This window comes from Vibrio panuliri, from assembly GCF_009938205.1.
In the GTDB taxonomy this organism is placed as follows: Bacteria; Pseudomonadota; Gammaproteobacteria; order Enterobacterales; family Vibrionaceae; genus Vibrio; species Vibrio panuliri.
Genome location: NZ_AP019655.1, coordinates 1 through 57671, shown reverse-complemented (window position 1 = coordinate 57671; position 57671 = coordinate 1). Strand labels below are relative to the sequence as shown.

Genomic DNA, 57671 nt, shown 5'->3' with positions numbered 1-57671 from the left:
AATCTCGAAAACAAAAAAGAGCAGTGTTAATACTGCTCTTGTGACTATACTCACGTGACTTCAAAATGAAGGATTCAGAACGTTATCACTGGTTCGGGTACAATGAAAAATACCGCTTTGCATTGTGAAAGCAGATATCTTGCACCATTTTGCCTAGCATAGGTATATCACGCGGCACTTCTCCGCTTTCAGCCCATTGCCCCACCGTATTACAAAGAATTCGGCGGAAATACTCATGGCGAGTATAAGAGAGGAAACTACGAGAGTCCGTCAACATTCCAACAAACTGGCTCAGTAACCCCAACTGAGACAGTTGTTGAATTTGGCGTTCCATGCCATCTTTCTGATCATTAAACCACCAACCAGAACCAAATTGGATCTTGCCTGCGATACCACCGCCTTGAAAGTTACCAATCATGGTCGCAATCATTTCGTTGTCACGCGGATTTAGGCAATACAGGATGGTTTGGGGTAGCTCATTACTTACATCCATCGCATCCATCAAACATGCAAGTTGCAGTGCAAACGGACGGTCACCAATAGAATCAAACCCGCAATCAACCCCTAACTGGCGAAACATGCGCGTATTGTTGTTTCGCTGAGCACCGATGTGCAGTTGCATCACCCAACCACGTTGTGCGTACTGTTTTCCTAGCCAAACTTGTACCGCAGTACAGAACTGGTCAATCTCAAGTTCAGATAAAGCTTCACCAGCTAAACGACGTGTTAATATATTGTCTAGCGTGCTTTCAGTAGGTACTGCCGCAAAACGGACGATCTCAATACCATGGTCAGCAGCACGACAACCATGAACGCTAAAGTGCTCAAGGCGGCGCTCTAGTGCGCGAAGTAAATCAGCAAATCGCACAATCTCAACATCTGCAGCTTCACCCAGTAGCGCCATGTACTCAACAAAGCCCTCAAGTTCAATTTTAAACGCTCTGTCAGGTCGCCAACTTGGTGCTACTTCTACATCAAAACTGTCATCATCAGCTATCGCCTTGTGGTACTCCAGGGAGTGGATAGGATCATCAGTCGTTCCTGCCATCACCACATTCATCTGCTTCATAATGCCACGTGCAGAAAACTCAGGCGTTGTCAGTAACTCATTGCACTCGTGCCAAATTTCATCTGCAGTATCGGGGCCAAACAGCTTGCCTGTTACCCCAAATGGACGACGCAATTCAAGGTGTGTCCAGTGATAAAGCGGGTTACCCAAGGTTTGCGGTACGGTTCTCGCCCACGCTTTGAACTTGTCGTAATCCGATGTCTCTTTACCCGTGATCAATGATTCGGGTACACCTGCTGAGCGCATACCTCGCCATTTGTAATGATCACCTTCAAGCCAAATTTGCCCTAAGTTATCGAACTGTCGATTTTGCGCCACTTCTTTAGGATTTAAGTGACAGTGATAATCATAGATTGGCATCGCTTTCGCGTAATCGTGATACAGCTCGCGTGCGGTATCGCTGGCAAGTAAGAAGTCTTCACACAGAAAATCTTTCATCATTTACTCCGTCACTAACTCAACCACTGTCTGACGCGCACCTTTATCTAGTAAAGATTGATAGGCTTTACTCACTGCCGCAATCACGCGCTTATCCTGACCGATATCCGCAGGGAATATCGACTCAAGAGCAAGCAGTTCAGGTACCAATGAAGCATTAAAGCCATGAGCATCACAAATTGCTCTAAGTTTAACAGACATTGGGTCACTCACTTCAATGGCGTTCCCCTGCTCATCAATGCCGGATACATAGCGCATCCAACCAGCAATGGCAGTCGCCAACCATTTAAAATCACTGCCTTGTTGTAAATGAAACCTCAAACTGCCACCAAGACGCTGTGGAATTTTCTGACTACCATCCATCGCAATTTGCCAAGTGCGATGCTTCAAGTTTGGATTGCTGTAGCGATCAATCAACATGTTGGCATACGCAGCCAAATCCGTCCCTTGCGGCATCTCTAATGAAGGAGCTTGTGCTTTTAGCATTAAATCCAAAGCCGCTTGTTTAAACGCATTATCTTGCATGGTGTCAGAAATATGCTCATAACCCGCTAAGTAACCAAGATACGCAAGAAACGAGTGGCTACCATTGAGCATTCTTAGTTTCATTTCTTCATACGGCACCACATCATCAACAAACTCTGCCCCCACTGAATCCCAGTTCGGTCTCCCCGCGACAAAATTATCTTCAATGACCCATTGACGGAATGGCTCGCAGGCAATACCACACGGGTCTTCACAACCAAGAATGTACGTAATTTCATCCAGAGTATCCGCTGTGACAGCAGGCACAATGCGATCAACCATAGTGCAAGGGAAAGTCACTGTTGCTTCAATCCATTCTCGCATCTCAGGAGCAACCAAACTGGCGTATTCCAGCACAGCACCTTTTGTTACCGCGCCATTTTCTTGGATATTGTCACAGGACATCACAGTAAATGCGCCCAACCCGCGCTCCCGTCGTAGTTTTAGAGCTTGAACAATAATGCCCAATGCAGTTTTCGGTGCATGGGGATTTTCAAGATCAGCACTTATCAATGGATTCTTAATGTCTAATTTTCCGGTCGCCGCATCAATACAGTAGCCCTTTTCGGTCACTGTCAAAGAGACGATTTCCACTTGCGGCTCGGCCATTTTTTCCAGAACCGCAGACAAACCATCGAGCTCAGGATGAAGCGACTCTGTGACTGCTTGGACAATATGGGCTTGCGTACCATCCGCCCCTTTAAGCAACACGCTAAAACTATGTTCTTGTGCACGTAAAGCGTTAATCAGCGCTTCTCCCCCGAATAGGTTAATTTCACAGATCCCCCAATCAGAACCTTCGACTTGATTGGTTTGGTCGGTGTAAAGCGCTTGGTGCGCACGATGAAAGGCACCAAAACCTAAATGGACAATTTTTGATTTCAGCTTATCCCTTGAGTACGTGGGTTGAACAACTTGGCTAGGTAATGGATGGTTGGCGATCGTCTTCATGTTATTTTCTCTATCACTGCGGCAAAAAAAGCAGCCCTAGAACAAGGGCTGCTGAGGCAAAGTTACCAGTTCCACAAAGTGCCATCTTCAAGGCGGGCAATTGGGAGGTTCGCGGGTTGGTACGGGTATTTTTTCGCTTCTTCTTCGTTGAAGTCGATCCCTAAACCAGGCTTGTTGCTTGGATGCATATAACCATTTTCAAACGTCCAATTTGTCTCAAACACCGACAGCATGCGCTCTGAGTAACCCATAAACTCCTGTAAGCCAAAGTTTGGCACCCACATATCTAAATGCAGACCCGCTGCCATACCAATTGGAGAAATATCAGAAGGGCCATGCGAACCAGTCCGCACTTGATACATAGCGGCAAAGTCGGCGATACGACGCATATGGGTGATACCACCAGCGTGAGTAACAGTAGAACGAATGTAGTCAATCAACTGCTCTTCAATTAACTGTTTGCAGTCCCAGATTGAGTTGAACACTTCACCAACAGCAATCGGTGTGGTGGTGTGTTGGCGGATTAAGCGGAAACCTTCTTGATTCTCCGCTGGCGTTGGATCTTCCATCCAGAACAACTTGTAATCTTCAACACTTTTACCCAGTCTTGCGGCTTCCATTGGCGTCAAACGATGGTGGATGTCATGTAAGATATGGTCATCAAAACCAAACTTATTACGCACTGCCTCAAACATCTTAGGTGCAAAGTTTAAGTATTTTTCTGTCGACCAAGATTCCACATCGGGACGAATGCCTTTAGAGGCAGGCTCATACGCTGCCCCTTTGGATTTGCTAATACCGTAGTTACTGGCAATGCCCGGCACTTTGGCTTGGACGCGAATAGCTTTAAATCCCATCTCTTGATGCTTTGCGTAATCCTCAAGCAGCTCATCAATACTATGTCCTGTTGCATGACAGTAAACCATCACACCTTCGCGAGATGCACCACCAAGCAGATCATAGACTGGCATACCTGCCACTTTGCCTTTGATGTCCCACAACGCCATATCAATTGCAGCAATAGCCGTCATGGTTACAGGGCCTCTACGCCAATATGCCCCACGGTAGAATGTCTGCCAAATGTCTTCAATCCTAGAAGCATCCATGCCAACCAATTGCGGACATAAATGATCTTGTAAGTAAGAAGCCACTGAGAGTTCACGACCATTAAGTGTTGCATCACCAATCCCGTAAACACCCTCTTCAGTTGTGATTTTAAGTGTGACAAAGTTACGATCTGGACAAGTTACAAACACTTCTGCTTTTATAATTTTCATTTTAAAACCTCGAGAGAATCCCCAACCTTTCCTCACAGAAAGGCCGTAATATGAATGCAATTAACTATTTATCTTGGTATTAGTTGTAAACCATATTTGGTAAGAACAGCACCAAATCAGGGAATATGATTAATACAACGAGTAAGAGGAATATGGCTAATAAGAACGGTACCGATTCCTTTATGTAATCTTTTGTTGGGCAGTCCAATATTGAACAAGCGGTAAACATTGCCACACCAACTGGTGGCGTCATCCCACCCATGGTGACAATAATCATCATTAAAATACCGAAGTGAACAGGATCAATACCAACACCTTGAACAATAGGTAAAAATATCGGTGTTAATAGCAATACATTGACTGTCGCTTCCATAAACATGCCAACAATGGCAAGAAAAACAAGAATCACCACTAAAAGAAAATATTTATGTGTCGTAATATCCAATATCTCTTTCGACAAGAATTGTGGTACTTGGTTATCAACAATCACATATCCAAATATTCCAGAGAATGAAATAATCAGCATAATAACGGCATTATCAACAACCGTCTGTTTCAGCACCTCAACAATTTTCGCAATGGTAAGCTCTTTATACACAAACAAACCAATAAATAGCGCATAAAACACCGCAAATGAGCCTGCTTCCGAAGGCGTAAAAATACCAAAGCGAATGGTGACAATCAGCAAAATCGGGAAAAGTAGCGCCCAAAAACACTCTTTAAGGGTTATAAATACCTCTTTGGCAGGTGTCTTATGTTCTTGCTCACGAATGTAACCGCGTTTATTGGCAACAATGCTAACGGTGACCATTAGGAAGATTGTCATGAGTAAACCCGGAACAACACCAGCTAAGAACAGGCGACCAATTGATACCTCACCAACAAAGCCATATAAAATCAGGCCAATACTTGGTGGAATCGTTGCAGTAATTAAACCACTCAAACCAATCGATGCTGCAACAAAACCCTTTGAATACTTGCGCTTAATCATGTCAGGGCCAAGGATCTTAGATTGCATCGCGACGTCAGCAACGGCTGAGCCAGACACACCACCCATAATGGCACTGAGTAACACAGTAACGTGCGCTAAGCCGCCAACCAAGTGCGCGGTAATCTTCGAACAAAAGGCAATCAGACGCTGAGTAATCCCTGCGGAGTTCATTAAGTTGCCAGCAAAAACAAAGAAAGGCACCGCGAGCAAAGCTGGGTTTTGTGATGCTAAAACCATCTTCTGTACTGGAATAATAAATGAAGAAGCGCCATCCACGACAAAAAACAGTACGCTTGAAATTGCAATAGCAAACGCAAGCGGCATTCTCAACATCAGAAAAATAACAAAACTGACGACTAAGACACCCATTGGTGACGTTAGTGAACTAATAAAATCAGCCATTTTTTCTGCTCCATCTTTCTGCAACACTCACCAATTCAGTGCGAATCATAAGTACACAACCAACTGGAACTGAGGCAATTAAAAACGCATAACTGAGAGGTTCTGCTTGTTTACTAATATCCCAACTAAATAGGATATAAGCCGTAGACAACACAATAACCAATAATGAAAACAAATATCCTTGTAGGGATTTTTTATTACTGCGGAAAAAATCAAATGCTAGTAAACATAAGAACGACACCGCTAGAAATATAACAACATTGAATTCACTAATTTCAAGAGAATCAAATTCTCGACGACTTTTAGTCGCTAAGAACCATCCGTAATATGCAACAAAACCCAAGAAGCCTATAATAGAAACAGACCAAATATCGGCGATTCTATTTCTCCAAAACATAGGCAATTTTTCTTCAAAAAACTCTACTCCTATATGACGTTTCTGACTTAATGCTAAATCACTGCCTAAAAAGATGACCCAACCAAATAGCAGTTGGCTTAGGTCGGACATCCAAGCCTGAGGATGCCCAACCGCACGCAGTAATGCAGCAAAGAAGACTAGGAAGGAGATTAAAAACAAGCAAATACCTGCGATGTTTTCTTCCCACTTTAGAACTTTTCCATTCAATGAATTTAGGTACAACATACTCCCTACCCTTCTTTATTCCGCTTATTTAAGCGCTTGTTGGAGTTGTTGATACTCTTGCTCGTAACCTAGCTTTTTGAATACAGCTTGAGCGTTTTTAATAAACGGAGTCTTATCGACCGCCACAAACTTCACGCCGTAGTCGTCTTGCATAATTCGTTTGTATTCCGCAATCTGCGCATTCGCTTGTTCTGATGCATAGTTACCAGCGTTGTAGGACTCTTCGGTTAAAATGGTTTGGTACTCTTGTGGCAACGAACGGAACCAGTCCTCACTTACCACTAAGGCGGTCATCAACTGGAAGTGCTCCGTTTCCGCAACGTATTTCACGGTCTCTTGCAAACTACCCGAAATAACGGCTGGCAATTGAGCCTCAAATCCGTCGACCGTACCTTGTTGCATCGCAGGGTAAGTTTCTGCCCAAGGCAATGCTGTTGGCGTAGCCCCTAAAGAACGAACAGACTCAGACCATACCGCAGCACCCGGTGTACGGATAAGCAGTCCATTCAAATCTTCTGGTTTTTGTACTTCTTTATTGGTGAAGAAACTACGGCTGCCTTGGAACCAGTTAAACGATAAGACATGCAAGCCTTCTTTCTCTAGCTTCTGCTCCCAACCTTTAAATACATCGGTTTCAACTATGCGCTTCATCTCTTGGTAATCTTTTGCTGCATATGCCACGCCGATTACCCCAATTTCTTTCGAGAAAACACTCAGGCGGCCACTATCAGTTAACGCCGCAACGTTTTCACCAAACATCGCTTGTTCTTGAATGTCTTCCATTGAGCCCAGTTGTCCACTTGGATACACCTCAATCTTTAACTTGCCATCAGTACGTGATTCAACGGCTTCTTTCATCACCATACTGCCTGCATACATTGGGTCTTTTTCGCCCACAGACATCGAGATCTTCAAGGTGTAATCTTTGGCTACCGCGGAAAATGGCAACGCAGCAGCAAGTAGTAAGGTCGAGAGTTTCATGTTGATGTTCATAGTTAATACCTTTTGTTTTTATGTTTATTTAATAAGGCTAGAGCTTGGCTCTATTCCGTAATTTCAACGATGACATTCATGATATGGTCATGAATGCATTGATAGGCTTTGTCACCATCTCCCTGCTCAATCGCTGAAAAAATTAGCTTGTGATCAGCAATCCATTGCCCGCGAGAGGCTGGTTCATCGGCAAGCTCATCCATTCGCTTCCACATATCTCCTGCCATATGCAGCGCCATCAACTCTTCGTAGAAGTTAATTACCAGGGGATTATCTGATACACGGTTAATGGCTTTGTGGAATTGGCGATCCGCATCGACAGATGCTTGGTGGCGCAGCGTCGCTTCGGAGAAGAACATCGAAGACTCCATCATCTTGATGCAGTTCGACAGTTCCTCAATAAGTTCCGGTGTTTTGTTCTCTGCGGCAAAACGAGCCAATTGCGGCTCTATCATTAAGCGAGCTTGTAAGATTTCAAACGGAGTCACTTCAGGAAGATTGTTTTTGACATTCAGACTATTCGCATCATTAATGATGAACACTCCAGCCCCTTTGCGAATATCCGCAATGCCTTGCATCTCGAGATAAACCATTGCCTCACGCACAACGGTACGGCTAACACCCAACTGCTCTGCAAGTTTTCTTTCAGGTGGAATGCAGTCCCCAATCTGATAGGTGCCTTGTTTAATTTGTTCGATGATGTCATTCGCGACTTTGACATACAGACGTTTAGAATTTTCAGCCATGGTTCTTTAATCACTTTGGTTACTTTCAAAGCGATAGTAGTGCAATTATTAGTCGCAGTCTCAGATCGAGATCTCATTACAATAACTAAAATTGTACAGACCAATTCAAAGCAATGCGCACACCAAAATAGCAATTATCACAATAAAACAATGAGTTAACCTATGATTGCAATCGTGTTTACTGAGTTAATTCTGAGAATATTTTTATCAATAGTGATAAGGACGTCAAAATTGTACAGACCAATTTGAACAAGATAGAGAGATGAAACTTATCGTAGAAAAGAGAAGAGAAACAGAACAAAAAAAGGAGCGTTAGTACGCTCCTTTAACCTATCGAGACAATAACCTAACTGCGCAGTACGCGTTCAATTTCACTGATACTTGTAGGGTCATCGATAGTCGATGGTACCGTGTAGGATTCGCCATCTGCAATTTGACGAATAGTACGGCGTAAGATCTTACCAGAGCGCGTCTTAGGTAGACGCTCAACCACCAACGCATGCTTGAAACAAGCAACCGCGCCAATAGAGTCTCGCACTTTATTGACCAACTCACCCTCTAACGTTAATGAGTCGATATTAACCCCATCTTTCAGTACCACAAACCCAAGCGGTAATTGTCCTTTAAGCTCATCATGGATACCAACCACCGCACACTCCGCAATCGCTGGGTGTCCACCAACAATCTCTTCCATTTCACCGGTCGACAAACGGTGTCCAGCAACGTTAATCACATCATCAATGCGACCCATAATAAATAGGTACCCATCATCATCAAGATACCCGCCGTCGCCAGACACATAGTAACCAGGGAACTGGCTGAGGTAGCCCGATTCAAAGCGATCATGGTTACGCCACACCGTAGGTAAACAGCTTGGTGGCAGTGGACGCTTTAATGCCACAAAACCTTGCTGTTTAGCGGCAACAGGTTCGCCTAACTCGTTGAGGATCTCCACTTGATAGCCGGGAATTGGCTTAGTTGCCGAACCCGCTTTAACTGGCATTAACTCGATACCAGTTGGATTACCAGCAATCGCCCAGCCAGTTTCTGTTTGCCACCAGTGGTCAATCACCGGTTTGTTCGCTTTATCTTCCACCCACTCGAGTGTCGGCGGGTCTAGGCGTTCTCCGGCCATAAAGATGGCTTTCAGCTTTGATAAGTCATACTGCTTAAGACATTCACCCTGTGGATCTTCTTTTTTGATTGCTCTAAAAGCAGTCGGAGCAGAGAACAGAGCATCTACACTATACTCTTCACATACACGCCAAAAAGCACCGGGATCGGGCGTTCGTACTGGTTTGCCTTCGTATAAAATTGTCGTGCAACCGTGAATAAGCGGCGCGTAAACAATATAGGAATGACCCACGACCCAACCAACATCTGATGCAGCCCAGAACACGCCATCTTGTGGCATGTTATAGATAGTGCCCATTGAATACTTCATCGCAACCGCATGACCACCGTTATCACGTACAACGCCTTTCGGTTTGCCCGTCGTGCCAGACGTATACAGAATATAGAGAGGATCGGTCGCCAGTACTGGTACGCATGCATGTGGCAAGGCTGCTTGGTAGGCTTGCGCCCAATCGATATCACGCGCTTGCCCTAACTCTGCTTCACATTGAGGGCGCTGCAAAACAAACACACTTTCAGGCTTCCAGCGACTATCCATAATCGCTTTATCAACCATCGGCTTGTAAGCGATCACCTTGTTCACTTCGATACCACACGATGCGGTCATCACCACTTTAGGCTCGGCGTCTTCAATACGGACTGCCAACTCGTTAGGTGCAAAGCCACCAAATACTACTGAGTGAATCGCCCCAAGGCGTGCACAGGCAAGCATCGCCATCGCTGCTTCAGGGATCATCGGCATATAGATAACGACTCGGTCACCTTTGGTCACACCGCGATCTGCTAGCATTCCTGCAATTCGCGCAACCTGATCTCGCATCTCTTGATAGCTGTATTGCAGCTTAGCTCCTGTCACAGGTGAGTCATATATAAGAGCCGTATTGGCGCCTCTACCCTGTTCACAATGGTGGTCGAGTGCTAACCAACAGGTATTCAGGACTCCATCAGGAAACCATCTTTCAATGCCATGTTCGTCCTTCGCAAGAATGGTGCTTGGGGCTTCAAACCAATCAATCTGCTTCGCTTGCTCCTGCCAAAACAGTTCGGGTTGCTCTTGTGCCCATTGATATTGTTCTTGATATGCAGACATATTGCTTCCTCCAATCCTCCGACTGAACTTAAAACCGCAACGTCAAAGGAAGCATCAGCAAACCTCATTCTCCTAAAGTAAGCAGAAGCATTCAGGTTTGAATCACTCACCAGTTTGTGTCACGCCAAGTCGTTTCGGGGTATGTCTTTCGATCGCTCCTTGCTCTAAAAGCGATAGCTTAATTTTTCACGCCTCTTCACCTCACATCTATATCGTGATAGAGGTGCAGCGGTTGATTTATTTATGAAAATACATCGGAGGGAACACGCACAAAGCCCTCCATTAATACTCTGGCACTACGGCTCATCGACACCTTATTGATCGCCCATTCACCACTCATAATGCTTGCTTCTGCACCCACTTTCAGCGTGCCTGATGGATGACCAAAGGTGACATTGCTCTTTTCCCCCCCACCCGCCGCTAAGTTAACTAAAGTGCCTGGTACACTGGCAGCAGAGGCAATGGCAACGGCTGCTGTACCCATCATGGCGTGGTGTAACTTACCCATAGACAAGGCACGAACATGGAGATCAATCTCTTCAGCATTGATAGTGCTACCACTCGAAGAGAGACAAGTTTGCGCTGGCGAGACAAAGGCAATTTTTGGCGTGTGTTGACGACTTTTCGCTTCATCTAAACTCGCAATCAAGCCCATTTTCAACGCACCATAGGCTCGAATCGTCTCAAACATCGCTAACGCTTTTTCATCGTTGTTGATCTCTTCTTGCAACTCAATACCCTGATAACCGAGGGATTCTGCGTCGATAAAAATCGTCGGAATCCCCGCAGTAATAAAAGTCACGTTAAAGGCACCGATGTTGGGCACCTCCAAACGATCAATCAGGTGTCCGGTTGGAAATAAGCTGCTGTCACCGGCAGCAGGGTCGATAAAATCGACTTGGATCTCAGCGGCAGGAAAGGTGACCCCATCAAGTTCAAAATCGCCCGTCTCTTGCACTCGTCCATCAATCATTGGTACGTGCACGATGATGGTTTTGTTGATGTTTGCTTGCCAAACGCGAACTTCTGCAATGCCATTTCGTGGTAAACGCTCAGAGCTGACTAAACCAGCTTGAATTGCAAATGGGCCGACGGCTGCAGAAAGATTGCCGCAATTTCCGCTCCAATCCACAAATGGCTTATCAATCGCCACTTGTCCAAACAGATAATCGACATCATGGTCAGGTTGTTCGCTCGTCGAAACGATCACGGTTTTGCTCGTACTCGATGTTGCGCCTCCCATGCCATCTATCTGCTTGCCATACGCATCAGGGCTACCAATCACCCGCATCAGCAAGTTATCACGCGCTTGACCTGCCACTTGAGCTTCTGGAGGTAAGTCATTGAGGCTAAAAAATACCCCTTTACTCGTTCCGCCTCGCATATAGGTCGCGGGTATGCGAAGCTGAGGTTTGGTTCGAATCATAGTCATCCCTTACTGTGCGAGGAAATCTTGCGCAAAACGTTGCAACACGCCACCCGCTTGATAAACACTCACTTCATCAGCAGTATCAAGTCGGCATGTCACCGCCACATCCAGCTTTTCACCGTTCGATCGGGTAATGACTAGTGCCAGATCCGCCTCGGGGGCGATATCACCAACAACGTCATATAACTCGGTGCCATCTAAGTTGAGGGTGTGACGGTTTACTCCTGCTTTAAACTGCAGTGGTAACACCCCCATGCCGACCAAATTTGTGCGGTGGATACGTTCAAAACCTTCTGCAACGATCGCTTCAACCCCTGCGAGACGCACACCTTTTGCCGCCCAATCACGCGACGAGCCTTGCCCATAGTCCGCACCTGCGACCACAATTAAGGGCTGCTTACGCGTCATGTAGGTTTCAATGGCTTCCCACATGCGGGTGACTTTACCCTCAGGTTCAATACGCGCTAACGAACCTTGCACTACCTCACCCTTCTCCTTGACCATTTCATTAAACAGTTTAGGGTTGGCAAATGTGGCTCGCTGAGCCGTTAAGTGATCTCCGCGATGGGTGGCGTAAGAGTTAAAGTCCTCTTCAGGTAGCCCCATTTTTGCCAGATACTCACCGGCGGCGCTGCTGGCTAAAATGGCATTGGAAGGTGACAAGTGATCGGTCGTGATATTGTCGCCAAGAATCGCCAATGGTCGCATGCCAGATAGCGTTCGCTCACCGGCAAGCGCGCCTTCCCAATAGGGCGGACGGCGGATATAGGTACTCATTTCACGCCAGTCATAGAGAGGGCTTGGGCTACGTTCGGCATCATCCAGCTTAAACATTTGGATATAAACTTGATTAAACTGCTCCGGTTTCACGTATTTACCGACCACATCATCGATCTCTTGATCGCTTGGCCATAAATCACTTAAGTAAATCGGCTTACCTTGCGCGTCTGTGCCCAATGCATCTCGCTCAATATCAAACCGAATAGTCCCCGCCAATGCATACGCAACCACCAAAGGAGGTGAGGCGAGGAAAGCTTGTTTAGCATAGGGGTGGATACGACCATCGAAGTTGCGGTTACCTGAGAGCACAGCTGTGGCATACAGGTCGCGATCGATAATCTCTTGCTGAATATCTGGGTCCAGTGCGCCACTCATACCATTACAGGTAGTACATGCATAGGCCACGATACCAAAGCCCAGTTTTTCCATCTCTTCCAGCAAGCCTGCTTCTTCAAGATAGAGCTTCGCCACTTTAGAACCTGGCGCGAAGGAAGATTTGACCCACGGTTTGCGCACTAAGCCAAGCTCGTTGGCTTTCTTGGCAACAAGCCCCGCAGCGACTACATTGCGTGGATTACTGGTATTGGTACAAGAGGTGATCGCGGCGATGATCACTGCACCATCTGGAAGTTGTCCTTCTTCTTGTTGCCACTCACTTGCAATGCCACGGGCGGCCAGTTCAGAGGTGGGTAAGCGGCGATGTGGATTGGAAGGCCCTGCCATATTGCGAGTTACACCAGAAAGATCAAACTCCAGCACTCGCTCGTACTCTGCGGTCTCTAAATCATCCGCCCACAGACCTGTTTGTTTGGCATAGTTTTCCACCAAAGCCACTTGCTCATCGTCTCGACCGGTTAGCCGCAGATAATTAATGGTTTGCTCATCGATATAGAACATACCCGCCGTCGCACCATATTCTGGTGTCATATTGGAGATCGTCGCGCGATCACCAATTGTCAGATCGCGAGCCCCTTCACCAAAGAACTCTAGGTAACTTGAAACCACGCGTTCATTACGCAGAAACTCGGTGATCGCCAATACAATATCTGTCGCGGTAATACCCGGTTGTCGTTTGCCGGTAAGCTTAACTCCGACGATATCAGGTAAACGCATCATTGATGGGCGACCTAGCATGACAGTCTCAGCTTCTAGGCCACCGACTCCGATTGCAATCACTCCCAATGCATCAACGTGTGGCGTATGGCTATCGGTGCCAACGCAGGTGTCTGGATAGGCGATACCTTGTTTTGCTTGCACCACTGGTGACATTTTTTCTAGGTTAATTTGGTGCATAATCCCGTTACCTGCGGGAATAACACTGACGTTCTCAAAAGCCGTTTTACACCATTCAATAAAATGAAAGCGGTCTTCATTCCGGCGATCTTCAATCGCTCGGTTTTTATCAAAGGCGTCAGGATCAAAGCCACCATGTTCAACCGCAAGTGAATGATCAACGATCAACTGAGTTTCAACGACAGGGTTTACTTTGGCAGGGTCGCCACCTTGATCTGCAATCGCATCACGCAAGCCAGCAAGATCAACCAATGCGGTTTGACCAAGAATGTCATGGCAGACCACTCGGGCTGGATACCAAGGAAAATCCAGATCTCGCTTACGCTCAATCAGTTGTCTTAAGCTTGCTTCAAGCTGTGTTGGCTCACATCGACGTACCAGTTGCTCAGCCAGAACCCGTGACGTGTAAGGCAATTTGCTGTAAGCGTTAGGGGTGATAGCATCCACCGCTTCGCGGGCATCAAAATAGTCAAGTTGACTGTCCGGTAAAGACTTGCGGTATTGAGTATTTATTATCATAGGGTTACTTCCAGTTTTAATACTCTTTCCACGTAGCACCGTAAGGTCTTTAACGCTCTGATAAGCCTCTTTGCATCACTCACTATACGCAGAGGCTTAACGGGGTTTTCGCGCTGTTGATCCAAACTCTACAACTGGCACTCGTGGTTCGAGTTACTCCAATCTTCAAAATCATTGCCAGCGGCAAAGACCAATCGGTACTTTTAACGCTGCTCGATTGGCACCCATTCTTGATGCTCAGGTCCGGTATAATCCGCACTAGGACGAATAATGCGGTTGTTTTCACGCTGCTCGTACACATGCGCAGCCCAACCTGTTAAACGACTCATCACAAAAATCGGGGTGAATAATTTGGTAGGAATATCCATAAAATGGTATGCAGAAGCATGGAAGAAATCCGCATTACAAAACAGACCTTTTTCGCGCTTCATCACCGCCTCTACGCGTTCGGAAACCGCATAAAGATGAGTATCCCCAACGCCCTCAGAAAGCGCTTTTGACCAACGCTTAATTAGTGCATTTCGCGGGTCGCTTTCACGGTAGATGGCATGACCAAAGCCCATAATTTTGTCTTTGTTTTCCAGCATACGCAGAATATTCTCTTCAGCTTCATCTGGTGTTTGCCAGTTTTCAATCATCTCCATCGCCGCTTCATTCGCACCACCGTGCAAAGGCCCACGCAAAGTGCCAATTGCTCCGGTAATACAAGAATGCAAATCAGAGAGGGTTGAAGCACAAACACGCGCAGCAAAGGTAGAAGCATTAAACTCGTGCTCTGCGTAGAGGATCAGTGAACAGTGCATCACTTGTTTGTGCAGCTCACTTGGTTCTCTATCTGTCAGTAACTTCAAGAAGTAACCACCGATAGAGTCTTGAGATTGGTCTTCGGTATCAACGCGCACACCGTCATGACTAAAGCGATACCAGTAACAGATCATCGCGGGGAATAGCGCCAACAAACGCTCGGTTGCATCAAGCTGCTCTGAGAAATCTTTCTCTTGTTCAAGATTACCGAGGACTGAACACCCTGTGCGCATTACATCCATCGGGTGCGCGTCGGCAGGGATAAGCTCTAACGCATGTTTAAGCGCTTGCGGTAAACCACGCAAACTTAGCAGATGGGTCTTGTAAGTATCTAACTGCTGCTGATTGGGCAAGTGACCGCGTAACAAAAGATGTGCCACCTCCTCAAATTGAGCATTGTTTGCTAGGTCAGTAATATCGTAACCACGATATGTTAGACCTGTCCCCGATTTACCGACAGTGCATAGTGCCGTGCTACCAGCGCTTTGGCCTCGTAGACCTGCGCCGCCTATTTCTTTAGTAGGCATGTTGAACTCCTTTTCTGTCTGACTTTCCTTCCTGCTGGGTAATACAACTACTCGGTCAGGTTATCGCTGTTATTATTTAAGTCAGACGGTTTCACGTTATTGGATAATGAGTATGTTTCTTGGGCGTCCCAGTTATATCTAAACCACTTGAGATAAAGGTTTAACCTAGCCAGCGTCGACTAGTTACCCTCGGAGAAAAGCTTATCGAGCTTATCTTCGTAGTCGTGGTAATTAAGGTGAGCATACAATTCGTTGCGAGTTTGCATCGCCCCAATTAGTGCTTCCTGATTACCTTCTTGCAGCAGATGTTGATAGACATTTTCTGCCGCCTTATTCATCGCTCGAAATGCACTCAGTGGGTACAGCACCATGTCAACCTTGGACTGAGCGAGTTCATCACACCCATAAAGAGGCGTTTGGCCAAACTCAGTAATATTGGCAAGAATGGGGACATGCTTACCGGTTGCTTGTGCAAGCGCATCAGAAAACTGCACGTATTGACCCAGCTCGTTCATCGCTTCAGGGAAGATCATGTCAGCGCCCGCTTGCACACAGGCAATCGCACGCTCAATAGCACTGTCCATGCCCTCAACCGCAAGCGCATCAGTGCGAGCCATGATGACAAAGTCATCATTGTTGCGTGCATCCACCGCAGCCTTGACGCGGTCAACCATTTCTTGTTGGCTCACAATGGCTTTGTTTGGACGATGACCACAACGCTTCTGCGCGACTTGATCTTCAAGGTGCACCGCGGCAGCACCGGCTTTTTCCATCGCTTTAATCGTGCGGGCAATATTAAATGCACCGCCAAATCCTGTATCGATATCAACCAACAGCGGCAAATCACAGGCATTGGTGATTCGCTCTACATCCACCAGCACATCATTGAGGGTCGTAATCCCTAAGTCCGGCAAACCATAAGAAGCATTGGCAATACCACCACCTGATAGGTAAATGGCTTGATGCCCAACATTTTTCGCCATCATGGCGCAATATGGATTGACGGTTCCGACAATTTGCAGGGGATCATTTTGTTCGACAGCGAGTCGAAACTTCGCTCCGGGGGATAAGTTCATGGGTTGGTATCCTTATCATTTTCAGCAAGAGAAATTTGTTGTTCGATCAGTTTGCGACTGCCGGAGATATGGCGCCGCATCAGCATTTCTGCCAACTCTTCATCACGATTACGAATCGCTTGAAGGATGAATTTATGTTCGTCTAACGCCTCTTTAGGGCGAGATTGAGCACGGGGAGATTGATAGCGATACATGCGCAACAAGTGGTACAGCTCATCACAGAGCAGCGCGATGAGTTTGTTATTGCGACTCGCTTTGATGATGCGATAGTGAAAATCGAAATCCCCTTCTTGATGAAAGTAAGAAGCACCCTCGACCTCATCAATATGCGCAGAATGTTTTGCCAATAGCAGTTCTAAGCCTAAGATTTCTTCTTGGCGGATATGTCGAGCAGCCAAACGCGCCGCCATACCTTCGAGCGCTTCACGCACCGCGTATAACTCAACCAGCTTTTCCGGTGATAAAGCGATCACTCTAGCGCCGACATGAGCGATACGCTCAATTAAGCCTAGCCCCTCTAAGCGCATCATTGCTTCACGCAGCGGACCTCGGCTCACTTGATAGCGCTTGGCGAGTTCGGGCTCGGAAATCTTACTGCCAGAAGGCAACTCACCACTGATGATCGCTTCCACTAACACTTCGGTCAGCGTGATAGACTTGGTATTTTCCCTGTCACTGAGCTTGTTCATTAACTCAGGATTTAACTCACTATTCATACTCAAGACTCTTTGTTGTTGACGCCGCCCGCGAAATACGCAAACAAAAATCAACATTTATTTAACTTGATTACAAAATAGTACACAACATTGTCGACAATCAAGCAAATTGTCGACAATTTAGACTAAGGTATAGTATCGGTCAGTGAGTAAGATTGAGCCGCGAATCTAAGCAATGATGCCGCTCTCAAGTGCAATTTTAGACTGTAAGTAATGCCGGGCTTAATGGCAAAGCGCCATCAATCGCCGTGTTGGCTTTTTTAGCAACAGAGCCTTATTAGATAGGGAGTTACAGATTATATTGAGTGCTCAATTTACGCCTAAACTACCTAGGAGTTAACGCTTGGCTCGATGACTATCTCTGAGTCACCTATTGATGGGTGAGAATAAAATTGACTTGTTTAACAGTCACGCGTTGTAACTGTCGTCTGCAAATGATGACTGTCGACAATATCACCTACTATCCAACATCAGTCATTCAAACTTGGCGCTCTGACAAACAGCAAAAAAGCCTCATATTTGAGGCTTTAGCGAAACAACTCTTAGATAACTAATGGCGTGTTACTGCTTTTTCAGTTGCAACCAACTCAGCACGCTAAGTAGGGTAAAGAAAGCTGGATCGCTCCAACCAAAGCCAACAAACACACCTGTAACGCCTGCATAAGCTGTAATTATCGCGCCCAAGACATTGCCAATCAGCAGTGCTTTGAGCAACTGAGTCATCGCTTTACCCGATTCAATCTCACGCATTAGCCAGCTTACTGCCGCTATCGCCCCCAAAAAAATCGACGTGTGTTGCGAGAGAAAGTAGGCATAGCGATCATTGATCTCAACACCGTACATTGGCCACATCAGTGCAGGTACAAAGAACAGCGCAAAAGCAAACAATGTATAAATAACACTATGCACGGTCAGAAAGGTTTTATTGTTCATTGGTCTATCTCTAAAACGGTGGCATTAAGCAATTGGTGCGTGGTTTATTTCACTAAGTGCATGATTAATATCAAAAATCACTCCACGTATATTTTGAATTCCCATCTGAGTGAGTCGCTCACTGTGCATCGCCAAGTAAGCTTGGGCACTGGCTTCATCAGCAAACAGGTAAACACCGCCCCCTAATTGATCTTTCTCGCTTTGCGTCCAAATTTTCCAAATCAAACCCGGCTCTTGATTGATCGACTCCGCTAAGCCTGTCATCGCTTGCACCATTTCCTGACCAAAAGGTCCCTGAAAATCAAAATCAACTTGTAATAACTTCTTCATCACGCTTACTCCTCACTGGTATCAAACTGCTATTCAGTTGCTCATCTCGGTTGATGTAGTGATTATTACCTTTATATTTTCGACAAAAAAGTTCATAATTTTGCCATTAACTGTCTAAAAATTTGACCAATGCGCTTAAAAACAACTCTTGAGCAGTGGCAAACACTGCACCACATCGAACAAGCGGGTAGCATTCAAGCTGCGGCACAGGCGTTAAACAAAAGCCATACCACGTTGATTTATTCAGTGAGGAAACTTGAGCAGCAACTCGGCGTTGAGTTATTGGCGGTTGAAGGGCGTCGAGCGGTGCTGACTGAGCATGGCAAAACTTTGCTCCGTCGAGCCGACTCAATGCTTGAACAAGCCCATGAGCTTGAGATGATCAGTAAACAACTCAGCAGTGGCGTCGAATCGCAAATCACCGTTTCGATTGACCATTTATGTGACCCTAGTTGGTTGTATCAACCAATGGCAACGTTCCTTGCAGACAACAGCGCAACCTCTATCCAAGTTGTTGAAACGTCACTGAGTAAAACCACCGACATGGTGGTGAATGAGCTGGCGGATATTGCGATTATTAACTTACCAATCACCAACTACCCCGCAGAAGCGTTTGGCACGACCACCATGGTTCCCGTCATTGCCCACAACCACCCTTTAGCAAGCAAAGAGAACTTACGTCTCGCTGATTTTGCAACGACGTGTCAAATTGTGGTGCGAGATTTAGGCGAAGATGCCAATACAAAGCGAGATGTGGGTTGGTTAAAGTCAAGACAACGCATTACCGTAGACAACTTCGATCATGCACTGCGTGCGGTGGAACAAGGCGTTGGCTATTGCCGCATACCGCTTCATATGGTAAAGCCCGCAACCAACACCCAAATTAAGCAGGTCAATATTGAGCATTCAGAGCGCTATCAAGTCGCCTTGCATATCACTCTGCCTAAAGGTGTTAACACCGGTCCAGCCGCGCTAGCGTTTTATCATCAACTCTTGAGTCAAGCCCAAACCCGTATTGAGTAGCTTGTTAAGCTCGAGCTAAAGCACTTCAATACCACGTGCTCGGTACTTGTTAAGCAAATCTACATCTGCGTTTGAGGTCGTGACCAAATACTTAATTACCGACAGTGACGCCACCGCATACGGAGCAGTCGTTTCCAACTTCTGCTCATCAACCAACATACACACCGCTTTACTCTGCTTCATTAAAGCGCGCTTGACGCTCACTTCGAACATCGAGGAGTTAGTGACACCAGCGTCGAGAGATACCGCATCACATGACATAAAACCTAACGTGGCAGAGAACTGTTGGAGCATATCGCAGGCCATCGTATCCCCAATGGAAAAGAACCCCGTGCGCACTTTTCCACCCACGATGTAGAGGTCAATATCTCGTGCGCCCCCAAGTAAGTCAGCAATTTTGACATCAGTGGTAACAACCGTAAGCGGGATAGAGCGCAAATATTTGGCTAACTCAAAGCATGTCGAACCTGAATCAAGAAAAATGCAATCATGCGGCTGAATAAGTCGGCAAGCTTTGGCTGCAATCTCTTGTTTTGATTGAGTATTTAAGTTCTGTTTTATATCAAACTCAAACTCTTTATCGGTATCTTGAATCCTTATATGTATCCCACCATGGGTGCGCGTCAGTGCAGGATGACTTTGAACAAGCTTATTGAAGTCGCGGCGAATAGTTGGCGCAGATGCCGAAAAAAGCTCCATAGCCTGATTAGTCAAAAGCTCGCCATGCTTCCACACATAGTCGAGCATAAACTGTCGTCTTTCCACTGCCATACCTCATTCCTCATCAACTACTTAGGCCATGCATCAACTCTCGATTGGCTTGATAAAGGTGCAGATATATCTCGTAATTTCGCTCCAACTCAACTATCGGTGGGTTGGCTTTAAAGTTTTGCTCAAACTTAACCCAGTGACTCACTGCGTCATCTAAACACTCAAACTGACCACAACACACTGCGGCCATCATGCAGTTGCCATAACTCGCCCCCACACTGCGGTCACTCACGGACTGTTCGACTTGAGCAAAGTCGCTAACCGATTGCAATAAATGGTGATTATTTACTCCGCCACCAACGGCCAATAATCTCTTCACCTCACATTCTAAACCCAAGGCTCGGATATTATGAGTGATGCTCATCGCAATCCCTTCGACAACTGAGCGATAAATGTCCGCATCAGTATGACCTAGCGTCAACCCAAACAGCATTCCCTTAGCATCGCTGTCTAAAATGGGGGTTCGCTCTCCAGAAAAATACGGTAAACAGATCAAGCCATTTGCACCGGGCGCTGAATGCTCAAACTTTTTCATCAACTCGGCATGGGGGTTAGTGTGATGGAGTTTGCTGTCGAGTTTAGCTTGGGAGCCAAACTGATTGAGATACCAAGTAAGCAAACTACCACACGTTGCTGTACCACCAGTCACCACATAAGTATCGGGCTCTAAAAAGCAATTGCTCCAAAATATAGGCGAACTGATTCGGTAAGGTGTACGGGTAATAAAGAATGTCGAACTGCCATACATCAACATCGTATCACCGTTCGCCATTACCCCTGCTGACAAGGCTTCAGCGCCAGCATCAGCACAACCAGTTAACACTGGCGTGCCTACTTTTAGCCCAGTGGCTCGCGCTGCATCTTCTGTCACCTTGCCCACAATTTCAGTCGCCCAATGCAACTGTGGAAGTGGTTTATTTATCCCAAGCCGCTGACAACTATCGAGATCCCAACTATTACTGTGGCAGTTGTATATGCCACTGTAAGCGATGGCATCATAACAATCTAAACAGTAGTGATTGGTTAATTGGTAAGTAATAAAACCCGAAGCAGAAAACAGATAATGGGTTTGGTTCCAGACCTTGGGCATATGCTGCTTAACCCATAACATTTTGGGAACAACGGATTGGCTAGAAAGCAGGCCGCCACTGAGTTGATAGATGTTGTCTTGACCAAGCAACTGATACATCTGTTGTTGTTGTTCGCTTGCCCGCGTATCAATACCATACAATATCGCAGCATGCAGAGGCTTGCCCTGCTCATCAGCGCACACTAAACAAGGCGACATCGCACTGTGCCCCACCGCTTTGATCTGCTCCGCATCAATCCCTGAGAGCGAAATCAACTCTCGGCAAATCGCTTGAAACTCCCCCCACCAAACCTGCATCGCGTCATGTTCAGCGAATCCCTCATGAGGCACAGAGAGTTCATGTGCAATGGAATGTTGAGCAATGATCTCTCCATAAGTATCAACCAACACACCTTTGCTGGAATACGTACCAATATCGATTCCTAGGTAATACGTCTGTTCCATAACGCACCTCAAATTAAGAATTGTCCACGCTCAAATATCAGTTCACCATCAAGATAAACTTTCCCATCAATTCGGGTGTCTTTGATTATGTCCCAATGAATCGCAGAAATATTGGTACCCCCGCACTCTGGATATGCCCGTCCTAGGGCAATATGTAAGGTGCCAGCGATTTTCTCATCCACCAAAATATCGTTGGTAAATGTGGTCATTTCTGGGTTGAGGCCGAATGCAAACTCTCCAATCAACTTTGCACCCTCATCGGTCGCGAGTATGTTGTTGAGGTAGTTTTGGTTCGTCGAGCAGGTCGCACTCACTAACACGCCACATTGCCACTCTAAGCGCAAGTTTTCCATCAGTTGTCCACCGAGCACCCCTGGGTTTTCAAACTCAATATAGCCATTGATAGTTTCGGTAAGTGGGGCTGTCGCTATTTCACCATCAGGCATATTGGCACGCCCGTCAAAAACCACCCATTTACGCCCTTGCGTTGAGAAACTCAAATCAGTATTGGCACTGACAATACGAACCGCACTGCCCTGCTCCAATCGCTGACAAAGGCGTTGCCACTCCGTCGTATGTTGTGACCAATCCAACAAACAAGCGCGATAGAACTGTTCCATTAACGTGTGTTCATCAATTTTTGCTTGATGTGCCATATTGAGATTGGGGATGCGCAATAAGCACCAACGTGTTTTTTGCCAGCGAGCAGTTGAGATAATCCCTTGTGTTTTTTGACTCAAGGCTTTCTTCTCGACGGGAATATCCCAGTGTTGATATAGGTTAGAAGCGCCGCGAAGCGCAATGTACACATCAGCCCACTCCATACCGTAGCGCTCTATTTCTGGAATCCAGCTAATTTGCTCATCTTGACCAAAACGCATCAAATCGGAACGCATTTCTTCACTGACAAACTGTACCTGAGGAAAGCCACCCGCCTGCACAATTGCTCGATTCAGAGCTTTGGCATAAGGCAAACTGCACTCTTCCATTGCCGCAATCATTACCTTTTCACCCGTTTGAATTTGCAATGAATGATGCACTAACATTTGAGCTATCTGTTCAATTCGTTGATCGGTCATGTTCGGTTTCCTCGATTGAGTAAGTAGTGCATCATCACAATGATGGCGAGCAGTAATACGCCCCAAATCACATCTTTTAAGAAGTTGCTGCCGCTGGTTTTATACAACAGCATGTTCAAACCGGTAGAAAATAGTTGTAGCAACACGATAGCCATCGCCACACCGAGTATTTTGCCTTTACCACCTAATACCGATACGCCACCAAGAGCGACAATAAGAATGGTACTGAGAATATAAGATGAGCCATACACAGGGTTGGCTGAATTGGTACGCGATAGAATGATCAATCCCGCGATAGCCGCCAACACCCCAATCAAGGTATGAGCCTTTAACAACACTTTCGCGACAGGAATCCCCGAATATTGTGAAGCTTTCGGGTTGGCACCAACACAATATAGATGAGTTCCAAATACCGTCGTTTCGAACATGCGCCACAATAGCGCTAAAATCACCAAAAAGATCAACATTGGGATTGGCACACCGAACCACTGGCCATTACCTATCACATCAAAACCTTGTGGCATCCCAGAAATGGCCGCACCACCTGTGTAGCCGATCGCCAAACCACCATAGAGAGTCATTGTGGCTAACGTCGCTAGAATGGCTGGCACGCCTAGATAGCCAATTAAATAACCATTTAACGCACCGCAAATAACCCCAACAGCGCATGCAATACCGACACACACCAGTAAGTGAGCGATACTTAATACCTCCACCTCTGCCGATTTTAGATATGTCGCGACGGCGATCGCCGCCAAATTGGCAATCGCAATGATCGACAAATCAATCCCTGCCAGCACAATGGCAATGCACATCGCCAATGACAAAATTCCAAGCTCAACACTTTGAAAAGCCATCGACTGGAAGTTCGTGGCCGTCAGGAAATGCTCGCCCTGCACAACCGTTAGAAGAAGCAAAGTCAGTACAATTGCGATGGCAAGGATACGCACATGCAATATCTCATACGGTCGGCTCAGCATCCCTTTATCAATTGTCTGCTTCATGATGCTTTCTCCATGGTAATGGCTTGCGGTAGTACCGTTTGTTTTTGCGATTTATAGAACTTGTACTTAGCCGACAAAATTGGGCTTGTGACCCCAATAAGTAACAACGTACCAATCATAAATTTTTGCCACTCGGAAGGAATACCGATCAGAATAAGGCTGTTTTTCATTAAGGTGATTAACAAAACCCCTAAGATGGTACCCAACACGGTACCTTTACCTCCCATAATCGCGGTGCCCCCTAAGACAACTGCGGCAATAACATCCAGCTCTTCGGCTAAAAACGTAATGGGTGAAGCCATACGATACATACCGCTAAAGCAGACCGCCGCAATCGCTGCCAATGCACCGACTATGGCAAAGTTAAGTAATTGAATGCTAAGCATATTGATACCTGACCGTTCACAAACGCTAGCATTACCACCTAGTGCATAAAGAAAACGACCACGCATAGTAAAAGTGAGGAATAGATAGCAGAGTAATGCGAGGCCTAACCAGATAAACACCACCGGATGCAGCGCTGTGGAACCGGTGATCGGGTCGCTGACTGTCACGATGCTGGCATTCGAGAATTTTCGTAGTGCGAGTGGCAAAGAAAATAGGACTGTACTGCCAAAACCAAATAGTAACGCACCATATAAAATACTGGAGGTTCCAAGGGTAATGATCATCGCCGGAGCACGCAGTTTATGCACCAAGAAACCATTGATTAACCCCAACACCACACCAATACTGATGGCGACAATAAATATGCCACTTAACGATGACCAACCCATGGTTTTAAACAGCAGAATCGCTAAGTAACTGGAAAAGGCCCCGACCGCGGGAAAAGAGAGATCCACACCGCCCGTTAAGATAACTAACAGTACGCCAAGTGCCAAAATGCCATAAATCGAGGCGCTTTTGAGAATATCAAACAAGGTCGATAACGTTAGAAATGCAGTAGGATTAATGCATGCAACCAGCGCCGCATAACCCAAGATAATCACCAAAATTATAAACTCATGGGAGCGAATAAACTGTTTCATGCGGCCTCTCCATCTTTGCTTAACTCATTAACAATCCACGCCTCATCCACTTGTTCGATTGCTACTAGCTTCGATGAGCGCCCCCGTCGCATTACCATGATTTCGTTGGCAACTTGCAGCAATTCAGGAATATCATCAGTGATCACAATGACCGAGACACCTTGCTCTGCTAACCCTTGAATCATCTCAATAATGTCCAACTTAGAGCGCACATCCACACCTACCGTTGGCCCAACAAGAATCAATATCTTAGGGTCACTTGCCAGCCACTTCGCCAACACTACTTTTTGCTGATTTCCACCAGACAAAGAGGAAACGGGTAGTTCAGTATTGTTGGTTTTCACCGATAAAGAGCTAACCCAACGTTGAGACTGTTCTTTGACCGTTTGCCAATCCAACTTACCGCTTTTATCGGTAAAACCCGCCATCACGCGCAGCATCATATTGAGACCAATCGATGTGTCGATAAACAAGCCTTCAGTCAACCGATCCTCTGGAACCAACGCGATACGATGATGCAGAGCGTCTTGCACATTACGAATATGGATTTTCTCTCCATCGATTGAAATCATCCCTGTCACGGCAGGCTCAATCCCCATCAATGCTTTAGCCAGCTCGTTGCGACCAGAGCCAAGTAAACCAGTAACACCAAGCACATGCCCCGGATAGAGATCAAAGCTCACGTCCAGCATCGAGGGCGGTAAACAGAGATGTCGTACACATAAGCGTGGCTTACCATGTTTGGGTTTACTGGAAGAGTTTTTTTCCACCAAATGAATACCTGACATCGCCTCAACAATTGAACTTCGGTCAAGCTCTTCGATCGGTTTCTCTAGTATTAATTCACCATTACGTAGCACCACTACGCGGTCAGAGACGGTTAACACCTCTTCCAACTTATGGCTGACAAAGATGGTCGAAATTCCTTTTTGTTTTAAATCATCAACAATGCCAAGTAACGTCTGCACTTCTCGACGTGTTAGTGCCGTAGTTGGCTCATCCATGATGATTAGCGATGTGTTTTTAAGTAAAGCCTTAGCAATGGCAATCAGTTGGCGATCCGCCGCTGATAAGTTACCCGCGAGTTCATCGAGCGGTAATGAAATACCAATTTTCTCCAATGCTTGCTTAGCAATCCTTTCAGTTTCAGCCCAATCCATCCGCCAGCGTCCACTTGCCAGATTGGCATTAAAAGCCAGGTTCTCGGCAACGGTAAGGTTAGGTAATAAGGAAAAGTCTTGATAAATCACCTGAATACCAGCATCGATTGCGGCCTTCGGTGATATTTTGGTCAATACCTGTTCGCCAATTTGAATGGTTCCCGAGTCAAACCCATATACCCCAGCGATCAGTTTGATGATGGTAGATTTACCCGAGCCATTTTCTCCCATTATGGTCAAACGTTCGCCACGGTAGATATCAAATGAGACGTTATTTAAGGCCTGCACACCAGCAAAGCTTTTGCAGACACTTCTAACTTGTACTAGTGGTAGGCCTTTCATCGGCTAAACTCCTTAGAAGTTATAGTCTGACATATTCTCTTTCGTTATCTTGATCCATGCAGATCCATAGATAACTTTGCCGTCCAACTTGATGTTGTTGTAGCCTTCAACGCCAAGATCCATCCCATCAGTAATCGTTTTACCTTCAAGCAGCATTTTTGACACACTGTTCATGGCATAGGCTGCCATTGCAGGATCCCAACCAGTGATAACGTCAACAGCGCCCGTTTCTAGTAAGTCCGCCGAGTAAGAGACGATACTGGTACCCACAACCGTGATTTTGTCTTCTAAGCCCGACTCTTCAATCGCTTGCCCTGCCCCAACCACGTCTAACGCTGATGAACCTTGAATACCTTTTAAGTTAGGGTAGGTGCGCATAAGCTCACGAGTTTTTGCATAGGAGTTCTTAATATCATCGGCACTCTCATTAATACCTCCCACCATTTCCATCTTCGGATAACGCTCTTTTTGATATTCAATCGCAGCATTTACCCAAGTCATATGAGTGGTAGAAGTTAAACTGCCGACAAACACTGCATATTGCCCTTCTTCTTGCATGCCTTGAGCAAGAAGATCCATCAAAAATCGGCCGTAGGCTTGGTTATCAAATGCCTCCACGTCATAGTCGATGTTGGTCAAATCGCTGGCTTCGTGAGAAACAACCACTATCCCTTTTTCACGTGCTTTTTTCAGTACTGGCTCTAATGAGTCCGCCTGAAAAGGCACCACATTTAGCGCATCAACTTTTCGAGCAATTAAGTCTTCAATCACCTGAACCTGCAACGCAGCGTCAAACTTAGATGGACCTTGTTGAAAAGAGGTGATGGTTGGGTTGTCTTCTCCAAATTTCACTACCCCTTCTTCCATGCGGTTAAACCAGTTGAGACCTACCGCTTTAGGTACAGTGACAAATTCCATCTCTTGGGCATGAACAGGGACAGATAAAGCACCAAAAACTGTGGCGGATACGATTGTCAGTAGCGTTAACTTTTTCATCCTAATACTCCCTAATAAATCTAATTTGTGTGAGCGCTCGCCTAGCGAATACGCTTCACTTCCTGCATAAACTCTTTCACTCGAGCGAGCTCAACATACTTGTTGAAGTCCCCATCTTGTTTGAATGTAGTCCCAACCACAGCACCATCAGCGATACCCAATTGCTCTTCAACGGTATTGATTCTTACCCCCGTATTAGCAAACACTAATGTATTTGGAATAGCTTGTTTAACTCGTGAAAGGATGTTGCTGTCGGTTGCTTCACCTGCGGTCATCCCCGAAACACAGACTGCATCCGGCTTACAGTTAAACACCGTGGTTTTGGCGATACTTTCGATCTCTCGATGCGCCAAATACTGAGCAGCTTCAGGGACAATATTGAATAGGCTTTTTACATCTTTAGCGCCAATTCGGTGTTGATGACGGATGGTTTCACCACAATTGGTGTCCCACACACCAAAGTCACTGGCATATACACCGGTAAAAATTTCACGCACAAACTTCGCACCCGTCGCTTGGGCGAGATCCATTGACGCGACAGGATCCCACAACACATTCACGCCAAATGGAATTTCGATTTCTGGCATCAGTTCACCGATAATGCGTGCCATTGCCGCAACGGTTTCTGTTTTTACTTTGGTTAGATAAGGCAGGGAGAACTCGTTTGAGAACATCACCGCGTCAACGCCACCTTCTTGCAAAGCTAAGAAATCTTCACGTGCTTTTTGCAACACCCACTGCATTCCAGCAGCATGGTCATATCCAGGATCACCCGGTAATGCACGTATGTGGCACATCGCAATGATCGGTTTTTCCGTATTCAGAATCTCTTTTGTCCAACTCATATTGCCTCTCAATATTCGTCTGATATGTGGATAATTTCTGCGCAGCGTTTTGAGGCAATATACGGTCAAAAAATCACCGCATTAGCGATTGAGATCACAATTGATTGGCAGTTTTCGAGCGATATTTCAGCAATGTGATTGAACAATCAATAAAACGCTCATTAATTATGAGCGAATGCTCAAAGAGATAGGTGTTAAAAAGCGGAGAGAGGAAAGGAGTTATTGGGCAACAAAAAAGGCGCATTAAGCGCCTTTTCAATAAGTTAGTGATTAAAGCTAGCGGGTTATTTTAAACCAAGTGCCAGTTCCAAACCGCGACCATAAGCTTCATCGGCTTGATAAGCATGATTGACGTGACGCTGTTTAATAAACTCTGGCACACCATCCATTGCGCGGGCAGTATTATCAAACAACATTTGACGTTGCTCTTCGCTCATAAGACGGAATAGATCGCCTGCTTGGCTAAAGTAATCCTCATCCACACGGTGGTCGTAATGATCAGCATTGCCGTTGATGCGTAGAGGCGGCTCTGAATAATCCGGTTGCTCAGCCCACTCTTGCTTAAAGTTTGGTTCATAACCGATGGTTGAACCATAGTTACTATCCACTCGCATTGCACCATCACGGTGGTAGCTGTGAACTGGACAACGTGGTGCGTTCACTGGGATTTGGTGATGGTTAACACCCAAACGGTAACGTTGTGCGTCACCATAAGCAAACAGACGGCCTTGCAGCATCTTATCTGGTGAAAAACCAACACCCGGAACGACTGCTGCTGGGTTGAAGGCTGACTGCTCAACTTCTGCATAGAAGTTTTCAGGGTTGCGGTTAAGCTCAAACTCACCAACTGGAATTAGTGGGTAGTCTTTTTGTGACCACACTTTGGTTAAGTCGAATGGGTTAAAGCTCACTTCATCCGCTTCAAGTTCCGGCATGATCTGTACGTACATTTTCCATTTAGGGAAGTCTTGACGCTCAATCGCTTCATAAAGGTCACGTTGATGACTTTCGCGATCTTTACCCACTACCGATTCAGCTTCTTGATCAGTGAGGTTTTTGATGCCTTGCTGAGTTTTAAAGTGGAATTTAACCCAGTAGCGCTCGTTTTCTGCGTTAATAAAGCTAAAAGTGTGGCTACCAAAACCATGCATATGACGGTATGACGCAGGAATACCTCGGTCACTCATCACAATCGTGACCTGATGGAAGGCCTCTGGTAACGATGTCCAGAAGTCCCAGTTATTGGTTGAGCTACGCATGTTAGTGCGTGGGTCACGCTTAACAGCGTGGTTGAGATCTGGGAATTTTAAAGGATCGCGTAGGAAGAAAACGGGGGTGTTGTTACCCACTAAGTCCCAGTTACCCTCTTCGGTATAGAACTTAAGTGCAAAACCACGGATATCGCGTTCGGCATCTGCCGCGCCGCGCTCACCCGCAACAGTAGTGAAACGAGCAAACATCTCTGTTTGTTTACCCACTTCAGAGAAAATTTTTGCACGAGTGTACTTGGTGATGTCGTGAGTCACAGTAAAGGTACCATAAGCACCAGAGCCTTTAGCATGCATACGACGCTCAGGGATCACTTCACGGTCAAAGTGTGCAAGCTTTTCTAGAAACCAGACATCTTGAAGTAATTGAGGACCACGCGGACCAGCAGTCATGACATTTTGGTTGTGAGCAACAGGGCAACCAGCAGCAGTAGTGAGTTTTTTACTCATTGTTTTCTTCCTTCCAGAAATGTTGTATTTATTGCTCGGCAAACGCCGAATTTCTGATTAGAAGAATATGCCTCTCGCGTCCATCTTCAAAAACAATTGTAATTATCAATGCAATAGGCAATAGCTATGGTTTAAATATTTGTTAAATAACAAAGTTAATCGACTTTAAAGCTGAGATATATCATTCTGTTATTTCACGACTTATGTCATCGTTTATCCTCTTGATTTCATCAGTCATCAAACCGCCTCCTTGTTGCAGCAACCTCCTTTCTGCTGACAAATAAATCTATCTTTCACGAGTTAAATTCGATCGAGATCTCTTTTATTTACCCTTCTATTAGAAAAAGTATTCCGAAAGATTAAAATATTTTATGCGTAGTTTTGAGTATTTTTTGCTAGTCTTGGCAAATAAAATTTACACATTGTTCTGAAATTATTTTCAGTAAGGGTCTTTTCTTTTGAACATGAAGTTGTTTGGTAGTTCCCTCATTCTCGCGGGAACCGCATTGGGTGCAGGTATGTTGGCGATTCCAATGGTGCTAGCGCAGTTTGGTTTTTTTGTTAGTGCAGGCTTGATGTTCGTGATCTTTATTGGCACCACTTACGCAACGTTGCTATTAGCGGAAGCGTGCACCAAAACACAGCAAAGCACCAGCATGAGCAGCACGGCTTACTTTACTCTTGGCCGTAAAGGGATGCATTTTACCAATATCCTTTTTTACCTATTACTGGCCTGTTTGATGATCGCCTACACCATTGGTATCGGTGATTTACTCCACAGCATGTTGTTAGAAGTGGGTGTCGACCTCTCTCCTGTTGTGGGTTACACCATTTTTAGTTTGGTGATGGGTCTCGTGGTTGTCGCTGGTAAGGCTTACATTGATAAGCTTAACCGTGGTCTATTTATCTTGATGATTGCCATGCTGTTTGTGGTTATCTTCTCACTAATGAACAACATCGAACTGGCGAACTTGAGCCAAGAGAGCGGTTTTTCCGTGAATGATGTTGTCCAATACAGTGCGGTTATCTTTACCAGCTTTGCTGCCATTATCGTTATCCCTTCACTAGTCAGCTACAACCAAGATGCGTCAATCGCCCAGATCCGCAATATGGTACTGCTGGGCTGTGTTATTCCTCTTGTTTGCTATTTGACTTGGCTATTCGCGGTAATTGGTAACTTAGGGGTTGAGGCAGTCAGTAAATTCGAAAATATCTCTCAGCTTATTGCAGCGTTCGACGGCGAAACTGATCTGCTCAAAAGTGTGGTGGCTATTTTCTCTGCGTTAGCATTGATTACTTCTTATCTCGGTGTCTCTATGGCGCTTTATGATCAAAACAAAGATGCGATTTCGAAAAATCCACTTATCGCCTATGCGCTGACTTTTATCCTTCCATTGGTACTCGCAACACTGTTTGCAAACCAATTTATTAGCATGTTGGACTATGCGGGCATGGTATTGGTCTTCTTAGCGATTTGGGGGCCATTGGCGATGGCGGTCAAAGTACGCAAGCCAGATTTCCCTCAAGTGGGCCGTGAGCAAACCTATACCGTGGGTGGTGGTCAAGCAGCACTTGTCGCGACCTTTATGTTTGGAGCACTCATTTTTGTCTCTTGGTTTATGGGTTAATCACACCCAGTAAACACCGTTTTAAAAAGAGCCTCTATGGCTCTTTTTTTGTTGGCGTATCCGTGCAAAACAATGTCTCAAAAATAAGACAAAGTTTTAAAATCCCCAAGAGCCTCATCATTTCTCCTCGTCACTTTATTGAGTAACAGAAGTAATATTCTTTTTTATCAACAACAACCCGCCAATAAGAACCAATGAGCATATGCAAAGATGTAAATAATACATAAATCAATAGTGGCAAGAGTCACGTTACTGAACTAATTAAAAGGAGGGCCAAAACAAAAAAGGGACGAACAAAATGGCAAAACCTCTACTCTATTCTCTTCCTCTCCTGTTGCTGGCACCATCAGTCTTCGCTGATGACCCTGCGACAGATGCTAAACGGGCGCAAACCGTCGCGGATGTGATTGACAGACCTGGCGTATTAACTCCAAAAGGGCAGTTTGGTATCGAAGCCTCACTTAATTATACGCAGAACTCCTCAAATCGAGTCAGTGTGGTGGGATACAGTGTCTTACCGGCATTGGTGATTGGTCTTATTGAAGTGAGTGACTCAGATAGAACCACACTCACTGCCGGTTTAACCGGGCGCTACGGCCTGACCAACGCGACTGAACTAGAAATTCGCATGCCGTATGTCTACCGCAATGACCAAATCTCTGCTCGCCCTATCAGCGAAGGTGCTTCAGACGAGACCATTAACAGAGATATCGATGGCGGAGGGTTGGGTGATATCGAGTTTGCGATTCGGCACCAGTTTAACTTCGACACCAGTCCTTATTGGGTGGGCAGCTTGCGCGTCAAATCAAACACGGGTAAATCCCCATATGAAATCGATACAGACCCAACCACCAATGTATTAGAAGATGCGCCTACAGGCTCGGGCTTTTGGAGCATCGAACCGGGCATTTCAATGATCTACCCTACCGACCCAGCCGTGCTTTTTGCCAGCGTGTCATATATCTATAACTTTAAAGAGACCTTCGATATTAGCGGTCAAAGTGCCGAAATCGACCTAGGTGACACCATTTCTCTTGGCGCTGGTTTGGGGTTTGCAATCAACCGAGATTTATCGCTATCCATCGGTTTGAGCCACCAAACCATTTTGGAAAGTGAAGTTAACGGTCAGAAAGATGACGAAGCAAAACTGTTGCAGCTTGACTCATTAACCTTCGGTATCAACTACGCACTCTCTCGTACAACATCAATCAATATCAGCGCTCAAGCAGGGTTAACCGAAGATACGCCAGACTTCCAACTCAATGTTCGTATTCCTTTTACGTTCTAACTTTTCTACGAACACAGCAAAATGCCAGCAATACGTTGCTGGCATTTTTCGTAGTAAGAATAAAACTAGTTAAAATTGAACTGGAGCGATTGTTGTATCTTGTTGCTACGCTCCAATCGTCTGAGCGCACCGTTCACTTGAGCATCAATATTAATTGCAGTTTCAAAACCAATCACAGTGTCATCCAACGAGTTTTGAATAACGCGATTGATTGCTGATTGCGTGATACTAGGCAATGGTGCACTAATTTGGCTCACTGTGATTTGTGGCGGTTCCACAGCCGGAGTGGTCTCCACGGGTACAGAAGCCGTGTTAGCAGGTGTTGCAGGTTCAGGCGTTGGAGCAACTACTGACGGCTCAACGCTAGGGATTAATGAAGTAGTGTTACCACTTCCGACCTGAACCACGGTTGTTGTCGGAACAACTTCAGGTTGGCTTGCAACCAAACGTCCATTCTGGAAGAACAAATTGGCGATTCGATTGTTGAACAATCTTTCACCATTGATTGATGTTGCAATATCCAACCCTATGTTGATCAAAAAGTCGTCACCTAGAAAACCACCTCGATAACTTGCTAACTCTTGATGATCAAGGGGCTCAAGATGTTCCAGTTGATAAGATGCCGCTACAGGTGCACTTAAGCAGACGCATACTGCGCTTATCAACCCTAATTTTCTAAACATTGCTAATACTCCCCACTTTCGGGTAGCGTAATACTAAATACACCCAGTGAATTCCGAGAGACACCTGAATCAACCGGAGCGGGTGCATATAGTGAGTAGTTGTCGTCTGAGATATAGCTGTTTCTGGCAATGTCGACATGGTTGCGAATCAATAACACTATGCCTGAGTAATACCGCTCAAAATCGGCGTACTTCATTTGAATGGTGCCCCTTGACGGGTCGCCCAATATAACCGAGTGGTTGTTCATCCCTTTGATTACAACAAAATGCATGTAACCATCAAAGTTGACTAACGTAATACCCGGAACACCAAGCTCCTGCATCTTACTCAGTGGTACTTTAAAACCATCCGCTTTAAAGCCTTTCGTTTCCAAATAGTTTCGCATGTCGAGCAGCGAGAAACCGCTTTTTCTGATCTTACCTTGATCACCTTGTTCGAACATTACTTGGAAAATCGTCTCTTCATTAACCGGATGGCCGTAGTGATAAGTCAGTAACGATGCTACCGCTGCCGACCCACAGCTAAAGTCATACTCTTGACGAATTACATCACCAAACAGTACTTCTTTGTAGCTTTTCACTGGCACATTAAATACTCCCCGGTTAGGGAAGTAACTTAATGCATAGGAGGATGCTGAAACGATCAGCATCCCTAAGGTTAAGATTCGCCAAAAAACCATATCATTTCAGTGTCAGGTTGACGACTGTTGAGTTTTGGATCAGTACATTGTTACCCGTGTTTTGAATAACATTGGTTACACCGGACGCCGATTCCAACGCGCCGGCACCGATAAAGTTGCTGCCATTAACCGTGTTGGTAGCAACATTACCGTGGCTATAACCATTCACATCTGATGAAGCTGAAATACTATCAATATCAATGTTGTACTCATCAACATCTAGAACATACTGTCCGCCTCGAGAACTATCCATGGTATCCATGGATAGTTCTAAGTCGTCTGCCAGCACCAAATCTTCAGCATAAGCGTTGACAACCAACATACTGCTTATTGCTAGTAGTGCTAAGCGCATGACATTCTCCAGACTTATTTAGTTTGTACTGTGGCGTTAGTCACAACAGCTTGTTGAACGAATGAGTTTGCACCAGCAGATTGAGCGACAGTAGTAATACCTGCTGCATTGTTAAAGCCAGTCATATTGTTCGAATTACGAACCTCTACACCAGCGCCTGCACACTTGCTACAACCTCTGTAGCGAGTCATACCCGCAGCTTCACCATACTCAACACTGGTATTGGTAATGTGACCATCTAAGTCAGATTTCGCCACAACCATGTCCACTTCAAAGTTCAACTCATGCTTAGTGGTTGTCGTTGTCATCGTGGTGTTGGCACTGTTATGCCACTCTTTATTGTTGTCATCGCCATTACCCACATTGGCGCTGTCATTCCACTCCTTGTTATTGTCATCACCATTGCCTACGTTGGCACTGTCATTCCACTCTTTGTTGTTGTCGTCACCGCCGCCTTTGGTGTACGTTTTGGTGTAGGAGTTATGGTCGTCCCCTGCACCATTATTATTGTTGTCATTGTTGTCATGACCATTGTTTGATGTATAAGTGTTATCGTCATTACCATTGTTGGTATCGATATCATTATCATCATTACCATTGTTGGTTGATACATGGTTATTGTCATTACCTGGACCGTTACCATTATGGCTTAGCATATCAATATTATTTGGTTGAGGGCCGCCGCCACCGCCGCCGCCGCCAGCGAGAACTGCACCACTCATCATCATTGCTGCCATTGCGATTGCTACGCCAGTTTTTTTAAGATTCATAACCTTCACTCCGTTGTGTATCCATGTCTGAATTGTTGGTTTATGCCCTTGAGCAACACGAGTATAGGTAGGCATCTCACCTGACAAGTCTTAAATTTGAGACAACAAAACACGCTGGGAATGATCAGCGCATTTAGGAGAAAAGGGTTGAATATGCATGTTGAGAAGAAACATGCAGTTAGCAATACAAAAAATCAGATGGTTGAGTAAAGTATGAAGATAAGCGGAGGATTCGACTGATAAGTTACATCATACTTATGCCTCCTAAAACCTACTTTTCACTAAGTAGAAAAATCGCTCCTAGCGGCCAAAATAGAAAAACAGCCACGGGTCAGTACGTTAGTAAAAAGATGATGAACGCTTACTGAGCAAGGTCTGCGCAGACATAAACGAAATGACTAAACTTTATTGATAATTAAATAAGTAAATTTTATGAAATGGCAAACCAATGCTGATTTCTTGAATATACTTTACGTGTCTCGAGCGCATATCACGTCACGTTTGAGGCGAGTAAAGTAAAACAAGACTCCCTCGGAGGCAGTGGATATGGCTACTAAGCATGTGGTGATTTTGTCTGAAAAATCGTTACAGACCAGTTTGATGGAACAGCAACTAACCGAGCAACTCGATATAAAGCTCGATATTGTCACGGCAGACCAACTCAACGACATCGCATCTCAGCATACAGTCAACCTCATCTTAATCGATTTCGAGCAGTTGCAGTTTATGATCGCGAACAATACCTTGCCGAACTTTGACTTACTTAAACTCGATATCTTGATTTACAACATGCCAAGTGAATCAATGCAGTGTGACATCATCTATTGGCAATCTCTTAGAGGTATTCTACTCAGTTGCGCGCCGATCGATCATTTACACAAAAGCGTTGGGTATGTGTTGAATGGAGGGTTATGGTTACCAAGAAAATGTCTAGAAAGTTTGGTGATGCTGCGTCGAAACCCAAACCTGACTCGCTGTCAGCTATACAAAAACCTCACCACGAGAGAACGTCAAATACTCGATCACGTTGCGTCAGGTAAATCGAACAAACAGATAGCCAACTCTCTTTATCTGTCAGAGAGCACGGTTAAATCGCATGTCTATAAGATATTTAAGAAATTAGATGTACATAAACGTCGTGATGCTATGCACATCACCAAAGCAGTACACAACAATCAACCCAGATTAGAGTAGAATGAAGTCGGTAGATCGTTGTAGCGAGCAAAGCGGCGTGCCCACCACTTTGCTAAAGGAAAGAGATTAGAACTTCTTCGGGGCAAAACCAGTCATAACATCCAAACGCAGTTGTTTACCCATTTTGGTCATTGGGTGAACAATCACAAGACCGCGCACAGATTTTTTCAGTTTACCAAGATCCGCCTGTTCAGCTTTGGTAATTTCACGAGAGAACGGCATGTCCAGCAAGCTCTTACGTTCTTTGTTCAAGTCATAATCTTGCTTACCACGTAGCGAATTCACTTTTTTTGACAGATCCTCAACTTCATCCGTGAACTTAGTGATCATAGGCTGATCGTTGCGCGTTTTCGCTGCATCTAATTTACGCTGCGCGCTATCAAGACGGTTATGAAGTTTCTGAAGGTCCTGCTTTAGGCTCATGGCGAATAGTCTCTCTCGAATAATAAAGGGCGGCGAGTTTACCACACTCAGATGCCGAGCCCTAATGATAATCGTGATCTCGGCAGCGAAGTTTTCCCCCATAATAGCCTATTTAGACTAGCAAGCATAACCGCAAGGATTTATAGTTTTGTAAGTAGTTAGAAAAGAAAAGGTATTGTGATGGTTAAAACTTTAACACGAGCAGCTCAAAGTGCTATTGCTTGGAGTCTGTTGGGAATTTCTGCGGCAAGTGCTTCGGTAGAAATCGTCTACACAGAACCAACGTCAAAGCAGGAACAACAGGCCAAGCAAGCCATCATTGATAGCGAAGTCAACTTACTCCTGGTTGAGTTATCAGAGCAATATTTCCCCTTTAAAACTCCCCTGACCGTAAGTTATGGCGGTGAAGATGGCCCTCTGTATGATCCAGCAAACCATACCATGATGATGCCTTACCACTTCTACAGCGAAGCATTGGATTATTTTACCAAGAACGACTATCAGGAAAAGTATGATCGCGCCCCAGAACTTGGCGCTATTGATACCATACTACACACGCTGCTCCATGAAGCTGGGCACGCCTATATAGAAGATCAATCAATTCCAGTACTCGGAAAAGAAGAAGATGCGGTTGATAACTTTGCTGTAGTGATGATGCTAGAGTATGTCGAAGATGGCGATAATGCAGCGATTAGTGCCGCCGATATGTTTGCTTTCGAATCACAAGACAGACCGGACTATTACGCCGTCGATGAGTACATCGATGAACATAGTTTCGATCTACAACGCTATTTCTCTACCTTATGCTTAATCTATGGCAGCGACCCAGAAAAACATAGCAACTTACTTGATGAAATAGGCAAGGAATCACTGGCTGACAGAAAAGACTTTTGCATTTCCCACTATCAAACAATTAATAGTAATTGGCACACTTATCTGAAAAACCACTCAAAAACATATTTTTAACAACCCAACTTATTGATAAGACAAAATAATTCATTAAAAAGTCGCAGAAACCCAATCTGCGACTGGTTCTTTTTCATCAATAAATAAAAACTAATCCCTTAAGCTTCACAGATATCTGCCGACAAAGTTGTTAACATAATTTAAAAACCAGCAAAACATTTGGTTGTAAGTTGTACGCAATAAAGTAATTAGTGCAGGAAATCTCTATGAATCTAACAATAAAAACACGCCTTTACTTGATGTCTTTTGTCCCCTTGTTGCTCATTGCACTTGGTGTCATGGGCGTCGCATATGTCAAAATGACCAGTCTCACCGCACAGCAAGTGACAGCCACTAGTGAGACGATGATGAATCAAAAAAGAGGTGAGTTGAAAACGTACGTGCAAATGGCGAAATCCGCCGTGCAACCTTTTTTGGATCGCGGAGCGACACTTGAAGAAGCGATCCCGACATTACGCCAACTTGAGTATGGCAAAACCGGCTATATTTTTGGTTATAACTCTCAAGGTGTTCGTCTGTTTAATGGTAATAGCACCAAAGGCATTGGTGAAAATTTTATCAACTTGCAAGACAAACAAGGCAACTACATCATTCAAGATCTGTTAAAGAATGCTAAAACAGATAGTTTCACCACCTATTACTTTCCTAAGCTAGGCGAAACAGTCGCGCTACCAAAACTCAGTTATTCTATCTACATTCCCGAGTGGGATCTTATGATGGGAACCGGCTTCTACACCGATGATATTGATGCCGTGCTCGCCAACATGAACACCAACGCTAACCAAGCACTAGAAAACACTCTGTATTTAATCGTCCTTTTCAGCTTGGGGATTTCTGCCGTGGTCGCTATTGCGGCAATCGCTATCAACCGCTCAATCATGAAACCGTTAGAACAGTTTGATCAATCTATTCAATCCTTTGCCAATGGGGATGCCGATCTAACTGCACGAATGGAAACATTTAAAGCACCGGAATATGCCCGTTTAAGCACTAACTTCAATGCGTTTGTCGAAAGCTTGCAAAACATCATTCGCAACGTCAGCGACGTGGGTCAACAAGTGGTATCTGAAACCACCAGCATGTCCTCTCGTGCCGCTCAAGTCGATGAGCTCGCGACGGGGCAACGCGAAGAAACCGAACAAGTCGCGACTGCAATGACGGAGATGACCACCACCGCTCAAGAGATTTCAAGCAACGCCAGCCAAGCGGCCGATTCAGCCAAAGAGGCGGACAACAACGCTTTAGAGGTGCAGCAAATCGTCAATGCTGCGGCAACTTCCGTCAGTAGTTTGGCTGATGAAGTCCACCATGCAACTCAAGTGATCTCTCGCCTCGAAGGTGACGTGCAAAATATCTCTTCTTCGCTGGAAGTCATCCAAGATATTGCCGAGCAAACAAATCTTCTGGCGTTGAACGCGGCAATTGAAGCCGCCCGTGCTGGCGAACAAGGACGCGGATTTGCCGTGGTGGCCGATGAAGTACGTAAGCTCGCCAGTCGCACTCAAGAGAGTACCGGCGAGATCCACAAGATGATTCAGCAGTTAAAATCTGCCTCTGATGATGCCGTTAGAGCGATGGAAAGCAGTCAGAGTCGCAGTGCCGATACTGTCAATGAAGCCAACGCGGCGGCTGAAGCATTAGTGAAAATACAGCATTCTATTGCGACCATTATGGATATGAACGCTTTGATAGCAACCGCAACAGAACAACAGAGCCTAGTTGGACAGGAGATCTCCGAACGCATCGTGGTCATTTCAGATCAAAGCACTCAGTCGGCTCATCTCGCCAATGAGAATAGAACGGGCAGCCAGAATCTTAATAGCCGAGCAAATGAGCTTTACGAACTCGTGAACCGTTTTACAGTGTAAACTTGGACAATAATTAAGCTCTCAATGAAAAAAGTGACCGTTTGGTCACTTTTTATTTGGGGGGTATTAAGCGTGATAACGCCGTTACTCTTGCTGTACTAAGGTGTAATTGTCAGCCATTTCACCTTCGACTTTGTTGCCGTCAACATCCAACATCATCAGCACATTTTCATCGACAAAGAACTGCTGTGAGTCATCTTCCTCAGACAAGGTGATCGTATCGCCTTTACTGTTCCACACAAACTCCCCAGTCGATTTGTACTGACCTTCTTCGCCTTTGCCAAGGTAAACTTGGTCATAGGAGTAAGTACCATCAAAGTTAAGTGTTAATGAGGTGGCAATACCTGAGCAATCGGCGCATGGCATGGTCCCCATGTATACCCCTTCCCAATCCAATGAGTTACGAGCAGAGTGAGTGAGTCGAGGCTCATCCGCTTGCTCAGTTTCAGGGCGAAGCTGAGTACTTGCGGCGGAAGAAATCGAGGAGTCCGCAGCGGATTGTATGGTTTGAATGCCTTCGGTGACCTGTGCTGTCGCTTCTGCGGGAGCGTTCGCCATCGGCTCGCTAGGCGCTTCATCTTGACAACCGGCAAGCACAAATGCGGCACTGGATAATATTAATAGTGTTTTTTTCATTACCTTCCCTTATTCAACCTATCCACTAATAATTTTTATAATCATAGTTTTGTTTCAGCCTTTTACGTCAGAATAAACGCAAATTACTGATCCGCTTATGTCAGAAAACACCACGAAGACGGCTAAACACGCTAATAGAGTGGCTCAACGCCGATATATTGGGTCTTGTTGGATCTTTTTGACGCCTTCTAACAACGCTTCAATAAATAGCGACAGTGCCTTGGGCTGATAGCGACGCTGTTTATAAACGAGATACGCTTTGCGTTTGCTGCGGTTATATTGAGGTAGAATGGGAACTAAGTTTTGCTCACCCTCAGGCTTAATATGGCGAAATGGCAATGATGCAACACCAAGACCTCTCTCAACCGCCTGAATCACCGCCAAAATATCATTGACGACTAACTTTGGCTTTATTGATAGCACTTCCACCAACTCGGAACCTCGATAGATCGGCAGGTCAACGATATTATCCACCGATACCCAAGCTTGTTCCCGTAACTGAGACAACTGATTAATCTCGCCAACGCGAGCCAGATATTCTGGACTGGCAAAAAAACCGTGGTTGGCCTCAAACAGTGGTCTGGCGATCATCCCCTCCATTTCGCGCAAATCAAAAGTCATCAGTAGATCACGGTCTGTTTGTGGCACGATTTGCTCTTGGCTCAGCACAAGATCCAACTGCACTTTGGGGTAACGCGTTAAAAACTGCTCAACCACCTCTTCAGCAAAACCACGATAGAAGTTGTAAGGCAACGCGAGTTTAATTTTCCCCTCTACGTCTTGGCGGTCTTCACTGAGTTGTGCAAAACCCGTCTCAATGCTCTCCATACCACTTTTTAACAAGTGAAAAGCGCGCATACCTGACTCAGTTGGTGCTAACTCCCGTCCCTGTTTCTCCAATAATCGCATGTTAAGCCGCTCTTCAAGCGCATTTAAACGTCTCGACATAGTAGAAATCGGTAAACGCAATTGGCGAGAAGCGGCTTGCAAAGAGCCAAACTCTACCACTGCACAAAACAGATACAGATCGTCTACATTTCCAAATATGGAATTCACACTTCTATTCCTGCTTATTTTTCTCATTAATGGATGAATATATAGTCTATTGAAACCAAAGCCAAGCAAGACAGGAGCAAAGCATGAACACCAAACAATTTTGGCTCACCGCACTAATGTCCTCTTTCACTATGGCGCTGATGATGTCGGGCGTCTTGTCAGGCTACAAGCTTGGCTTTAGCAGTGATTGGCCGCTGATCTGGCTAGAGAGTTTCAGTTTAGCGTGGCCCTGCGCCCTATTCCTTAACTTGACATTATTGCCGCAGGTTCGTCGTTTAGCTGCATGGATAACAGCTTAAGCGATACGACATAATCCGATAGAGAATCCAACAAGGAGGTGACAAATAATTCAGCAGCAAGAGAAGACTAATGACAGAAAAATTCTACCAATACGCCCTTTACTCCGTACTCAGCATCACCATCTTATTCTCACTATTTTTGGTCGCAGCTGACAATATTGCCCCGTTCACAACTCAAGCGTCACTGCACCGCACAGTGGCAACAATCGCCCCTGAAACATCAGGTGTTATCGAAACAGTAGCCGTGCGAAACGGTGAGCAAGTAAAATCTGGCGAGACATTATTTACCTTAGATGCCCAAAGCTACCAACTTAAAGTCAGCCAAGCAAAAGCAGAACTCGCCCAAGCGTTGCAAACCTTTGACGCAAACCAGCAGCAATTGAACGTAGCTAAGCAGACCTTGTTACAGAAACAAGAAGAAGAGCACAACGCTGTCGCCAAGCTGGTGCGTAACAAAGCACTTTACAAAAAAGGGCTGACAACGACTCAAGCGATTGAAGACAGTGAATTAAGTGTCAAAGTAGCAAAAAGTGCATTAATGGCGGCAAAAGCCGACATCATGCGCATTGAAGCGTCATTGGCTGACAGCAACAGCAATGCAGCGATACAGCTCGCTAAAGCGAAGCTCGCCAGTGCAGAACTGGATCAGCAGCATACGCAAATTGTGGCGCAAACCGACGGTGTCGTCACCAACCTACAATTGCAATCCGGTAGCTATATCAGCCAAGGTACGACCGCATTGTTGCTTGTCAATGAGTCTCACGCTTGGCTCAGCGCAGATTTCAATGAAAAAGGTATCGAGCATCTAACTCAAGACAATCAAGCTTACATCGCTTTTGACGCCATTCCAGGTAAGGTATTCATCGGTCACATTGAAAGCCAAGAGCGTGCTATCCGCGATATCGACAACAGCAACGGTCAACTCGTTGATGTCATCAACGATAACCGCTGGATTCGCGAACAACAAAAGATTCGAGTGCGTATCGTGTTGGATGATGTGAAACCAGAAATGGCGCAACGCTTAATCTCAGGCGCACGGGCTTCCGTTTCCGTCAAGAACGGCTCAATCCTCATTGATGCCATCAGCTATACGTGGATCCACTTAGTCTCACTATTTCGCTATATCTACTAACTTTGGGCAGTGAAGGTATTGAGTATGAACCTAAATTCCTTTATCCAGTTTGACGATGTATCTCAGCGCAACGAAGCACTGCGCGTTACGCTGGCGATTACGGTATGTATGCTACTTGGCAAGCTACTGAACCTGACATCACCCGTTTATTTAGCGCTTTATCCGACGATCATTATGACCAAGAGTAAAGACTACTCTTGGTCTGGTTTAGCTAAAACCTTTACCCCAACGCTATTAGCGGCTAGCGCTGCACTGGTTGTCAGCAATTGCTTCTCACAGCACCCATTCATCATCTGGACCATCAGCTTATTGTTCTTTGACTGGATGCGCCGCAGAGCAACAACGCCCGCTAAAATGGGGGCAATGTTGATGCCAACATTTAACTGGATTTTAGTGATTATTTTCGCCCAACATACCAGCGCGGATATAACCACTCGTATTCACGAAATCTTGGCTTCTATGGTGATTACCACCGTCGTCTGTAAAACCGCGGTAGCATTGTTCCCTATTGCGAGCAAAGGCAAACCCACTCTGTTTGAACCTAAAACCGTTACTGCACAACAGCGCCTTATCGCACTAACCTTAATTGGCATCGGTGTCGGCTTTCTACTGCAAGTCGAAATGTTATCCGCCACCTTCTGTTTGGTGCCAGTGATTGCCGCGGCAACCCAAAGCCAAGCCAATGCGTTTCGCCAAGTGGTGGAAAGACGTTTTGTCACGCAAGTCGGTGGGTGCGCATTGGCGTTTATATTTACTTTGCTGCTGTCTGGTCATCAAACCAACATTGGTCTGTATGCACTGCTGCTTGGAGGGTTGGTTTTTATGCTGGCAAGCTTAATGGCAAAAGCAGATTTCACCTTGCGTGATCTGCATAGTGATGCGCTACTGGCTACGATGTTGCCCATTCAACTCTACATTGGCGCAAATGAAATGGGGTTAGAGCGCACCTTTTTACGTGGTTGGCAACTCGCCGTCACGCTGGCAATACTGTTTACTTTGTACAAACTGTTTACGACCAATCAACGCCAATCTCACCTGCGAAAAGACTAGGGTCTGTCGAACTTAGAAACAACAAAGATAAAAAAAGGCTTCGCATTTGCGAAGCCTTTAGTATTTGTCACACGCAGAAATTAGTTTTCAGCGTTGTGGTAAACTTGTTGTACGTCATCACAATCTTCTAGAAGGTCTAGGAACTTCTGGAATTTCTCTTGATCGTCAGCACCAATTTCATGGTAAGACTGAGGAACGAAAGTGATTTCTTCAACGTCAAGAGTCAGCTCTGGGTACTCAGTGTTTAGAGCCGTTTTCACTTTGAAGAACTCAGTGTTTGGCGCATAAACAGTGATCACACCGTCTTCAAGTTCGATGTCTGTTACATCACAGTCAGCCATCATTAGCGCTTCTAATACTGGCTCTTCGTCTTCACCTTTGAACTGGAATACAGCTTGGTGAGCAAACATGTGAGAAACAGTACCCTCAACACCAATTTTCGCGCCTGTTTTTACGAAGCATTGACGAACGTCTTGGAAAGTACGGTTGCCGTTGTCTGTTAGACAGTCAACAATCACACTTGCACCACCAGGAGAGAAACCTTCGTAGCGAGCTGGTGCATAATCTTCACCGCCGCCGCCGTTAGCTTTGTCTAGTGCTTTATCGATAACGTGTGCTGGAACCTGATCTTTCTTAGCTTTAGAAATTAGGTGGCGTAGCGACAAGTTCATGTCTGGGTCTGAACCACCGTTTTTCGCACACATGTAAATTTCTTTACCGTATTTGGAATAAACTTTAATTTTTGCGCCTGCAGTTTTCGCCATAGAGGCTTTGCGCACTTCAAAACTTCTTCCCATCGGGACGATCTCTCTTAAAATTTAAATTTAACGCGAAGGATTTTAGCAAAAAATCGAGGCTTTTCAATTTTGCCTCGCCTCACCAGTTATTGGTATATAGCCAAACAGAACTGCTTGACTATAGCTTGGGCTTACGCGACACCCATAAGTCGTTTGTATTTTGCTACGCACTCAATAAACCAAGTACGTTCAGCTTCATCGACGATCTTGCCCACTTGTTGATCAATCTCATCCGGGCCTGTTTTAGCTTCTTTGAGCTTCCACACGAGAAACGCCGCCTGCTTATCTAGCTCGACTTTGTTCTTCTCATCTGCGGGTAACAACGACAAATTTACCGACATAGTTCGATCTCGAATTCAAATACGAGGCGCGAATATACCACAACAGAGCTAAATGTTGAGAAAAGAAAACGAGGGCGAGCTCAAAAACAACAAAGGGTGGCTTATAGAATAGCCACCCTACTGGAAAGTATTAACAAGTTTTTTATCAGTGCAGCAAACCAAGCTCTCGCGCCTCTTCAATTGTCAAACCACTTTCTCGAATCTCGCGTAGCATCTCAATGCGACGACGAGCTTCAGCAGATTTAACCATTGATGTCGGCTGTTGCGATTCAACTTCTTCCGTGAAGTCCCACTTACTTGCAATACTTGTCATTTCATCATGGTCTAAAGAATTAATGGACATAAAAACCTCCGCGGAAAACCATGCAAGGGACGAGGTAATACTTAGCAAATGCAGCCCTAGCTTGTTAAGCACAATCAGTCAGGAATGTGATGGCGATAATAGTTCAATCAGTAAGTAATAATTTGGTTTGAAATTGCTTTGCACCCACTGAGATAGCACTGTACATTTAAAGAATTCCCCTCAGCAAAGCTAATTTGCTTTAGATCACGCAACGCTTACTTTTTCACCCCACTCCTTGTCCAAAATCTCTCATCTTTTCCGCTCAAAACGGCTATTTCTCGACCAAGTTCACTCTTTTCTCTCGATCTTCTTTTCTCATTCAAAATAAGAGTTAATGATAATCATTATCTTTATCAGTCGAGTGTCGTTATGAGTCAACATTTTTTACAACATGCGTTCCATTCCGAGCCGATCATTAAAGTCCGCAATTTGTGCGTCGATTACATCACCGACCACGGGGACTTCAATGCGGTTAAATCGGTCAGTTTTGATATTGGCAAAGGTGAGATTTTCGGTCTCGCAGGTGAATCGGGGTGTGGTAAAAGTACCATTGCCTTTGCGATAAACCGCTTGCACAAAGCGCCTGCCTTTATTTCTGGTGGGCAAATCCATTTTGAAGGACGAGATCTCCTAAAATTGCCTGAAGCTGAGTTCAACACCATTCGCTGGAGCGAGATTGCGATGGTGTTCCAAAGTGCAATGAACTCATTAAACCCCGTATTGCCAGTACAAGAGCAGTTTGCTGATGTACTGCGTCATCATCAAGGGATGAGCGAAGAGCAAGCAAAAAAACGCGCTGAACAGTTACTCGATCTGGTCAATATCCCACGGGAACGCTTAACCGAGTACCCACACCAATTTAGTGGCGGCATGCGCCAACGTCTTGTGATTGCGATTGCGCTGTCACTCAACCCAAAAATGATCATTATGGACGAGCCAACCACGGCATTGGATGTAGTGGTGCAACGCGAGATCTTGCAGCAAATCTACCAACTGCGTGAAGAGTTTGGTTTCTCGATCTTGTTTATCACCCACGATCTAGCCCTGATGACTCAGTTATGTGATCGCATTGCGATCATGCGTCATGGCGAGATTGTTGAAGTGAACAGTTCAAAGGCCATTCGCGAAAATCCTCAGCACGCCTATACCCAAAAACTATGGGCATCATTCCCTAATATCCACCAAGGAAAGCATCAATCAGAAGGAGCACTGGCATGAGTGAACCAATCGTTCAAGTTAATGATATTGTAAAAGAATTTTCAATCGGTGGCGGGTTTTCTTCAGTTGAGCGCTTTCGAGCATTGCAAGGAGTTAGTTTTAATCTTCATCGGGGGCGAACTTTAGCATTAGTCGGAGAATCTGGCTGTGGTAAAAGTACTTGTGCACGTTTGATCACTAAGGTGTACCCTGCCACCAGCGGCGAGATCCTCTTTAAAGGTCGTAATATCAATGAGATCAATAGCCGAAAAGATCTGCTTGATTACCGCAGCAAGGTACAAATGGTATTTCAAGATCCATTTGGTTCATTGAATCCAACCCACACGATTGAGCATCACCTCACTCGTCCACTCAAGATCCACAAGCAAGTAAAGAGCAACCAAGAGATCCCTGCTCGCTTAGATGAACTACTCAAGCTGGTGGAACTTGCCCCTGATACCTTGCAAAAATTCCCTCATGAACTCAGCGGCGGTCAGCGTCAAAGGGTTAACTTAGCGCGCGCACTGGCTGTGGGAGCAGAAGTCATCCTTGCTGACGAACCAACCTCAATGCTCGATGTTTCAATCCGCCTTGGTGTACTTAACCTAATGCAGCGGATGAAAAAAGAACTTGGGATCGGTTTTTTATATATTACTCATGACCTTGCCACTGCGCACTACATCGCAGAAGAGACCGCGGTAATGTACAAAGGACAAATCGTTGAATGGGGGGATACGCAAGCCATTCTAACCAATCCACAGCATCCATACACCAAACTGCTTATCTCTGCTGTGCCAGACCCAGATTTACCATTTGGTCATTTGGTCGAAACTGAACCAAACTATTCTCAAGAAGCCGATGAAATTCGCGCCACCAGCGCAATAGTGCAGCAAGGTGTTAAGCAAATCGGTGAAAATCACTTTGTAAAGCAATGGGATAACGCAGCATGATCACATTAGAATCGTGGCTAGAAAAGATCACTGACTGGTATCAAAACCGGAAGCATGATCAAGATGAAACTTTGCAAAAGTTGATCCTTTCTGCGCCCGATTCTATTTGGGGCCCAGAGGTTACCGAGCAACAAAGCAAAGCGATAGCGTGTTGGTTAGACGGCTGTCTACGTCTGTTTCAATCCATGCGCTATCAAGACCCAACCAAAGCGTACCCATTCCTGCAACTTGCTAGTAGTAAGTTGCAGGCGACGGCCAGTCAACCTATCGCAGATATCGAACTGCGTGATTGGTCTATGAAACGTTTACAGCACCTTACTGTGCTTGCACTTGAGTTTTGCAACCAACAACCACAAGCGGATTGGCAACAAGAGTCAACCATGTTGATAGAGTCGCATGTGCAGTTTATGGCAGCACACAGCTGGAATGAACCTCGAAAGCATGATCAAGGAAACCGCCGCATTCACTGATCGTGCTGTCGTGTTCGACCCTCCCCTTGATCATATTTCCGTATTTCTCGCCATGCTTCCGATAGTTTAAAGGCTTGGCAGCCAACCAACCTTTCTCAATTCCTGAAGCTAAAAGCAATCAATCAAGTCTTCAATACTCAAGTGACTGCACGATGCAGGATTCCGTGGCTCTATCGGTAGCACATTGATGAGCTTACTGTTAATATCTGAGCACATAGTCGGGGGGCCAAAGCAAATATGCGGCGGCTGAGATCGAATTTCGAGACCCGTTGAACCTGATTCAGTTAGCACTGACGTAGGGAACTATCAACACTTTGCCACACGCAGTCCGCGCAACCCAACCCGCTTGGGTGCGATCCGTCTTGATTGGTCAGGGTCATAGTTCCTATACATCAGTAATAGGAGCGACCATGGCGCAAACTTGTCATACCCAAACACCGATTGTACTTACCATCGCAGGCTCAGATAGTGGCGGCGGTGCAGGCATTCAGGCCGATATCAAAGCCATATCCGCAACAGGAAGTTATGCCTGCTCAGTGATCACAGCCATCACATCGCAGAACACTCAAGGCGTAAGTGCCATCTTCCCTATTCCACTGGAACATGTCGCAAGTCAGCTTGATGCCGTATTTACCGATCTCAATATCGTAGCGGTAAAAATCGGCATGTTGGCCGACTCAAACATTATTGAGGTGGTCGCAAGCAAAATTAAACAGTACCAACCACAACACTTGATTGTTGACCCTGTGATGGTCGCGACCAGCGGGGATCTTTTGTTAGAACAATCGGCGATCAGCACACTAAAAAGTCAACTGCTTCCCCTCGCCGACATCATTACACCAAATTTACCAGAAGGCGCTGCTTTAACGGAGCAATCTGTCCCTCAGTCTGAGCAAGCAATGAATGCGATGATCGCGGATTTACGGGCGCTGGGAGCGGGAGCGGTGTTACTGAAAGGCGGACATTTAGAACACGATCAAAACAGTAACGATCTCTTGATCACCCGCGACTCAGTTGAACTTATCAGTGCTAAACGTCATGCGACGAAAAACACCCACGGCACCGGGTGTACCCTCTCCTCGGCGATCGCTTCCTATCTTGCTCAAGGCAATGATGTCACTCAATCGGTCAAACTGGCAAAAGAGTATATTTCACAGGCTATCGCCCATGCAGACGAATTAGCCGTGGGGCAAGGTCATGGTCCGGTGCATCATTTCTTTGCTGGGTCGAACTTTGGCAAAGGCAGTCAACACCGTGACTAGCGTTGGTATAGCTCTCAAAAACAAAGGGTTGAAGTATAAAGATAGCCCTGTAGCAACACTTGATCAGGTGAACATTGACTTTCCAGCAGGTCAATGGACAGTCCTGCTTGGTCGCAGTGGTTGTGGCAAAACGACCCTACTGCGCTACCTTGCAGGTTTACTCGATAATAAGCTAATCGAAAACGGAGATTTAACCACCAGTGACGGTCTACCGCTCAGTCACCGTATCGCTTACATGGCGCAACAAGATTTGTTGTTACCTTGGCTAAATGTGCGCGATAACGTCTGCTTAAGCGCCCGTTTTAGCAACGTCAGCCTCAAGAGCCAATACGCGAAGGCCGAGCAGCTACTCAAGCAAGTTGGATTGTTTGAGTATGCCGACACAAAGCCCGAACAACTATCTGGTGGGATGCGCCAACGTGTCGCGCTCGCACGAACCTTAATGCAGCAGCAACCTATCGTGTTAATGGATGAACCCTTTTCTGCACTCGATGCTGTCACCCGACATAAGCTTCAAACCTTAGCGGCGGATTTATTGAAAGATAAAACAGTCGTGTTAATCACCCACGATCCTCAAGAGGCGGTACGTTTGGCAGATCAGCTTTACGTCCTGCAAGGCGCTCCAGCACAAGCTAGAGAACTGACGGTACCACGAAGTAACCCACCAAGAGTGCTTGACGCAGAATGTGCAGAACTACAACAAGCGATCTTAGATCAATTGGAGCAAGACTATGAGTAAGCACAGCACAGGGACATCGGTGCTAGACGCACAGACCACCATGACACGGTCAACCTCGCCCATCGTTCGCTTAATGCTAACCACACTTATCCTGTTCGCACTTTGGCAGTTGGTTGTCGTGGTCTTTGCTCTGCCGAGCTTTATCTTGCCAGCGCCCCTAGAAGTGCTCGAAAAGCTGGTATCACGTCATGAGATTCTGCTCAAGCACACTTGGGTTACCGCGCAAGAGATATTGCTTGGGCTGATGTTGGGACTATCAATGGGCTTGTTGTTTGCGCTGCAGATGTTGCTCTTTGCGCCGCTCAGACGCTGGTTGCTACCTATCTTAATCGCCAGTCAAGCGATACCCGTATTTGCGATTGCCCCTATTCTGATGCTGTGGCTCGGCTATGGCATCGCGTCGAAAGTCGTGATGGCGGCGATAATTATCTTCTTCCCGGTGACCACATGCTGCTATGACGGTTTGCGTAACACCCCATCTGGCTATCTCGACTTAGCGAAAACAATGGGGGCATCAAAATGGCAACGGCTCCGCCATATTCAGTTCCCTGCCTCTCTACCGACATTGGCATCTGGTATTCGCGTTGCTGTCGTTATCGCGCCGATTGGTGCGGTCGTCGGTGAATGGGTGGGATCCAGTGCAGGACTTGGCTACCTGATGTTACAAGCCAATGCGCGCATGATCATCGATGAAATGTTTGCCGCACTGTTTATTCTCGCCGCACTTTCTATCGCTCTCTACTTCATCAGCGATGCACTGCTGAAAAAAGCCATTCCATGGGAAAACAAGTAAGCTCAACACAAGGAACTCAAATGAACCAACATAAGATGATAAGCGCTGCAGCCCTACTGAGCGCACTCCTATCCAACAACGTTTTGGCACAAGACAAACAACTCACCTTGATGCTCGATTGGTTTGTTAACCCAAATCACGGTCCTATCGTTATTGCACAAGAGCGTGGTTACTTTAAACAACAAGGACTTGAGGTCGATATCCAAGAGCCAGCAGATCCAAGTACCCCACCGAAATTGGTCGCTGCGGGTAAAGTGGATATGGCGATCTCCTATCAGCCTAACCTCACCATTGACGTTGCTGCCGGTTTACCACTGATACGCTCCGCCACATTGATCGCGACCCCTCTTAACACTCTGATGGTGCTCGATAACGGTAAAAACGAACAACTAAGTGATTTAAAAGGCAAGAAAATCGGTATCGCAATTGCAGGTAACGAAGAAGCCACCATCGGCACCATGCTTTCTCAGGCTAACGTTAAGTTCTCCGATGTTGAAATTATCAATGTTGGCTGGGCACTATCTTCATCATTGGCATCGGGAAAAGTCGATGCAATATGGGGTGGATTACGTAACTTTGAAACCAACCAACTCGCGCTTGAAGGGTATGCGGCCAAAACCTTTTACCCTGAAGAACATGGCGTTCCAGCCTACGATGAGTTGGTATTTGTCGCCAATGCTAACCATTATGACAAACAAGCTATCCAAGCATTCAACAAAGCGCTGGAACAAGCAACTACCTACATCGTCAATCACCCTAAGCAGTCATGGCAAGAGTTTGTCGCTTATTCCCCCGACACGCTAGATAACGAACTGAATAAGCGTGCTTGGAACGACACGTTAACCCGTTTTGCACTTCGCCCTGCCGCTGTTGATCTCAAACGTTACGATGATTACGCACAGTTTATGTATTCACAACACATCATCGATACGCTACCTAAAGCGGAAGATTACGTACCCAATTTAAATTGATATTAAGGTGAGTTAACTATGCAATATCAAGATTTAATCGATGCTTGTCGCGCCGATTGGCAGCAATATACCGAGCACCCATTTGTTGAGCAGCTCGCCAAAGGCGAACTGGCTCATCACTGCTTTTTACACTACCTCAAACAAGATTTTCTCTTTCTCAAGCAGTATGCACGAGCCTACGCATTGGCAATATACAAAGCTCGCACTTTGGAGGATATGCGCCGCGCTTTACCTAGCGTTCATGCCCTGCTTGACTCAGAAATCGCCCACCACGTTGACTACTGCCAGCAATGGGGATTGACAGAGTCCGACCTTGAAAATGAAACCGAAGACTTCGGCACCGTTGCCTATACCCGCTATGTACTGGATGCCGGAATGACCGGAGACTTGGTCGACCTTTATGCCGCCCTCGCCCCATGCTCAATTGGCTATGCATGGATTGGCAAAATGCTTAGCGAGAGTCCAACTACCATCATCGACGGCAATCCATACGCCAGTTGGATCCAGCTCTATGCAGGCGAAGAGTTTCAATCTGGTGCTGATCAAGGAGCCCGCCATTTTAACCAGTTGCTGGCTGACATCGATCTCAATAGCCAACGAGGTCAAAACCTAATCAATGTGTTTCAAACCGCAACTCGTATGGAAATTGCCTTTTGGCAACAAGGTTTAGATGTGCAAGCCGCACAAAAGGAGTAAACAATGTCAGTCGACACTATCATTCAAGCACTCAACGCCGTACGTCAGCAGAAGCCGCTGGTGGTCAATATCACCAACTATGTGGTGATGAACAACAGCGCTAACGCATTGCTGGCAATAGGCGCGTCGCCAATCATGGCGCACTCAAAACAAGAGATGGCGGAAATGCTGTCATTTGCCGGAGCATTGGTTATTAATATCGGCACGTTAGATAGTGTCTGGATACCTCGTATGCTATTTGCCGTCGAACAAGCCAACCGGCACGGAAAACCCGTTATTCTTGATCCTGTCGGTTGTGGTGCCAGCACGCTGCGTACAGAGACCTCACGTCAAATCGCTCGTTTAGCCGAGAAACTTATCATCCGAGGTAATGCCTCAGAGATCATCGCGCTAGCCGGTGAGCAGGCGCAAACCAAAGGGGTTGATGCTCTAGACAGTAGCGAAGCAGCACTAGGAGCGGCACGTTTCTTGGTAGCAGAATACGCCGCCAACGTGATGATCTCCGGCGCTACCGATTATATCGTTAGCCAAAATCGCACTGTAGCGCTCACAAACGGCGATAAGATGATGCCCCACGTCACTGGCATGGGTTGTACACTAACAGCGCTTACAGGCGCATTTGCGGCGGTTGGAGATGACACTGGATTGGCAGCAGCGGCAATACTTGGTGTTGCGGGTGAGATTGCCGCCGAAAATGCCTCAGGCCCAGGCAGTTTGCAAGTCGCCTTGCTGGATACTTTATATCAAATCGATGAAGCTCAAATCGTCGCTCGTTTGCAACTTGAGATTCACTAAGCAATCTCAAATCGATCTCCTCTCCATTACTGGCGAGGAGATCCTTTAGGAAAAATAATGAACCCTTACCGTTTATATCTGGTTACCGATGACCAACAAGACCTCGCCACATTGACTCGGGTAGTAGAACAAGCCGTTGCAGGTGGTGTAACTATGGTTCAGATACGCGAAAAACATGGTGATATACGTGCGTTTATTGAGCGAGCTTTGGTAATAAAACAATTACTTAAAGACACCAATGTGCCTTTGATCATCAACGATCGCGTTGATGTCGCTTTAGCCGTTGATGCGGACGGCGTGCACTTAGGTCAATCGGATCTTCCTGCACGCACAGCCCGACGCTTAATCGGTCCCGATAAGATCTTGGGGCTTTCGATAGAAAACGAAGCTCAGTTGGCGATCGCGGATTCGCTGCCGATCGATTATATCGGCTTAAGCGCCATTTACCCGACCACGACAAAAACCGATACCAAGCATTATTGGGGAATTGAGGGGCTGAAATTAGCACTGAATACCACTCAGTTGCCCATTGTCGCAATCGGTGGAATCAACCAAGACAATATACCGCAGCTGGTTGCGACCGGTGTGCACGGTTTAGCGTTGGTGTCAGCGATTTGCCACGCCAGTGACGTAACAACGGCGACCAGAGCACTACTGGCATTAATCGAATCGAGTAAAAATCAGGAATTTTAGGCAAAAAAAAGCGAGTTCAAATGAACTCGCGAACAATTCAGAATGAATGTAACAATATGAGCCAATCTAAAGGATAGGAAGTATCCTTAAAATTCATCAGAAAGGACAAAAGGTTGTCTATTCGGGATCTATCATAACTTTCGAGCCGCGATCATTGTCAGTGCTCTGTCAGGGTAATGTAGTAAAACTGTCTACTTTATATTCAAAAGGGCGACTAGATCGCCACTTCATCTAACGCACGGAATACTGAATCGTCAAGGTGTCCATCCATAACCTGCTTACACACTTTTCGACGTACTGCGAGACCCGCAATCAAACGCTCAATTGACAAGTGTTTGTTGTCACTCTGACTGTTGTACAGCTCAACCATCTTACTTAGTGTCTCGTATGGAATTGGGTCTTCCCCTACTCTCAACCAATCCAGCTTATCAACCAGTTCCAGACACTCTTCACGAATCGACCCTTGGGAATGCCCTGTCATGGCAGCTAAAGCGGCAATACTGCGCTCTAAGGCTTCTTCAGAGGTATATTTGGATAAGGTTATCGTAATTTCATCAGCGTTAATTTCAACTAAGTGTTTACGCTGCTTCACTCGACGGCCCAAATTCCCTTTTGGTGAACGTTCTTTACGTTGAATTGGCTCAAACTCACCATCAATAATTTGCGATAGCTCATCAAGCTGTTGGCGCGTGACCATTTCATTTCGTAACGGGTTCGGTAGGGTTGGCGCCATATTGCGTTTGCCTGCATTGGTCGTGCGAGCTCGTGAATAACGCAGCACTTCCTCCACATCACACTTAATATCGACCTGATAATCTTTGATCTTATCTTTTTCGACAATGGCAGAGATCGTTAAGTGATAACCCCATAAGTTGACCACGAACAGTTCATCGGATCCTTTGCCATCCGATAGGCGTTTCAACTCTCGGATCAGATCCATCGAAAAACGACGCCACTCAATATTGCGCGCCAATTTTTGGTTCAGTTCACTGAGTAACATCACGTCACTGTGGCGACGCGACATACGGCTACGGAAATAACTGTACAGCTGAAAAACCAGTGTATGTTGTTTCAGTATTTCAGGTGGAAACAAGAAGAAATAATCACGAGTCAGCAACTCTTCGTAGAACGATGGCTCCCAAACCAGGATGTATAGGTTTGGTTTAATGCGAATTTCGCCGTCAGAGCCTTCTGTAGGTGCTTCTTCAGATGCAGTAATGGTTCGGGCTAGAAAACGAAAACGATCGCTCTTGAAGCCTTCTGGCATGTTCTCGCTTAACCAACGTCCTGTTAGCTCGTGTAACTGGAAATCGGTAAACTCGATACGATCAATACTATCGCGAATTGAATCACGTGCAGGGCCGCTGTCTTTCTTGCCACGCAACGAGAGAATATCCGTGATGTACAGCGGTGTCTTATTCGGGGTTTGTTTAGCATCAAGCTGATATTGGTGCTGGTGGTGATCGTGGTATTGAACGGTGAGCGTAAACAGCGCAAACAACGTCATTAAGTCATCGACCGTCATAATATTTTTCGAAGATCGTGTTTCTATCACCGCACGTGTACCAGAGATCGAAACCATCGATTTTTGGTAATTTTTACGTGTGCGAGGTGGCGCAAGCGCTTGGTCAATGATACCGGCCCAGTTGGTTGGAGAGACCACAAACTGATCCGCTTCATCTTTCATCGCTGGTGGGGTGTTTAGCCCATACTCATTCAATAAACGTTTGTTCACTTGAGTTTGTGCTAACGCCTTAGAGCGCTTTTTCTTTTCCGTTTGTTTAACACTTTCAGTAACTAAACTGGTTGCCCCGAGTGCGGAGATCAGTCGGTTAGGGTTAACAAACTTATGGAGCATCGTCTTCCCTGCTAAGCCCTCTTCAAACTTAACTGGAATTTGATCAAACAAACCGACCGTTACCGCAGCGCGTAAACGCTGTTGGATAGCCGCGCGGGTAATTTGACCATCTGTCGCTTCAATGAGTTCGGTTGTTGACACCAAACCGTCTTTACTGCGAAAACCGCGTAATGAAATTAAGTTCAACAGTTCGACGATACTTTTCGTCACACCTTTAAAGTGTTGGTATTGTTCAATCCAGTCGACGGCGGCTTCAGACACTTCAAATAGATGTCCATCCTTATGACTGCGAGGGGCTTTGATCAGTATTTTTTCTTCTGAGCTCATTATTGGATCCGTGTCACATAAGCCGTAATATCGATATAGTTCCAGAAGAATAAAGAAAAAAAGATCATAAATAAAGAAAAAACTTATTGTTCTTTCAAACTGATCTTTCTGATTATATTGATCTTAATTGATTATATGATCTATTGATCTGAACGAGTTTGCTCTCGCAAGTTATTGAATATTAGAGATTAAAAAAATACTTGCTCGAAAGCATGATCATACTTATTCCGAAACGATGATCATTAATTGCAAGAAAGCATGATCAAATAACGTAGAAACCATGATCATGAATAATGTGAATCAATGATCAACGACTGGCTAGAAGCATGATCATCGTACCTCCACATCTTATCCACAAGGGGATCGCTGCTGATTTGCTCGGTTAAGCTATTTTCTGCTTTTTATACCCTAAAGTCACGCGAAACGATGATCAAGGTAAGTCGCAATTGCTCTGTTTTTAATCCATTTTAATGTATTGGTGGATTGAAATGACAGTCGGCGCGCGGAAAATCATTTTTCCGACAATGGCGTGATAACGATGAAAGCATGATCAAGGTGGAGGTTGTTTATGCGTTCGGTTAAGTGTGATGACTCGATTTTGCCCTGTTTAGCTTAGGATACGCTGCTAAGCTAGTGTTCATCTGCATTTGACCGTAAGTTAGTTGGTAATTTACATGCTTCCGGAACGGTCACACCCTTGATCATTGATCCAAATAACGATCGTGATGTGATTTTCTCTGACTAAGTGGTTGTTCGTTGATATTTGCCTTGATCATTTTTCCGAATAGCGACTTGTTGTTCGAAAGCATGATCATGATAGCTGCCTTGATCATGCTTTCACCATTCTTCCCGTGTACCGCTGATCGCGGACTCACTGTTTATTTACTCCCCTATCCGTTTGTAAACTGTCACTATGACGAACGAAGCTGTTTCCTGTTGTAAATCCATTTGACATAGCCCGTAATTTGCGTGAAGAATCTAATCGTTCCGGTATTTGTCTAAAACATGCTCAAATAGACATTTTTACATTGTAAATAAGTGACGTGGTAACATTTTAAATCTAGGATAGTTTACATAGATTTGTGCTGGTAAAAAATGGCGAATTTTTGACTTATTTGTCTCGCATTTCATTAAAAGGCTATATTTCTCTCATTTTAATGTGATATTTGTCTATAGTCGATCGTTCACCTTTTTATTGTATATGGTATTAAATGCTGTACAATGATTGTAGGTTACTAATAACGGAAT

The 57671-nt window shown here is 45.6% G+C and carries 54 protein-coding genes and 1 riboswitch; of the genes, 19 read left to right on the top strand and 35 right to left on the bottom strand.

Going from position 1 to position 57671, the window contains the following annotated elements:
- Positions 1–85 precede the first annotated feature (85 nt).
- The 15 genes from uxaC to GZK95_RS15120 form a co-directional block, all read right to left on the bottom strand.
- Positions 86–1507, bottom strand: coding sequence for a glucuronate isomerase (gene uxaC / locus GZK95_RS15190; RefSeq protein ID WP_075714155.1), 1422 nt, complete (start codon positions 1505–1507; stop codon positions 86–88).
- Positions 1508–1510: 3 nt separating this feature from the next.
- Positions 1511–2983 carry a mannitol dehydrogenase family protein gene (locus GZK95_RS15185; RefSeq protein ID WP_075714153.1) on the bottom strand — a complete coding sequence of 491 codons (1473 nt, stop codon included), beginning with the start codon at positions 2981–2983 and terminating at the stop codon, positions 1511–1513.
- Between the two features lie 62 nt (positions 2984–3045).
- Positions 3046–4260 (bottom strand): D-mannonate dehydratase ManD, encoded by a 1215-nt coding sequence (gene manD, locus GZK95_RS15180; RefSeq protein ID WP_075714151.1) that lies wholly within the window; start codon positions 4258–4260, stop codon positions 3046–3048.
- Positions 4261–4339: 79 nt separating this feature from the next.
- Positions 4340–5653 carry a TRAP transporter large permease gene (locus GZK95_RS15175; protein WP_197740184.1) on the bottom strand — a complete coding sequence of 438 codons (1314 nt, stop codon included), beginning with the start codon at positions 5651–5653 and terminating at the stop codon, positions 4340–4342.
- Positions 5646–6296, bottom strand: coding sequence for a TRAP transporter small permease (locus GZK95_RS15170; protein WP_075705819.1), 651 nt, complete (start codon positions 6294–6296; stop codon positions 5646–5648). The genes GZK95_RS15175 and GZK95_RS15170 overlap by 8 nt, the downstream gene beginning before the upstream one ends.
- 24 nt (positions 6297–6320) lie before the next feature.
- On the bottom strand, positions 6321–7289 hold the full coding sequence (locus GZK95_RS15165) for a C4-dicarboxylate TRAP transporter substrate-binding protein (RefSeq protein WP_075705818.1): 969 nt from the start codon (positions 7287–7289) through the stop codon (positions 6321–6323).
- 50 nt (positions 7290–7339) lie between these two features.
- Entirely contained in the window at positions 7340–8035 is a 696-nt protein-coding gene (locus GZK95_RS15160; RefSeq protein ID WP_075705817.1) for a FadR/GntR family transcriptional regulator, read from the bottom strand.
- Positions 8036–8381: 346 nt separating this feature from the next.
- Entirely contained in the window at positions 8382–10259 is a 1878-nt protein-coding gene (locus GZK95_RS15155) for a propionyl-CoA synthetase (RefSeq protein ID WP_075714149.1), read from the bottom strand.
- A 241-nt stretch (positions 10260–10500) separates the two neighbouring features.
- Complete coding sequence (prpF, locus tag GZK95_RS15150; protein ID WP_075714147.1) at positions 10501–11685, bottom strand: 2-methylaconitate cis-trans isomerase PrpF; 1185 nt, start codon at positions 11683–11685, stop codon at positions 10501–10503.
- A gap of 9 nt (positions 11686–11694) precedes the next feature.
- Entirely contained in the window at positions 11695–14280 is a 2586-nt protein-coding gene (gene acnD / locus GZK95_RS15145) for a Fe/S-dependent 2-methylisocitrate dehydratase AcnD (RefSeq protein WP_075714145.1), read from the bottom strand.
- 203 nt (positions 14281–14483) lie between these two features.
- Positions 14484–15611, bottom strand: coding sequence for a bifunctional 2-methylcitrate synthase/citrate synthase (gene prpC / locus GZK95_RS15140; RefSeq protein ID WP_075714143.1), 1128 nt, complete (start codon positions 15609–15611; stop codon positions 14484–14486).
- A gap of 179 nt (positions 15612–15790) precedes the next feature.
- Positions 15791–16687: a methylisocitrate lyase gene (gene prpB, locus GZK95_RS15135; protein WP_075705812.1), complete on the bottom strand. Its 897-nt coding sequence runs from the start codon at positions 16685–16687 to the stop codon at positions 15791–15793.
- Entirely contained in the window at positions 16684–17403 is a 720-nt protein-coding gene (locus GZK95_RS15130) for a GntR family transcriptional regulator (protein ID WP_075705811.1), read from the bottom strand. Before GZK95_RS15130 ends, prpB begins: the two co-directional genes overlap by 4 nt.
- 561 nt (positions 17404–17964) lie before the next feature.
- Positions 17965–18336, bottom strand: a complete 372-nt coding sequence (locus GZK95_RS15125) for a hypothetical protein (protein ID WP_075705810.1) — start codon at positions 18334–18336, stop codon at positions 17965–17967.
- Between the two features lie 24 nt (positions 18337–18360).
- Positions 18361–18666 (bottom strand): monooxygenase, encoded by a 306-nt coding sequence (locus GZK95_RS15120; protein ID WP_075714141.1) that lies wholly within the window; start codon positions 18664–18666, stop codon positions 18361–18363.
- Positions 18667–18795: 129 nt separating this feature from the next.
- Here GZK95_RS15120 and GZK95_RS15115 point away from each other — a divergent pair, with 129 nt between their 5' ends.
- Entirely contained in the window at positions 18796–19689 is an 894-nt protein-coding gene (locus tag GZK95_RS15115) for a LysR family transcriptional regulator (protein WP_075714139.1), read from the top strand.
- Positions 19690–19704: 15 nt separating this feature from the next.
- On the opposite strand, the gene GZK95_RS15110 is transcribed toward GZK95_RS15115, so the two are convergent.
- The 9 genes from GZK95_RS15110 to GZK95_RS15070 all read right to left on the bottom strand — a co-directional run bounded on the left by GZK95_RS15110 (position 19705) and on the right by GZK95_RS15070 (position 30166).
- On the bottom strand, positions 19705–20460 hold the full coding sequence (locus GZK95_RS15110; protein ID WP_075705807.1) for a DeoR/GlpR family DNA-binding transcription regulator: 756 nt from the start codon (positions 20458–20460) through the stop codon (positions 19705–19707).
- 13 nt (positions 20461–20473) lie between these two features.
- Positions 20474–21994 carry an FGGY-family carbohydrate kinase gene (locus GZK95_RS15105; RefSeq protein WP_075714137.1) on the bottom strand — a complete coding sequence of 507 codons (1521 nt, stop codon included), beginning with the start codon at positions 21992–21994 and terminating at the stop codon, positions 20474–20476.
- An 8-nt stretch (positions 21995–22002) separates the two neighbouring features.
- Entirely contained in the window at positions 22003–23073 is a 1071-nt protein-coding gene (locus GZK95_RS15100) for an aminopeptidase (RefSeq protein WP_075714135.1), read from the bottom strand.
- Entirely contained in the window at positions 23070–24077 is a 1008-nt protein-coding gene (locus tag GZK95_RS15095) for an ABC transporter permease (RefSeq protein WP_083626155.1), read from the bottom strand. Before GZK95_RS15095 ends, GZK95_RS15100 begins: the two co-directional genes overlap by 4 nt.
- Positions 24074–25105 (bottom strand): ABC transporter permease, encoded by a 1032-nt coding sequence (locus tag GZK95_RS15090; protein ID WP_075705804.1) that lies wholly within the window; start codon positions 25103–25105, stop codon positions 24074–24076. The genes GZK95_RS15095 and GZK95_RS15090 overlap by 4 nt, the downstream gene beginning before the upstream one ends.
- Positions 25102–26607 carry a sugar ABC transporter ATP-binding protein gene (locus GZK95_RS15085; RefSeq protein ID WP_075714133.1) on the bottom strand — a complete coding sequence of 502 codons (1506 nt, stop codon included), beginning with the start codon at positions 26605–26607 and terminating at the stop codon, positions 25102–25104. The genes GZK95_RS15090 and GZK95_RS15085 overlap by 4 nt, the downstream gene beginning before the upstream one ends.
- Before the next feature lie 12 nt (positions 26608–26619).
- Positions 26620–27603 carry an autoinducer 2 ABC transporter substrate-binding protein gene (locus GZK95_RS15080; protein ID WP_075705802.1) on the bottom strand — a complete coding sequence of 328 codons (984 nt, stop codon included), beginning with the start codon at positions 27601–27603 and terminating at the stop codon, positions 26620–26622.
- Positions 27604–27644: 41 nt separating this feature from the next.
- Positions 27645–28448, bottom strand: a complete 804-nt coding sequence (locus GZK95_RS15075) for a BtpA/SgcQ family protein (protein ID WP_075705801.1) — start codon at positions 28446–28448, stop codon at positions 27645–27647.
- Positions 28449–28732: 284 nt separating this feature from the next.
- Positions 28733–30166 (bottom strand): catalase, encoded by a 1434-nt coding sequence (locus GZK95_RS15070; RefSeq protein ID WP_151148836.1) that lies wholly within the window; start codon positions 30164–30166, stop codon positions 28733–28735.
- Between the two features lie 464 nt (positions 30167–30630).
- Here GZK95_RS15070 and GZK95_RS15065 point away from each other — a divergent pair, with 464 nt between their 5' ends.
- Complete coding sequence (locus GZK95_RS15065; protein ID WP_075705799.1) at positions 30631–31794, top strand: amino acid permease; 1164 nt, start codon at positions 30631–30633, stop codon at positions 31792–31794.
- A 298-nt stretch (positions 31795–32092) separates the two neighbouring features.
- The gene (locus GZK95_RS15060) at positions 32093–33082 is read left to right on the top strand and encodes a transporter (RefSeq protein ID WP_075705798.1); all 990 of its coding nucleotides are present in this window, start codon (positions 32093–32095) and stop codon (positions 33080–33082) included.
- A 65-nt stretch (positions 33083–33147) separates the two neighbouring features.
- Here the strand turns inward: GZK95_RS15060 and GZK95_RS15055 are convergent, their stop codons facing one another.
- Genes GZK95_RS15055 through GZK95_RS15040 form a run of 4 tightly spaced genes read right to left on the bottom strand, consistent with a single transcriptional unit; the run spans position 33148 to position 35567 of the window.
- Positions 33148–33765, bottom strand: coding sequence for a hypothetical protein (locus tag GZK95_RS15055; protein ID WP_075714129.1), 618 nt, complete (start codon positions 33763–33765; stop codon positions 33148–33150).
- Between the two features lie 2 nt (positions 33766–33767).
- Positions 33768–34445: a C39 family peptidase gene (locus GZK95_RS15050; RefSeq protein ID WP_225623966.1), complete on the bottom strand. Its 678-nt coding sequence runs from the start codon at positions 34443–34445 to the stop codon at positions 33768–33770.
- Between the two features lies 1 nt (position 34446).
- Entirely contained in the window at positions 34447–34797 is a 351-nt protein-coding gene (locus tag GZK95_RS15045; protein ID WP_075705796.1) for a carbon storage regulator, read from the bottom strand.
- Positions 34798–34811: 14 nt separating this feature from the next.
- Complete coding sequence (locus GZK95_RS15040) at positions 34812–35567, bottom strand: hypothetical protein (protein ID WP_075714127.1); 756 nt, start codon at positions 35565–35567, stop codon at positions 34812–34814.
- A gap of 546 nt (positions 35568–36113) precedes the next feature.
- Between GZK95_RS15040 and GZK95_RS15035 the strand changes: the two genes are divergently transcribed.
- Positions 36114–36761 (top strand): helix-turn-helix transcriptional regulator, encoded by a 648-nt coding sequence (locus tag GZK95_RS15035; protein ID WP_075713903.1) that lies wholly within the window; start codon positions 36114–36116, stop codon positions 36759–36761.
- 66 nt (positions 36762–36827) lie between these two features.
- Here GZK95_RS15035 and GZK95_RS15030 read toward each other — a convergent pair whose 3' ends face one another.
- Positions 36828–37184, bottom strand: coding sequence for a YibL family ribosome-associated protein (locus GZK95_RS15030; protein WP_075705793.1), 357 nt, complete (start codon positions 37182–37184; stop codon positions 36828–36830).
- Positions 37185–37364: 180 nt separating this feature from the next.
- On the opposite strand from GZK95_RS15030, the gene GZK95_RS15025 reads away from it, so the two are divergent.
- On the top strand, positions 37365–38150 hold the full coding sequence (locus tag GZK95_RS15025; protein WP_075713905.1) for a DUF4344 domain-containing metallopeptidase: 786 nt from the start codon (positions 37365–37367) through the stop codon (positions 38148–38150).
- 206 nt (positions 38151–38356) lie between these two features.
- Positions 38357–40018, top strand: a complete 1662-nt coding sequence (locus GZK95_RS15020) for a methyl-accepting chemotaxis protein (RefSeq protein WP_075705791.1) — start codon at positions 38357–38359, stop codon at positions 40016–40018.
- Between the two features lie 84 nt (positions 40019–40102).
- Here GZK95_RS15020 and GZK95_RS15015 read toward each other — a convergent pair whose 3' ends face one another.
- Positions 40103–40654: a copper resistance protein NlpE gene (locus tag GZK95_RS15015; protein ID WP_151148835.1), complete on the bottom strand. Its 552-nt coding sequence runs from the start codon at positions 40652–40654 to the stop codon at positions 40103–40105.
- A 144-nt stretch (positions 40655–40798) separates the two neighbouring features.
- Positions 40799–41737, bottom strand: a complete 939-nt coding sequence (locus GZK95_RS15010) for a LysR family transcriptional regulator (protein WP_075716551.1) — start codon at positions 41735–41737, stop codon at positions 40799–40801.
- A 56-nt stretch (positions 41738–41793) separates the two neighbouring features.
- Between GZK95_RS15010 and GZK95_RS15005 the strand changes: the two genes are divergently transcribed.
- The 3 genes from GZK95_RS15005 (at position 41794) to GZK95_RS14995 (ending at position 44191) form a co-directional block, all read left to right on the top strand.
- Positions 41794–42009 carry a DUF2798 domain-containing protein gene (locus tag GZK95_RS15005; RefSeq protein WP_075705788.1) on the top strand — a complete coding sequence of 72 codons (216 nt, stop codon included), beginning with the start codon at positions 41794–41796 and terminating at the stop codon, positions 42007–42009.
- A 70-nt stretch (positions 42010–42079) separates the two neighbouring features.
- Positions 42080–43141, top strand: coding sequence for an HlyD family secretion protein (locus tag GZK95_RS15000; protein ID WP_075716550.1), 1062 nt, complete (start codon positions 42080–42082; stop codon positions 43139–43141).
- 24 nt (positions 43142–43165) lie between these two features.
- Positions 43166–44191, top strand: coding sequence for a DUF2955 domain-containing protein (locus GZK95_RS14995; protein WP_075716549.1), 1026 nt, complete (start codon positions 43166–43168; stop codon positions 44189–44191).
- An 80-nt stretch (positions 44192–44271) separates the two neighbouring features.
- On the opposite strand, the gene GZK95_RS14990 is transcribed toward GZK95_RS14995, so the two are convergent.
- From GZK95_RS14990 to GZK95_RS14980, 3 genes are all read right to left on the bottom strand, one after another.
- Positions 44272–44988: a YebC/PmpR family DNA-binding transcriptional regulator gene (locus GZK95_RS14990; RefSeq protein ID WP_075716548.1), complete on the bottom strand. Its 717-nt coding sequence runs from the start codon at positions 44986–44988 to the stop codon at positions 44272–44274.
- A gap of 131 nt (positions 44989–45119) precedes the next feature.
- Positions 45120–45329: a DUF3283 family protein gene (locus GZK95_RS14985; RefSeq protein ID WP_075705784.1), complete on the bottom strand. Its 210-nt coding sequence runs from the start codon at positions 45327–45329 to the stop codon at positions 45120–45122.
- Positions 45330–45474: 145 nt separating this feature from the next.
- On the bottom strand, positions 45475–45672 hold the full coding sequence (locus GZK95_RS14980) for a PA3496 family putative envelope integrity protein (RefSeq protein ID WP_075705783.1): 198 nt from the start codon (positions 45670–45672) through the stop codon (positions 45475–45477).
- A 369-nt stretch (positions 45673–46041) separates the two neighbouring features.
- On the opposite strand from GZK95_RS14980, the gene GZK95_RS14975 reads away from it, so the two are divergent.
- The 10 genes from GZK95_RS14975 to thiE all read left to right on the top strand — a co-directional run bounded on the left by GZK95_RS14975 (position 46042) and on the right by thiE (position 54238).
- Positions 46042–46890 (top strand): ABC transporter ATP-binding protein, encoded by an 849-nt coding sequence (locus GZK95_RS14975; protein ID WP_075716547.1) that lies wholly within the window; start codon positions 46042–46044, stop codon positions 46888–46890.
- Entirely contained in the window at positions 46887–47819 is a 933-nt protein-coding gene (locus tag GZK95_RS14970; RefSeq protein WP_075705781.1) for an ATP-binding cassette domain-containing protein, read from the top strand. Before GZK95_RS14975 ends, GZK95_RS14970 begins: the two co-directional genes overlap by 4 nt.
- Positions 47816–48289: a transcriptional regulator gene (locus tag GZK95_RS14965; RefSeq protein ID WP_075705780.1), complete on the top strand. Its 474-nt coding sequence runs from the start codon at positions 47816–47818 to the stop codon at positions 48287–48289. The genes GZK95_RS14970 and GZK95_RS14965 overlap by 4 nt, the downstream gene beginning before the upstream one ends.
- 209 nt (positions 48290–48498) lie before the next feature.
- A riboswitch (TPP riboswitch) is annotated at positions 48499–48608 on the top strand.
- A gap of 91 nt (positions 48609–48699) precedes the next feature.
- A complete protein-coding gene (gene thiD, locus GZK95_RS14960; protein WP_075716546.1) occupies positions 48700–49551 on the top strand; it encodes a bifunctional hydroxymethylpyrimidine kinase/phosphomethylpyrimidine kinase in 852 nt (283 codons plus the stop codon).
- Complete coding sequence (locus GZK95_RS14955; RefSeq protein WP_083626429.1) at positions 49487–50290, top strand: ABC transporter ATP-binding protein; 804 nt, start codon at positions 49487–49489, stop codon at positions 50288–50290. Before thiD ends, GZK95_RS14955 begins: the two co-directional genes overlap by 65 nt.
- A 40-nt stretch (positions 50291–50330) precedes the next feature.
- Positions 50331–51083 (top strand): ABC transporter permease, encoded by a 753-nt coding sequence (locus tag GZK95_RS14950; RefSeq protein WP_225623976.1) that lies wholly within the window; start codon positions 50331–50333, stop codon positions 51081–51083.
- 20 nt (positions 51084–51103) lie between these two features.
- Positions 51104–52054: an ABC transporter substrate-binding protein gene (locus GZK95_RS14945; protein ID WP_075716543.1), complete on the top strand. Its 951-nt coding sequence runs from the start codon at positions 51104–51106 to the stop codon at positions 52052–52054.
- A gap of 18 nt (positions 52055–52072) precedes the next feature.
- A complete protein-coding gene (tenA, locus tag GZK95_RS14940) occupies positions 52073–52750 on the top strand; it encodes a thiaminase II (protein WP_075716542.1) in 678 nt (225 codons plus the stop codon).
- A gap of 3 nt (positions 52751–52753) precedes the next feature.
- On the top strand, positions 52754–53545 hold the full coding sequence (gene thiM / locus GZK95_RS14935; RefSeq protein ID WP_075716541.1) for a hydroxyethylthiazole kinase: 792 nt from the start codon (positions 52754–52756) through the stop codon (positions 53543–53545).
- 57 nt (positions 53546–53602) lie between these two features.
- Positions 53603–54238 (top strand): thiamine phosphate synthase, encoded by a 636-nt coding sequence (gene thiE / locus GZK95_RS14930; protein ID WP_075716540.1) that lies wholly within the window; start codon positions 53603–53605, stop codon positions 54236–54238.
- Positions 54239–54452: 214 nt separating this feature from the next.
- On the opposite strand, the gene GZK95_RS14925 is transcribed toward thiE, so the two are convergent.
- The gene (locus tag GZK95_RS14925) at positions 54453–56423 is read right to left on the bottom strand and encodes a replication initiator protein RctB domain-containing protein (RefSeq protein WP_075716539.1); all 1971 of its coding nucleotides are present in this window, start codon (positions 56421–56423) and stop codon (positions 54453–54455) included.
- Positions 56424–57671: the final 1248 nt, after the last annotated feature.

Bases quoted from the DNA above. Each gene is read 5' to 3' on its own strand.
- uxaC (WP_075714155.1), bottom strand. From the start codon at position 1,507: ATGAAAGATTTTCTGTGTGAAGACTTCTTACTTGCCAGCGATACCGCA.
- GZK95_RS15185 (WP_075714153.1), bottom strand. From the start codon at position 2,983: ATGAAGACGATCGCCAACCATCCATTACCTAGCCAAGTTGTTCAACCC.
- manD (WP_075714151.1), bottom strand. From the start codon at position 4,260: ATGAAAATTATAAAAGCAGAAGTGTTTGTAACTTGTCCAGATCGTAAC.
- GZK95_RS15175 (WP_197740184.1), bottom strand. From the start codon at position 5,653: ATGGCTGATTTTATTAGTTCACTAACGTCACCAATGGGTGTCTTAGTC.
- GZK95_RS15170 (WP_075705819.1), bottom strand. From the start codon at position 6,296: ATGTTGTACCTAAATTCATTGAATGGAAAAGTTCTAAAGTGGGAAGAA.
- GZK95_RS15165 (WP_075705818.1), bottom strand. From the start codon at position 7,289: ATGAACATCAACATGAAACTCTCGACCTTACTACTTGCTGCTGCGTTG.
- GZK95_RS15160 (WP_075705817.1), bottom strand. From the start codon at position 8,035: ATGGCTGAAAATTCTAAACGTCTGTATGTCAAAGTCGCGAATGACATC.
- GZK95_RS15155 (WP_075714149.1), bottom strand. From the start codon at position 10,259: ATGTCTGCATATCAAGAACAATATCAATGGGCACAAGAGCAACCCGAA.
- prpF (WP_075714147.1), bottom strand. From the start codon at position 11,685: ATGATTCGAACCAAACCTCAGCTTCGCATACCCGCGACCTATATGCGA.
- acnD (WP_075714145.1), bottom strand. From the start codon at position 14,280: ATGATAATAAATACTCAATACCGCAAGTCTTTACCGGACAGTCAACTT.
- prpC (WP_075714143.1), bottom strand. From the start codon at position 15,611: ATGCCTACTAAAGAAATAGGCGGCGCAGGTCTACGAGGCCAAAGCGCT.
- prpB (WP_075705812.1), bottom strand. From the start codon at position 16,687: ATGAACTTATCCCCCGGAGCGAAGTTTCGACTCGCTGTCGAACAAAAT.
- GZK95_RS15130 (WP_075705811.1), bottom strand. From the start codon at position 17,403: ATGAATAGTGAGTTAAATCCTGAGTTAATGAACAAGCTCAGTGACAGG.
- GZK95_RS15125 (WP_075705810.1), bottom strand. From the start codon at position 18,336: ATGAACAATAAAACCTTTCTGACCGTGCATAGTGTTATTTATACATTG.
- GZK95_RS15120 (WP_075714141.1), bottom strand. From the start codon at position 18,666: ATGAAGAAGTTATTACAAGTTGATTTTGATTTTCAGGGACCTTTTGGT.
- GZK95_RS15115 (WP_075714139.1), top strand. From the start codon at position 18,796: ATGCGCTTAAAAACAACTCTTGAGCAGTGGCAAACACTGCACCACATC.
- GZK95_RS15110 (WP_075705807.1), bottom strand. From the start codon at position 20,460: ATGGCAGTGGAAAGACGACAGTTTATGCTCGACTATGTGTGGAAGCAT.
- GZK95_RS15105 (WP_075714137.1), bottom strand. From the start codon at position 21,994: ATGGAACAGACGTATTACCTAGGAATCGATATTGGTACGTATTCCAGC.
- GZK95_RS15100 (WP_075714135.1), bottom strand. From the start codon at position 23,073: ATGACCGATCAACGAATTGAACAGATAGCTCAAATGTTAGTGCATCAT.
- GZK95_RS15095 (WP_083626155.1), bottom strand. From the start codon at position 24,077: ATGAAGCAGACAATTGATAAAGGGATGCTGAGCCGACCGTATGAGATA.
- GZK95_RS15090 (WP_075705804.1), bottom strand. From the start codon at position 25,105: ATGAAACAGTTTATTCGCTCCCATGAGTTTATAATTTTGGTGATTATC.
- GZK95_RS15085 (WP_075714133.1), bottom strand. From the start codon at position 26,607: ATGAAAGGCCTACCACTAGTACAAGTTAGAAGTGTCTGCAAAAGCTTT.
- GZK95_RS15080 (WP_075705802.1), bottom strand. From the start codon at position 27,603: ATGAAAAAGTTAACGCTACTGACAATCGTATCCGCCACAGTTTTTGGT.
- GZK95_RS15075 (WP_075705801.1), bottom strand. From the start codon at position 28,448: ATGAGTTGGACAAAAGAGATTCTGAATACGGAAAAACCGATCATTGCG.
- GZK95_RS15070 (WP_151148836.1), bottom strand. From the start codon at position 30,166: ATGAGTAAAAAACTCACTACTGCTGCTGGTTGCCCTGTTGCTCACAAC.
- GZK95_RS15065 (WP_075705799.1), top strand. From the start codon at position 30,631: ATGAAGTTGTTTGGTAGTTCCCTCATTCTCGCGGGAACCGCATTGGGT.
- GZK95_RS15060 (WP_075705798.1), top strand. From the start codon at position 32,093: ATGGCAAAACCTCTACTCTATTCTCTTCCTCTCCTGTTGCTGGCACCA.
- GZK95_RS15055 (WP_075714129.1), bottom strand. From the start codon at position 33,765: ATGTTTAGAAAATTAGGGTTGATAAGCGCAGTATGCGTCTGCTTAAGT.
- GZK95_RS15050 (WP_225623966.1), bottom strand. From the start codon at position 34,445: ATGGTTTTTTGGCGAATCTTAACCTTAGGGATGCTGATCGTTTCAGCA.
- GZK95_RS15045 (WP_075705796.1), bottom strand. From the start codon at position 34,797: ATGCGCTTAGCACTACTAGCAATAAGCAGTATGTTGGTTGTCAACGCT.
- GZK95_RS15040 (WP_075714127.1), bottom strand. From the start codon at position 35,567: ATGAATCTTAAAAAAACTGGCGTAGCAATCGCAATGGCAGCAATGATG.
- GZK95_RS15035 (WP_075713903.1), top strand. From the start codon at position 36,114: ATGGCTACTAAGCATGTGGTGATTTTGTCTGAAAAATCGTTACAGACC.
- GZK95_RS15030 (WP_075705793.1), bottom strand. From the start codon at position 37,184: ATGAGCCTAAAGCAGGACCTTCAGAAACTTCATAACCGTCTTGATAGC.
- GZK95_RS15025 (WP_075713905.1), top strand. From the start codon at position 37,365: ATGGTTAAAACTTTAACACGAGCAGCTCAAAGTGCTATTGCTTGGAGT.
- GZK95_RS15020 (WP_075705791.1), top strand. From the start codon at position 38,357: ATGAATCTAACAATAAAAACACGCCTTTACTTGATGTCTTTTGTCCCC.
- GZK95_RS15015 (WP_151148835.1), bottom strand. From the start codon at position 40,654: ATGAAAAAAACACTATTAATATTATCCAGTGCCGCATTTGTGCTTGCC.
- GZK95_RS15010 (WP_075716551.1), bottom strand. From the start codon at position 41,737: ATGAGAAAAATAAGCAGGAATAGAAGTGTGAATTCCATATTTGGAAAT.
- GZK95_RS15005 (WP_075705788.1), top strand. From the start codon at position 41,794: ATGAACACCAAACAATTTTGGCTCACCGCACTAATGTCCTCTTTCACT.
- GZK95_RS15000 (WP_075716550.1), top strand. From the start codon at position 42,080: ATGACAGAAAAATTCTACCAATACGCCCTTTACTCCGTACTCAGCATC.
- GZK95_RS14995 (WP_075716549.1), top strand. From the start codon at position 43,166: ATGAACCTAAATTCCTTTATCCAGTTTGACGATGTATCTCAGCGCAAC.
- GZK95_RS14990 (WP_075716548.1), bottom strand. From the start codon at position 44,988: ATGGGAAGAAGTTTTGAAGTGCGCAAAGCCTCTATGGCGAAAACTGCA.
- GZK95_RS14985 (WP_075705784.1), bottom strand. From the start codon at position 45,329: ATGTCGGTAAATTTGTCGTTGTTACCCGCAGATGAGAAGAACAAAGTC.
- GZK95_RS14980 (WP_075705783.1), bottom strand. From the start codon at position 45,672: ATGTCCATTAATTCTTTAGACCATGATGAAATGACAAGTATTGCAAGT.
- GZK95_RS14975 (WP_075716547.1), top strand. From the start codon at position 46,042: ATGAGTCAACATTTTTTACAACATGCGTTCCATTCCGAGCCGATCATT.
- GZK95_RS14970 (WP_075705781.1), top strand. From the start codon at position 46,887: ATGAGTGAACCAATCGTTCAAGTTAATGATATTGTAAAAGAATTTTCA.
- GZK95_RS14965 (WP_075705780.1), top strand. From the start codon at position 47,816: ATGATCACATTAGAATCGTGGCTAGAAAAGATCACTGACTGGTATCAA.
- thiD (WP_075716546.1), top strand. From the start codon at position 48,700: ATGGCGCAAACTTGTCATACCCAAACACCGATTGTACTTACCATCGCA.
- GZK95_RS14955 (WP_083626429.1), top strand. From the start codon at position 49,487: ATGGTCCGGTGCATCATTTCTTTGCTGGGTCGAACTTTGGCAAAGGCA.
- GZK95_RS14950 (WP_225623976.1), top strand. From the start codon at position 50,331: ATGACACGGTCAACCTCGCCCATCGTTCGCTTAATGCTAACCACACTT.
- GZK95_RS14945 (WP_075716543.1), top strand. From the start codon at position 51,104: ATGAACCAACATAAGATGATAAGCGCTGCAGCCCTACTGAGCGCACTC.
- tenA (WP_075716542.1), top strand. From the start codon at position 52,073: ATGCAATATCAAGATTTAATCGATGCTTGTCGCGCCGATTGGCAGCAA.
- thiM (WP_075716541.1), top strand. From the start codon at position 52,754: ATGTCAGTCGACACTATCATTCAAGCACTCAACGCCGTACGTCAGCAG.
- thiE (WP_075716540.1), top strand. From the start codon at position 53,603: ATGAACCCTTACCGTTTATATCTGGTTACCGATGACCAACAAGACCTC.
- GZK95_RS14925 (WP_075716539.1), bottom strand. From the start codon at position 56,423: ATGAGCTCAGAAGAAAAAATACTGATCAAAGCCCCTCGCAGTCATAAG.